This window comes from Mycolicibacterium sp. MU0053, assembly GCF_963378095.1.
GTDB classification, from domain to species: domain Bacteria; phylum Actinomycetota; class Actinomycetes; order Mycobacteriales; family Mycobacteriaceae; genus Mycobacterium; species Mycobacterium burgundiense.
In genome coordinates, this window is record NZ_OY726397.1 from 1,530,821 (window position 1) to 1,586,349 (window position 55,529).

Consider the following 55,529-nt stretch of genomic DNA (forward strand, 5'->3'; position numbering starts at 1 on the left):
CCCGGGTCAGCGAGGTGTCGATCCAGTGCCGCACCTGCTGCCCATACTCCTCGGGCACCCCGGCCATCCGGGTGATCACCTCGACCGGGAACGGGCCGGAGAAATCTTGGACCACGTCGAAGTTGTCGGGGTCGGCCTGGCTCAGATAGTGGTCGATCAAATGCTCGACCGTCTCGCGCTGCGACTGGATCGCCCGCGGGGTGAACGCCTTGTTCACCAGGCTCCGCATCACCCGGTGGTCCGGCGGATCCATGAACATGACCAGCTTCTGTGGTCCCTCTTCGGAGGTCACCATCGCCAGGTCGCAGCCGCGGGCCGAGGAGTAGGTCTCGTGGTCCTTCAGCGCCGCCGCGACATCGGCGTGCCGGGTCAGCGCGAAGAAGTCCAATTCCTCGCTGTAGTAGACCGGAGCCTCGTCCTGCATCCGCAGATAGATGTCGTAGGGATCGTCGAAGTATTCGTCTGAAAACGGGTCGAAGATGACCTGGGGCTTGGTCATGTGCGGCCTCCGGGGCTACGAGGTGCGAATGTTACGGATGACGGTTTAACTGTAACGTTAACAGTAGCGTGGTCCCGCCGGGCCGAAAAGGGCGGATTCACCTGCCGAGTCCGGCGTCGACGAGGGCTTCGAGCCGACCCAGGTCCGTGCCGAGTTCCGCTGCGGTGCGCCGAACTACGGTCACGTCCTTGTCGAGGAACTCGCCGACGGCGGTGACGAACCCCGCGGTCGATCCGGCGCGGGCAATGTTGCCCATCGCCCGGCTGGCGCCGCTGCCGTGTGGCAGTGCCGCGAGCATCGCGGATTCCTCGATTCCGAGGTGTTCGGCGAGCTTCGCCGCCTCGGCGACCAGCCCGATCTGGGCGGCGAACACGGTGTTGTTGATCAGCTTCATCTTCTGACCGCAGCCCAGCGGCCCGACGTGGACGACGGGTTCCCCGTAGGCCGCCAGCGCCGGCCGGGCTGTTGCCACCGCAGCATCGCTGCCCCCGAGGTACAGCGTGATCGCTCCGGCCGCGATGTCGTGTGGGCCGCCGCTGACCGGCGCGTCGATCACGCCGATCCCCCGCGCGGCGGCGACCTCGGCCACTGCGCCGGCCGTAGCGGGGCTGCCCGTGGTGTGCAGCACCAGCACCGAACCCGGCTGCATCGCTGCAAGTAATCCGTTCCCGGCGGGCGCGTCGAGGCAGAGTTCGCGCACCTGGTCATCGGTGAACACGCACACCACGACCACCTCGGCGCCGACGGCGACCGCGGTTACCTCGGCGACCGCGGTGGCGCCGAGATCGCGGAGGGCCGTGCGTTTCTCGTCGGATCGGCCCAGCGCGACGACGTCGTGGCCGGCACCGAGCAACCGTTCGATCATGGGCGTGCCCATCCGGCCCGCCCCGACGAAGCCCACCTTCATCGCGGGTGGTCCATGTGACCCAGCGCGGTGTCGGCCGCGGTGAACACCGTGCCCTCCGGGGCGTCGGCGCGCGCGGCCAGGTCGGCGGCCAGTCGGACATCCTTCTGCAGCAGCCCACCGGCGATCGGCGCCAGATGCTCGAGGGTGCCCCCGAACATCGCGATGCTGTTCAGCGCCTTGCTGGTGCCGGAGCCACGGCTGAGCACCTCGCACATCTTGGTGCGGTCCACCCCCAGTTCCTCGCCGAGTTCCAGCAGGCTCATGGTGGTGCCCAGGTTCGCGCTGAACAGCAGGTTGTTCAGGATCTTGCTGACCTGTCCGGCGCCGAGCGGACCAAGGTGCACAATTGGGTCGGCGTAGGTTTCGAACACCGGGCGGCACTTCTCGAGGTCGGCCTCCGTGCCGCCGACCATCACCAGCAGTTGTTTGGCCTCGACGGCGGGGCCGCCGCCGCTGACCGGTGCATCCAGTACCGAGACCTGCTTGGCGGCAGCCTTTTCCGCCAACTCGCGGCACGTGTTCGGGTGCACGGTGCTGTGGATAACGATGACGCCACCGGGCTTCATGGCGGCCAGCAGGCCGCCCTCGCCCTCGCACAGTTCGCGCACATCGTCGTCGCCGACCACACACAGGCAGACGATGTCGCAGTCGGCGGCCAATTCTGCCGGCGTGCCCGCAACCTTCGCGGCGGTGTCGGCGTAGGGTTCCAGCGATGCCGCGCGGCGCGCCCACAGCGTCGTCGGTACGCCGGCCTCGACGATGGCACGTGCCATCGGACCGCCCTGGCTTCCCAGTCCAATGAATCCGACTCGCATTATGTGCCCTCCATCGAGAAATCGGTTGTGGCTCGGGCTCGCAACGTGCTGCGGACCCGGCACTCTTCGGCAAATGACAACGCACTCAAGTGATATGCGGCCGCGGTGTGGCCCAAACTCAGGTTGTGCCCGCCGTGGATCTTCGTCGCGGTCCGCACCTGCGGCGCCGCGGCGAACAGACCCACCACGGTCTGGACCGCCGCGTCATCAACCGACCACACCCGTTCGAACTCCGCCAGTGCGTAGCGCACCGGGACCCGCACGCGCGCAGCCAGTTCGGTGATCACCGAGGCCCAGCTCGACACCAGGCCGGCCTCGTAGCCCGGTGAGATGGGGCCGGCTTTGACCCGCACGGCACCCGCGATGCCGTCGGGATACATCTGCGCGGGCTCCCACAGCAGTTCGCGCAGACCGGTTGGCACGTTGGTGATCGACGCCGTCGAGAGCACCGCGGCCGCGGCCTCCTGCTGGCGCAGTCCGGTGCCGGAGATCTCGATTCCCAGCAGGTCATCGGCGCGGTTCGGATCAGCGGCCAGCCGCAGCGCCAATTCGGTGCCGTTGGAATGGGCCAGGACGAACAATCCGGCACCGCGGTCGCGGTCGCCGAGGATGGCATCGATGGCCGCGTAGGCCATTTCGGTGCGGCGGGCCGGGTCGGTGAACTCCTCGGCGTACAGCGCGGAGCTGCCGAAGCCGGGCCGATCCAGGGCGATCACGGTGAATCCGAGCCGGGCGCCGAGGCGCAGCAGCGAAAGATGCGGGTGGCCCGGACAGTCGAAGTAGGCGCCCGTGGTGGCGCCCCCGTGGATGGCGACGACCACCGCGAGCGGGGCGACGCCGGCCGCCGGCACCGCCAGCAGGCCGGACATCGGCACCCCGTCGACCAGGACGACCCGCGGTGTCGGCGTACCGTTTTCGCTCACGCGTGGTTCCATTGCGTGACTCCTCCGCCGCTTCGTCCCTCAGCGGCTGCGTCGCTCACGCGTCGGCCCGGAGCAGCATCACTCCGCTCGGGGTCAGGCCGCCGCTGCTGACCACCGCTACCCGTGCGTCGGCGACCTGCCGGTCGCCGCCCTCGCCGCGCAGCTGCGTGACCGCCTCGTGGAGCAGGCCCATGCCGTGCGTGCGGCCGTGCGAGAGCTGCCCGCCGTGCGTGTTCAGCGGGATCACGCCGTCGCGGGCAATGTTCGCTCCGCCGTCGAGGAAGTCCTTGGCCTCGCCGATACCGCAGAAGCCCAGCGCCTCCAGCCACGACAGGCAGTTGAAGCTGAAACCGTCGTACAGCTCGGCGACATCGACATCGTCGGGCCGCAGCGACGTGCGCGTCCACAGGTGCGCCGACTGACCCAGCACCTGCGGTTCGTGGGTCAGGGTGGTCTGGTCCCAGTCGGTGCGCTCGATGATCTGGGTGCCGACCGCTTCGAAGTACACCGGCGGTTTGGCCAGATCCGCGGCCGTGTCGACCGCCGAGACGATCACCGCCACCGCACCGTCGCACGGGACATCGCAGTCATACAGGCCGAACGGCGTCGTGATCAGCCGCGCCGACAGGTAGTCCGCCATCGTCATCGGGTCGCGGTAGATCGCGGTGGGGTTCAGTGCGGCGTTGGCGCGCTGATTCAGCGCGATCCAGCCCAGGGTTTCCCGGGTGGTGCCGTAACGGTGGAAGTGCCGCTGCGCGTTGAGCGCGAGCGTATGCGCGGCCGACGTGGCGCCGAACGGCGCCTGCCAGTTGGTGGTCCGCATGCCGCCCGGCGGAGCAGCCTTGCCCTCCTTGAGGAGTTGGCTGAACGTCGCCTCCCACAGCGTGCGGAAACACAACACGTGCCGCGCCATCCCGGTGGCGACGGCCATCACCGCGGCGATCACCGAGCCGCCCGGGCCGAAGGTGTCCATGCCGCCGTTGATCCATGTCGGCTGAATGCCGAGGGCACCCTCGAGTGCGCTGACCCCGCCTTCGCCCATTCCGGCCACGTCCAGGCCCGGATAGGTGGACAACCCGTCGATGTCGGCCATTGTCAGCCCGGCGTCGGCGATCGCCGCCTCGCAGGCCTCGATCGTCAGCGACAGCGGCGGGACCATCAGCCGGCGGCCCATGCGGGAGGCCCCGATCCCGGTGATCGCGGCCTTGTCCTCGAACTTCTCCTGCCGCGCCATCGGTCGGACGTGCTTGGAAAAGTCTTCCGGGGCAATCTCATCCGTCGGCAGCGCGCCGGTCTCCTTGGGAGTGACGGGGCGGAACAGCGGCAGGTAGACGTCGTCGGCCTTCTCGAATTCCACCTGGACGATCTGACCCAGTTCCAGGTCCACCACTCCGCTGCCGTCGCCACCGTCGAGATCGATGTCGACCAGGATGTTGGTGGTGAGCCGGACCCGCGGGTCCTCCTCGAGCGCGACCTGCGCCACCACGTACGGGGCGGGCAGGCCCGGCAGGCTGAAGCGGTGGTTGACGGTGAAGCCGGCCAGTACCGCGCGCCCGGACACCTCCCGCACACCCATGTTGTGGCTGCGGCAGTAGCGGCACACCGGCTGCGGCGGGTGGATCAGCGCGTTGCAGTCGCCGCATTCACAGATGCGCAGCACTCCGTCGGCGCCTGCGGTCCAGAAGAATTCGTTGTCCAGCGTGAGCTGGGGGAGCGGCAGCCGGGTGGGCGCGTCGGATGAACTCATCGGGTGAATCCCCATTCTGCTTCGTTGTCGTCGACGTTGAGGCGCGCGGCCGGATCTTCGTCGGTGGGTGGTGGCGGCGGCGGCGGTTCGGGGCGGCGCTCGCTGATCTCCATGATCGCGTGCACCGGGCAGTCCAGCAGCGCCCGCATGACCGCATCGCGGTCTTGTTCGGGCACATTCCCGTCGCCCACGAGCACGGCGTAACCCCAGTCGTCGAGCGAGAAGTATTCCGGCGCATGCTTGGCGCAGATTCCGAATCCGTCGCACATCGTGCGGTCCAGTTTGATCCGCATGTTCTCGATCGTCCTCTTGTCGGTCACTGCGGCGCCTCCGCTACCTCTACCTGATAGGGCCGCTGCGCGGTGAAAACACCTGCGTCACAGACGGTACAGCCATCGCCGAGGTGCTGTTCGACGGTATCGGGGAACTGCTCGAGCAGGCTGGCCGCGATGTTGGTGGCCGCGTCCAGCGTGCCGCACGCACCGCGCCCGCGCAGCACCACCGACCACCGGCGCAGCCGGGCGACGTCGTCCTCGGTCGCCACGCCATCGCGCAGGGCGCCCGCCGCCGCCGCCATGGCCGCGGTCCCGTTGAAGCAGGAACCGCACTGCCCGGCGTTCTCGCGATCGAAGTACGCCAGCACCGCGGCCGCGACCGCGACCGGGCACTCGTCGGTGAGGATCGAGACCGCGCCGCAGCCGAGGCCGCTGCCCAACCCGCGCAGCGTCTCGTGGTCCAGGTTCGCGTCGACGACGTCGGCCCCCAACAGGCCGGCGAAGTAGCCGCCCATCAGGGCGCCGCGGACGGATTCGGGCGCAATCCCGTGCAGGACAAGGACTTCGGAAAGCCGCACACCATGCGGGAGTTCGTAGAGGCCGGCGGGACGGCCGCCGCCGGTGATGGTCGCCAGGAAGGTGCCCGGGGAAGCCTCGGTGCCGGCCTCACGGTAGCTACCCGCGCCGTGCCGCTGCACAAATGGCAGATTGGCCAGTGTTTCGACGTTGCTGACGATCGTGGGCAGTCCGCCGACACCCGCTTCGAAGGGGCGCGGCGGCTTGTCGGTGGGCTTGGCCGGACCGCCGTTGATCGCATGCACGGCGGCGGTTTCCTCGCCGGCGACATAGCCCGGCGCCACCACCCGAAGGCTGACGGTGAGCCCGCCCAGCGGATGGTCGGCAGCGTCCTGCACCTCGCGCAGTGCGGTGTCGATCGCCTGGGCCGCCGCCGGATCGGAGACGTAGACGTGGGCGTGCTTGGCGCCGACCACAAGGGCGGCCAGCCGGGCACCGTCGAGCACCAGATGCGGCCGGTGGCGCAGCAGCCAGCGGTCCTTGACCGAGGCCGGCTCGCCCTCCTCGCCGTTGGCGACCAGCACGGTGTCGCGCCCCGCGACCGCGGCCGCGCGTACGGTCCGCAGCTTCACCGCGAGCGGGAAGGCGGCACCGCCTCGGCCCCGAATGCCGGCCGCCCGAACCTCGTCGAGCAGGGCCGCGGCATCGTCGAGCGCCGCATAGCCGCCGCCGGCGCGGTACTGCGCGTAATCCTCGACTCCGGTGCGGGGGGTGAGCAGTCGCGGGGCGGTGCCGGGCCAGACGCCGACGGTGAAACCGGCGGACACTGCGTCGGTCGTGTTCATGGTTGACTCCTGCGGACCGGGGGGTGAGCTGACGGCGGTCGAAGCTGGCTAGTCTCGGGGGCATGCGAACCGCTGTGGTGCGAGTGCGGGTCGACCCCGATGGGGCATTGACCGCGGCACAATTGGATGCCGGAATGGTGGCGTTGGCGGAGCTTGCGGTACGGGCCGGCGCCGAGTTGATCGAGAACAACCTCGGGGCGTTGCCACCCAGCCGCCGGGAAGTCGAGTTGCTGATGACCGGAGCGGATCCGGCGCAGCTGCAGGATGCGGCCATCGCGTTGTGCACCAAGACGTTCGGTGAGCTCGGCGCCCATCCGGTGCCCGGCGTGCTGACGTATGTCAGCCACGGCACGGACGCGGATGCCCGGGGTGTGCTCGCCGGGTTCGGACTGACCGGGGAGATCGAACGCACTCCGAGCGGCGACGGCTGGGACATCGTGGAGGTGACCCTGCGCAAGACCGATCTGGAGCGGGTGCCGGAGAGCAGGATTCACACCGCACTGGAGGCGTCGCTGAACTGCGACGTACGCATCCGCACGGTTTGACGGCACCGCGGCGCTCATGCCTGTTCCAGGAAATCCAGGATCGCCGGTGCCGCCTGTACCCAGGTGTCGAACAGGCAGAAGTCCTTGCCGCCGCTCCGGGCCATCTGCTCCCCGGCGCGTTCCCAGGCGTCCTCGGGCCACGGCGGGTCGATCAGTTGGGAACCCTTGATCAGGCAGTGGACTTCCATTGCCGTGCGCTTCGGATGGTCCCAATCGTTCTCCCCGCCCCGGATGATCAGCGTCGGCACGGTGATGTTGTCGAACATGTCGTCGGTCACGCCCGGGATGGTCTGGCCCGGCTTGGGAACATAGGCATTGAGCCAGCGCAGCATCACTTTGAGGAACGCGTCGGGATCCAGCGCCCGCAACCGCTGTTCGTTGGCGGGGTTCTGCGCGATGCGCTCGCGCCATTCCGGCACCTTCAGCAGGCCCTCGATGCCCAGACCGCGCACCGCCAGGATGCTCGGGACAACGTAGTGACCGCCGAGCACGAATGAGCCGTACACCCCGCCGACGATGTTCCACACCACGAGCTTTCGGACCAACTCGGGGTAGAGCATGGTGGTCAGCATCGAATCCCGGGCCCCGCCGGACCCGCCGGCGATGATGCACGGACCGATGTCGAGCTTGGTGATCAACTGCGCCAACGTGTCGGCGCGCATGTGGGATTCGCTCTGTCCGTAGAATTGCACCTCGGACTTGCCGCAGTTGGGCCGGTCCCACAGCAGAACCCGGTAACCACCCTCGACCAGTGCCTCGGCCAGCGGTCGGAGCCCGGGGATGTCCTTGCTGAACCGCCCGCCGGGGGTCATGGCGATGAAATCGCCTTCGTTGCCCAGGATCTCGTATACGACGGCGCCGCCGTTGACCTCGATGACGTCTTCGTCCGCGTTGAGCACAGTGCTGGTAGACATGAGTGTTCTCAGGTGTCCTTAGGCTTGTACGAGCACGTCGTTGCCGACGACTCGGACGGGATAGGTGCGGATGCTCCACTCCGGTTTGACCGCGGTGGTGCCGGTGGCGAGTTCGAAACCCCATTGGTGCCAAGGGCAATAGATGAACTCCAAGTCGCGGACCATCACCGAGTCACCGGGGGCGTTCTCATCGACGATGTTGCGGCCGCGCGCGCGGCCCGAGCACAGCGGTCCGCCCTCGTGGGGGCAGTAGTTGGCGATCGCGTAGAACGTTCCGTTGACGTTGTACACCCCGACGCCGTGCCGCCCGATGGGAACGAGCTTGTGCGTGCCGGAAGGGATTTCGTCGACCGTCGCGACGACATGCTCGCGTCCCTGGGCGAGTCGCGGGGTCTTGGGATCCAGTTTCGCCTGGGGTTTGGCTTCTGGTGCGCTTTCGGCCATGGCGTCAGAACACTCGAGTCTGGCCCTCGAGGGCCGGGACGGTGTCGGGGAGCTTGTAGGTTTCGATGCCGTTGCGGAACATGATGGCGTCGCGGGCGTGTTCGGGGAGGTGTTTGACCAGCCAGCGGGGGTCATCGAAGGTCCAGTGCGGGTAGTCACTGGAGTACAGCAGGATCTTTTCGCATTCCATCCACTCGAACGCGCGGGTCAGCTCGGTCTTGTCTTCCGGGTAGTCCAGCGGTTGGGTGGTGAATTTGATGTGGTCCTTGACGTATTCGCTGGGTTTGCGCTTGATGTCCAGCCACTGTTTGCGGGCCTCATAGATGGCGTCCATGCGCCACATCAGCGGCAGGATCCAGGTGAAGGCGTGTTCGACGAACACGATCCGCAGGGTCGGGAAGCGGTCGAAGACGCCGTCGAAGATCAGGCTCATCACCTGATTGGCCGCCAGCAGCGAGTAGCTGACCATGAAGTCGTGGTTGTAGCTCGGAAAACCGACCGGCGGGATCGGCAGCGTCTCGAACTGACCGCGGGACAGGTGGCACGACACGGTGATGTCGTGTTTGGTGGCTGCGGCCCACACCGGGTCGTACATCGGGTCACCCCACGAAGGGCGCGGTTCCGCCTTGATCAACACCTGAACCATGTAGGGGTGCTCGGCCCACTTCTCGATCTCGGCGACCGCACCCTTCGGGTCCTCGATGGCCACGCAGATCGATCCGCGCCAGCGTTCGTGCCAGTTGTTGTGGGGGTCGAGCCAGTGGTTGGCCAGCCACAGGTTGGTGGCGGTGCAGAACGCCGAGGTGGCCTCCGGCAGCCGCATCTCGCCGTGCGTCGGCTCCAGAATCGCGATGTCGGAGCCGGCATCGAGGATCAGCTGTTTGAGGGCCAGATCCGGATCGCTGCACGCGAATTCGCCGTCGGGCGGGAAGGCGTCCACGCGCATGGCATAGGAGTGCGCGTAGTCGGGCGCGTCGTAGAAGATGGACTCGCCGACCCGGTGGCTCTTGAAGTACTTGCTGCGCCACGGTTCGGGGATGTAGTCGATCATCTCGCCGCGGCGGGGCATCGGATGCACGTCGGAGTCCACGCAGCGCACCGGCACACGCTCGACCGGGGTGGTCCGTTCGGTGGCGCGGGTGGCCGCGATGTCTGGTCCCGTGATTGTCATGAGATGTCTCTTTCCTTACTGGGCGATCAGGCCGGCCGGGACGGCTGGGACGTTGATGCCGTAGAGCTCAGCGGCATTGCGCCAGCAGAAGTTGTCCCGTTGCTCGGCGCTGAACGCGCTGGGCACCTTGAGTTCGGCGAGGTTCCAGTGCGGGTAGCTGGAGCCGAACATCGTCATGTTCTGCTTGCCGGTGAAGCCGAACCATTCGCCGGCGAACTCCACATCGCCGGGTCCGTCGAAGGCGCCCTGGACGAAGTAGACGTGCCCGGGCAGGTAGTCGCTGGGCATCTTCGGTGCCCACGGCGTCTGCTCCAGATGCGGCCGGCCGAAACAGTCCATCCGCCACATGAACGGCGTCAGCATGTCGCCGGCGCCGTCGGCCCAGACGAACTTGAGGCCGTCGAACTTTTCGAACACGCCCTCGGCGATCATGTTCAGCAGGTGATAGATGTAGTTCAGCGACATGAACGACAGGTACTGCTCGTAGGTGCGGGCCTTGCCCGAAGGCGTTGGCGGGAAGGCGATTCCGGCGCCGACCTCGATGTGCGCGGCGACCGGCAGGCCCGCGCTGACCGCGGCCTCCCACAGCGGCCAGAACTGCGGCTTGCCGTAGAGTTCGCGCGACTGCAGCGGGATGCCGATCTGGACCACCCGCGGATGGTCCTTGTACTTGTCGATCTCGCGCAACGCGCCGCTGATGTCGTCGGGGTCGACCCGGATCGTGCCGCGGAAGCGCTCACCGAACTCGTCGTGTTCGAGCCAGCGCGACACCATCATGTCGTTGTGCGCCGAGGCGATCGCGGTGCCCAGATGGCGGTCGGGCATGATGCCGCGCGTCATCGGGTGCAGCACGGCGATGTCCACCCCGCGGTCGGTGAACAGGTGCTTGGCGACCACGTCGACATCGGATCCGGGGTATTGCCCGTCGGGGCCCTTGGTGCCCTTGGCGTACTCCCCGCCGGGGGCGCCGTACCAGTCCATCTCGTAGTCGGGGAAGCCGCGGCTGCGGAACGGCTCGTGCATGAAGTTCTGCCGCAGGTCCTTGTTCGACTCGACGAAGATGTGCACGCTCGCGTCGATGACCGGCGTCTGCACTGTCTCGTCGCCGCTTTTGATTTCGATCATGACATCCGTCCACGGTCGGCCATGTGACTCATAGTACAACCCCGTTCTTCGAGAGCAAGAATGGAATTCTCACAGGCTGACCTCGCGTTCGGCGGTGCCGGGCTGGGCGCCGCCGGAGGCTGTGAGACTTCGATTCCAGGATACTAGAATGCTATTCTCCAATGAAACCACGACTTGGTCGCCTATATCTAGCGCAGAAGGCAGAGGAGAACTGTGCAACTCGAATTTGATGCCGACGTCGAGCGGTTCCGGGCTGAGTTCGTCGCGTTTCTCGACGAGCATCTGCCGCCGGAGAGCGAGACCGCCGAACGGTCGCAGACGTGTTCGCACATTCCGGAGTGGGCCCGCCGGTGGCAGCGGTTGCAGTTCGAGCACGGCTGGCTGCTGCCCGGAAATCCCCCCGAGTTCGGCGGCCGCAACGCCAGCGTCGTGCAGCAGTACGCGCATCGCGAAGAGTTGTCGAAGCGCCGGATCTACCACAGCTTCAACCCGCAGGGCGTCGGCATCGTCGCGGCCTCCATCCTCACGTTCGGTACCGAGGAGCAGAAGCAGAAGTGGGCGGTGCCGATCCTGCGCGCCGAGATGACGGCGTCGGTGGGGATGAGCGAACCCGGTGCGGGGTCGGACCTGGCATCGCTGCGCACCAAGGCCGTGCGCGACGGCGACTCGTTCGTGGTCAACGGGCAGAAGGTGTGGACGTCGGGAGCGCACGACGCCGACGTGCTGCTGACGTTCGTGCGCACCGATCCCGACGTGCCCAAGCACAAGGGCCTGTCGGTACTGATGATCCCCACCGACAGTCCCGGCTTGGTACGCCGGCCGTTCCCGACGGTGTGCCATCACGACGACCTCGACTTCAACGAGGTGTTCTTCACCGACGTGCGGGTGCCGAGCGAGAACCTGATCGGTCCGCTCAACGGCGGCTGGCGGGTCGCCAACGGAGCGCTGGGCCACGAACGCACGATGATGTGGATGCAGTACGCGGATCGGTTGCACAACCTCGTCGAGGACTTCCGGCCCACCGATGTGCTGGGCCGGGACCGCTACGCCACGCTGCTGATGGACTACACCGCGCTGCGGCTGCTGGGGTCGGCGGCGATCGCCAGGGCGTCCCGCGGTGACGAGGACATGACCACCATCTCGGTGCTCAAGGTGCTTGGGTCCGAGGCGGAACGCGATGCCACCGAACATGCGTTGTCGGCGGCCGGGGTGGACGGACTGCGCCACCCCGCCAGCACATCGGCGTATCAACCCTATGACCTCGACTACCTCTCGGCCGGCTGGATCGAGCGCTACTTCCGCAGCTTCGCCGGGACCATCGCCGGCGGCACCTCCGAGATCCAGCGCAACATCATCGCGCGCGGCCTCGGCCTCTAGCGATTTCGGCGCGGTTTCCCGGTGCTGACCCAGGGAAACCGCGCCCAAATCGCCTCAGGGCCAGTCGATGACCGCGGCTTCCTTGCGCTCGGTGATCGGCCGGGCCAGCTCCTGCTCGTTGCAGATGCGCTGCAGATTCTCCAGGGTCTCGTCCAGACCCGGACCCAGCGGCTTGCTGGGGGTGAACGTGGCAGGCAGGTTCCGCATGCCCTGGATGACGCCGATGGTTTCGTAGTGCACCGCGCCCTCGGGGTCGCAGACGTAGTCCGGCATCCGGTCCAGCACCGCGGTGAGCATCGACTTGAACACGGTGCGGGCCACGTTGGACCCCACACAGCGGTGCACGCCGATGCCGAAGCTGAAGTGGCGGTTGCCCTTCCGGTCCATGATCAGCTCGTTGGGCTTTTCGAACACCGCGGGGTCGCGGTTGGCCATCGCCCAGGACAGCCACAGTCGCTCGTACTGTTTGAACTGCTGACCCAGCACCTCGACATCATCGGAGAAGGTGCGTCCATCGCCGGGGGCCGGGGTGAAGAACCGCAGGAACTCCTCGGTCGCCGGGTTCAGCAGCGTGGCGCGTTCCGCGCTGAGCCGGGTGCGTTCCGCGGGGTTCTCGCCGAGCCACTCCAAGGCGTGGGCGGTCAGCGCGGTCGTGGTGTCGAAGCCGCCGCCGATGACCAGGCCCAGATTGCCCAGGATCTCCATGTCGGGTGCGGGCTCGCCGTCAATGCGTAACTGCAGCAAGGCATTGACCAGCCCGGGGCGGGGGTTCTCCCGGATCTCCATCATGTTGTTGATGATGTCGATGCCCATTTCGCGATGCTGTTCGTTGATCTTCTCGCGTTCGGGCGCGTGCTCGGGGGTGTACACCGAGGCGTGGGTGGGCTCGCTGTAGACGTTCCACTTCTTCAGCTCGATGCCCATCATCGCCAACGTCAACACCGCGGGCACCACGTTGGCCAGGTGCTCGACGAAGTCGATCTGCCCCGATTCGATGTGCTCGTCGAGCGCCGCACGGGTGATCTCGTCGACGAACGGTTCCCAGCGCTTGATGGCGGCCGGCGACAGATAGGGGTTCAGTGCCCCCCGGTACTGGCTGTGCTCGGGCTCGTCCATCTCCAGGATGCCGCCGCGAACCACGGTGGCACGACTGGCCTTGGGGATGGTGATGCCCTGAAACGGGGTCTCCCCGGTGATGTCGTGGTGATTGGACACCACGGGGCAGCGGGCGAGTTCGAACACGTGCTCGCTGTCCGCGGCCACCCAATGCCCGCCGTGGGTGTCGGTCCACGCCATCGGACACTTGGCCTGCATCTCCTCGGTGATCTCTTGGAATTGCAGCCGATACTCGGGGGTGTGCCGGTCGAAGTGGTACCTGTTCTTCTTGCGGTCGTCGGTCGTGACATCGTCGATACTCACGGCGTTGTCTCCTTGATGTTCAGGCCGATCGGATGGTTCCACGGTGCGATCGGGCTCATTCGATGACGATGGCTTGTTCCGGACAGGATTGGGCGGCCTCGCGGACGGCGTCCTGCTGGTCTTCCGGGACTATCTCGTTCACGGCCGATGAATGGCCGTCGACGTCGTCGAGTTCGAACGAGTCGGGCGCGATCATCGCGCACAGGGTGTGCCCCTGGCACTTGTCGCGGTCTACCCAAACCTTCATCGTGCATTCCTTTCGCGCCCAATCATGCTGTGCTGCAACCTGATCAAATCAAACGTGGTAGTCGTACCATTTCAGGTAGCCGCCCGCGTCGACGCGCAGTTGCATGCCGGTGACGTAGCGGGATTCATCCGACGCCAACCACAGCACCGCATTGCTGATGTCCTCGGGCTCGATGTAGTTGACCTTCATCGCCTGCTGGACGCCGAAGACCGGCTCGGCATCGGCGCGGGTCGGGTTCTCCAGGTCGGGCCGGAAGGACCGGTACATGGGCTCGCTCTGCAGCATGTCGGTGTTGCAGTTGGTCGGATGGATCACGTTGGCGCGCATCCCGCGCACCGCGATCTCGGTGGCGAGGTAGTGCACGTACTCGGAGATCATGCGCTTGGACACCATGTAGCCCATGCCGCCGGGGTCGTTGCCGGGGTTGGGCTTACTGTGCGCGTCCATCAGTGCCGCGGCCGAGGCGGTCGCAATGATCGAGGCGCCTTCGGTGAGGTGGGGCAGCGCCACCTGGATGGCGTTGATGGTGCCGATCAGGTTGGTGTTGATGCCGTCGGTCCAGGCCTGCATCGGCGGCTGGCCCTTCATGCCCGCGACGCCGGCCTGCGCCACCACGACGTCGAGCTTGCCGAACTCGGACAGACCAGCTTCCAACGCGGTGCGCAGTTGGGCGGCCTCGCGCACGTCGGCCTTGGCGGTGACGATCCGCTGACCGGTCTTCTCGACGAGGTTCTTGGTCTCCTCGAGGTCTTCCGGGGTCGCCATCGGGTAACCGATGGTCTCAAGGTCTTCGCAGAGGTCCACGGCGATGATGTCGGCGCCCTCTTCGGCCAACCGCACCGCGTGGGCGCGGCCCTGACCGCGCGCTGCTCCGGTGATGAATGCGACCTTGCCTGCAACGCGTCCCACGGGATTCCTTTCGTACTGCTGTCAGCCAGTTGGTGGTCGATGGTCATCCGGGGGATTACAAGACGCGGCCACCCCGTTTGCCTGCGTGATGCAGGGGCCTGGGGTGGCGGTCGTAAAGAATCTCCCTTTCGATTGTGAGAACGCTACTCTCCGGCCCGCTCGTCCCGCAAGGTTACTGCACTAATGGTCTCAAAACTCGGCACGTCGGGGGCGGTTTCGGCGTTGCCTTGACAGCGGGTCGACGATCCTGGTTAGTTGCTTGAGTTCTCCCGTGGCGGATGTAAGATTCGCCGAAGATGAGAATCCAGTTATCAACGAGCAGGAAGGCCGCTTGATGGCATCCCCCGCGACGGCGACCTCAGACCAAGCCAATGGGCAGGCTGGAGCGACACCCGTCGATCGCCGCCTACTGATCGACGGGCAACTCGTCGAGTCCGCGAAGGCCGCCGGAAAAAATTACGCGAGCCTGAACCCGGCGACCGGCGAGATCCTGGGTTACGCGCCGGATGCGGGCGTCGAGGACGCCAAGGCCGCCGTCGCGGCCGCGCGCGCCGCCTTCGACAACACCGACTGGTCCACCAACGTCGAGTTCCGGATCCACTGCCTCGAGCAACTACACCGCGCGCTGATCGAGCATCGCGCCGAGCTGGGTCAGCTGACCACCGACGAGGTCGGCGCCACCCCGGCCCTGCTGGCCGGCGCGCAGTACGACGGCCCCGTCGACATCGTGCGCTACTACGCCGAGCTGTTGAAGAACACCGAGCTGACCGAGGATCTGGGCAACGTCGAAAGCCGCGGCGCGCTGCACCATCGTTGGGTCGAGAAGGAAGCCGCCGGCGTCGTCGCGGCGATCATCGCCTACAACTACCCGAACCAGTTGGCGCTGGCCAAGCTCGCACCCGCGCTGGCCGCCGGCTGCACCGTGGTCCTCAAGGCAGCCCCCGACACGCCGCTGATCACCCTCGCCCTGGGGGAACTGATCGCCGCGCACACCGACATCCCGGCGGGCGTCGTCAACGTCATCTCGGCGACCGATCCCGAGGTCGGGGCGGTCCTCACGACCAGCCCGGACGTCGACCTGGTCACCTTCACCGGCTCGACCCAGACGGGCCGGGCGATCATGGCCGCCGCCAGCGGCACCCTCAAGCGGGTGTTCCTGGAACTCGGCGGCAAATCCGCCGCGATCGTCCTCGACGACGCCGACGTGAACAGCGCGGTGGTCTTCGCCGCCTTCTCGATGGTCACGCACGCCGGGCAGGGCTGTGCGCTGACGTCGCGACTGTTGGTGCCGCGCAAGCAACATGACGAGATTGTGGAGTTGGTCAAGGCCAACTTCGGCTACGTCCGCTACGGCGATCCCAATGACCCCAAGACCTACATGGGCCCGCTGATCAGCGAGAAGCAGCGGGACAAGGTCGACGGCATGGTCAAGCGTGCGGTCGAGGCCGGCGCGACGCTCGTGACCGGTGGTGAGAAGAAGGGGCCCGGGTACTTCTACACGCCGACCCTGCTGGCCAATGTCGATCCCGACAGCGAGATCGCGCAAGAGGAGGTGTTCGGTCCGGTGCTCGCGGTCATCGCCTACGACGACGACGATGATGCGGTGCGCATCGCCAACAACTCCATCTACGGGTTGTCCGGGGCCATCTTCGGCGGCCAGGATCGCGCCGTGGCGATGGCGCGCAGGATCCGCACCGGCACCTTCTCGATCAACGGGGGCAACTACTTTCACCCGGACGCGCCGTTCGGTGGCTACAAGCAGTCCGGCATCGGACGCGAGATGGGCGCCGCCGGACTCGCGGAGTTCCAGGAAACCAAGACCTTCGCCACACCGGTCGCCGCCGAGCAAGGGGCCCAGGCTTGAGCGCGCCGCTGGAGGGCATCCGCGTGCTCGAGGTCGCGATGTACGGATTCGTGCCGTCGGCCGGGGCCGTGCTCCGGGAGTGGGGTGCGGAGGTCATCAAGGTCGAGCACGCCGTCACCGGCGACCCGCAACGCGGGTTGCGTCAAACCGGTCTGCTGCGGGTCGAGGGCGACCCGAATCCCAACATCGAGCACGCCAACCGCGGTAAGCGCAGCATCGGCCTGGACATGTCGGTACCGGAGGGCAAAGAGGTCCTGCTGGAACTGGCCAAGCGCGCCGACGTGTTCCTCACCAGCTTCCTGCCCGGGCACCGGCAAAAGTTCGGCATCGACGTCGACGACATCCGCGCGGTCAATCCGAAGATCATCTACGCGCGCGGCAGCGCGCTGGGACCGCGCGGCAAGGAAGCCGTCAAGGGCGGCTACGACATGACCGCCTTCTGGTGCCGGGCCGGCACCGCGCGCACCATCACGCCGCCGGACATGCCCGGCATGATCGGCCCGCCCGGACCGGCCTACGGCGACACCATCTCCGGCACCAACCTCGCCGGCGGCATCGCCGCGGCACTGGTGAAACGCGAGCGCACCGGCGAACCGTCGGTCGTGGACGTTTCGCTGCTGGGCAGTGGACTGTGGTCGATGGGGCATACGGTCGCACTGACCAACCACCTCGGCGAACGCATGGAGGCCTTTCCGCCCGGCGTCCACGGCTCGCCGATCAACCCCCTGGTCGGGCTCTACCCCACGGCCGACGATCGCTACATCTCGTTCGTGATGATGCAGCCCACCAAGTTCTGGGCCGACGTCTGCCGGCACATGGAACTCGACGACCTGGTCGACGATCCGCGCTTCGCGACAGTGGAGTCGATCGCCGAGCACACCGAGGCGGCCACCGCGATCCTCACCGAGGCGATGGCCAAGCGGACGCTGACCGAGTGGAGCGAACGCTTCGCCACGCTCGCCGGGCCATGGGCTCCCGTGCAGGACACCCTGCAGGCGGCGCAGGACGCCCAGGTCCGAGCCAACGAGTATCTCGTGCAGGCAGGGGAACTCGAGCTGGTGGCCAACCCGGTGCAGTTCGACGTCAGCGCACCGAGCACCAGCCCGGCGCCGGGCTTCGCCGAACAGACCGACGACATCCTCCAGGAATTGGGTCTGGACTGGGACCGCATCATCGAGCTCAAAACGGCCGGCGCCGTCACCTAACCGAAAGCCACCAATGTCACTCCGCACCGCTGTAGGTACGCACCTGCCCCGTTGGGGCTGTGACGTGCGTCTCTACGCCGCCCGCAGTGCGGGCTTCGTCACGGCAGCGGTCCACGGCAGGCGGACCGTTACACTGAGCCGCCGTTCTGTTGCGGAAGTTCTCGATTCCAACACGGCGGTGACGCAGATCAGCTATGAAGATCTGGGCTTGGCGAATCCCCTCGACACGGACAAGACGGTGGAGGCCGAAGTGACCACGGCGGGGGAGTTGGTACCGGATAATCCGAGCGGCGGCCGGCAGACCGCCGGGTGTGCACCCGGCTTCAGCGGGACGGCCCAAGAAGTGGAACTGTTCGGTCGACTACGGGGGGAAGCCATCAACCAATTCGGCGGCGTTCGGATCGGGCTGACGCACATCCTCGAAAGATCGGGAGCACCGCGCCATGGCAAATAAAGAGGTGGTCAAGGGGCCGGAACGCTGGACGGTAGGCATCCCGAAGTTGCGGAACGCCTCCGGAGCCTTCCAGGCCATCGGCGGGTTGTTCGCCATGTCGGCCGATGCGGTGCGCTTCATTTTTGTCCGGCCGTTTCAGTGGCGCGAGTTCATCGAGCAGTGCTGGTTTGTGGCGCGGGTGTCGTTGGCGCCGACGTTGTTGGTGGCGATTCCGTTCACGGTTCTGGTGTCGTTCACGTTGAACATTTTGTTGCGGGAGTTGGGGGCGGCGGATCTCTCGGGTGCGGGGGCGGCGTTCGGTGCGGTGACGCAGTTGGGTCCGATGGTGACGGTGTTGATCGTGGCCGGTGCGGGTGCGACGGCGATGTGCGCGGATCTGGGGTCGCGGACCATCCGTGAGGAGATCGACGCGATGGAGGTGCTGGGCATCAATCCGGTGCAGCGTCTGGTGACGCCGCGGATGTTGGCGGCGGGTCTGGTGGCGCTGTTGTTGAACAGCTTGGTGGTGATCATCGGGATCCTGGGCGGTTATGTGTTTTCGGTGTTCATTCAGGATGTGAATCCGGGTGCGTTCGCGGCTGGGATCACGCTGTTGACCGGGGTTCCGGAGGTGATCATCTCGTGTGTCAAGGCGGCGTTGTTCGGTCTGATCGCGGGGTTGGTGGCCTGTTATCGGGGGTTGACGATCACTGGCGGTGGGGCCAAGGCGGTCGGTAATGCGGTCAACGAGACGGTGGTGTACGCGTTCATGGCGTTGTTCGTGATCAACGTGATTGTCACGGCCATCGGCATTCAGATGACGAACGGGTAGGGCGGGCGCCATGGGTACTTCAACGCTGTTGCGGCAACGCTTTCCGCGGCTGGTCGGCCAGGCGGGCCGGCCGGTGGACTTCTTTTCCGGGATCGGCGATCACATCTTGTTCTATGGTCGTGCCCTGGCTGGGGTGCCGCCGGCGATGGTGCGGTTCCGCAAGGAGATCATCCGGTTGATCGCCGAGATTTCGATGGGTGCGGGCACGCTGGCGATGATCGGCGGCACCGTGGTGATCGTCGGGTTCTTGACGTTGGCCACCGGTGGGGTGTTGGCGATCCAGGGTTATTCGTCGTTGGGCAATATCGGTATCGAGGCGTTGACGGGGTTCTTGTCGGCGTTCATCAACGTGCGTATCGCGGCGCCGATCGTGGCCGGTATCGGGTTGGCCGCCACGTTCGGGGCGGGGGTGACGGCGCAGTTGGGGGCGATGCGGATCAACGAGGAGATCGACGCGCTGGAGTCGATGGGGATTCCGCCGGTGGAGTATCTGGTCTCGACGCGGATCATCGCGGGGATGACGGCGATCACGCCGCTGTATGCGATCGCGGTGATCATGTCGTTTGTGGCCGCGCAGTTCACCACGGTGGTGTTGTTGGGGCAGTCCGGTGGCCTCTACGACCACTACTTCTATACGTTTTTGAATCCGATCGACCTGTTGTGGTCGTTTTTGCAGGCGATCCTGATGGCGATCACGATCCTGTTGATCCACACCTATTTTGGCTATTTCGCCGCCGGCGGGCCGGCCGGGGTCGGGGCCGCGGTCGGTAACGCGGTACGCACCTCACTGGTCGCCGTCGTCTCGGTGACCCTGCTGGTCTCCCTGTCCATCTACGGCTCCAACGGCAACTTCAACCTCAGCGGATAGCGGACAGCAGAATGCGGGAAGAAGAACAGTGACAGACAATCTCCGACGCGGTCGCGCCTGGCGCCGGCCCGTAGCGGGTGCGGTGGCGGTAGCCGCGATCCTGGGCGTCGTCGCCCTCGCGGTAGGCCTGTTCCAGGGTAGCTTCACCAAAACCGTTCCGGTGACCCTGATTTCGGATCGCGCCGGACTGGTGATGAACCCGGACGCCAAGGTGAAGATGAACGGCGTCCAGGTCGGCACGGTGGCGTCGATCGAATCCGGCGCAGACGGGATGGCGACCCTGCACCTGGCGATGGATCCGGGCCAATTGCGACTGATCCCGTCCAACGTCACCGCCGACATCGAGTCCACCACGGTGTTCGGGGCCAAGTTCGTCAACCTGGTGCCGCCGAAAGACCCGGCGGCGGAAAAGATGTACGCCGGACAGGTACTCAAGGGTGATCACGTCACCGTGGAGATCAACACGGTCTTCCAACAGCTGACGCGGGTGCTGGACCAGATCGATCCGGTCAAGCTGAACGAGACCCTGGGCGCCATGTCGGCCGCATTCGGCGGTCGCGGCGAGAAGATGGGCCGGACCCTCAGCGATTTCGAGGCCCTGTTGGAGAAACTGGAACCGAGCCTGCCGAGCCTGGCCCGGGACACCGAAGCCACCGCCGCGGTGGCCGACGCCTACGCCGACGCGGCACCGGATCTGATGCGCACCGTGGAGAACACGATCCGGATCAGCGACAGCATCGTCGACGAGCAGGACAATCTGGACGCCTTCCTGGTCGGCATGACGGGATTGGCCGACGTCGGAAACGATGTCATCGGTAGCAACCGCGCCGCGCTGAGCGAGACCCTGCGACTGCTGGTCCCGACCACCGATCTGCTCAACGAGTACGCGCCCGGACTCAATTGCGCGCTGTCCGGCATGGCGGTTCTTGCCAAGCAGCCGCCGGCACAGGACCCGGGTATCGCGGTCAACGTGGCGTTCACTCTGCACATCGAGCGCTACCGCTACCCGTCGAGCCTGCCCAAGGTCGCGGCCAAGGGCGGCCCACAGTGCATGGGCCTGCCGGACATCGGCTTTGGCAACAAGGCCAAGTACTTGGTCACCGACACCAACTCCAACCCGTGGCAGTACGGCAATCAGGGCATCCTGCTCAACTCCGACGGTCTCAAGCAGTTGCTGTTCGGACCGTTGGAGGGGCCGCCCCGCAATACCGCACAGATCGGACAGCCGGGATGACGCGTACCACAAGCACACTCGTCAAGTTCGGGATCTTCGCCACCATCATGGTGCTGCTCACCGGATTCCTGTTCATGGCGTTCGGTGAGTATCGGGGCGGTTCCACCTCGAAGTACTCGGCGGTGTTCAGCGATGCCTCCCGGTTGGAGGGTGGGGACTCGGTGCGGGTCGCAGGGGTTCGGATCGGAACGGTCGATTCGGTGTCGCTGCAGCCGGACCGCACGGTGCTGGTGAAGTTCAGTGCGGAGCACGGCATCAAACTGACCACCGGAACCAAGGCCGCCGTGCGCTACCTGAACCTGGTCGGCGACCGGTACATGGAACTCCTGGACAGCCCGGGCTCCACCAAGATCCTGCCCGCGGGATCGCAGATTCCGGAGGAGCGGACGCAGTCCGCCCTCGACCTGGACCTGCTGCTCGGCGGCCTGCGGCCCGTCATCCAGGGGCTCAATCCCCAGGATGTCAATGCGCTGACGTCCTCGCTGGTACAGGTCCTGCAAGGCCAGGGCGGAACGTTGGAATCGCTGCTGAGCAAGACCTCGTCGTTCTCGACGACGTTGGCGGACAACAACCACGTGGTCGAGCAGCTGATCGAAAACCTCGACACTTTGGTCAACACGTTGGCCAAGGACGGGGACAAGTTCTCCGGCAGCATCGATCGGCTCGAGCAGCTGATAAGCGGCCTGTCGGAGGATCGCGACCCGATCGGCGAGGCCATCACGGCGCTGGACAACGGCACGGCGTCGATTGCGAGCCTGCTGGCCGAGGCCCGGCCCCCGTTGGCCGGCACGGTAGATCAGCTCAACACCCTCGCGCCGCTGCTGGTCGAAGGTGCGCCCAATCTGGATGCGGCACTGCAGAAGATGCCGGAGAACTACAAGAAGCTGCGTCGGCTCGGGGCCTACGGCAGCTGGATCATGTATTACATCTGCGGACTGTCCTGGCGTGTCACCGACCTCCAGGGGCGGACCGCGGTCTTCCCGATGATGAAACAACTAAGCGGGAGGTGCGCAGAGCCCTGATGCTCAAATACCGTGAATCAAACCTGATCCGAGCGGGCTTCATCGGCGCCGCGCTGATCGTTCTCGTGATCGCCGTCGGACTCCAGCCCGAGCGCATCATGCAGTGGGCCACCTCGGTGCGCCACCAGGCGTTGTTCGCCGAGGCCGGCGGCATCATCGTCGGCAACGACGTGACGATGTCCGGCATCAAGGTCGGCTCGGTCTCCAGCGTCGAACTGGATAACGGCGATGCGCTGGTGACGTTCACCGTGGCCGGTAAGCACCCGCTGGGCTCGCAGACCACGGCACACATCCGTACCGGCTCGCTGCTCGGCGAACGGGTGCTGACGCTGGAGTCCGAGGGCAGCGGAAAGCTGCGTGCGGGTGACGTCATCCCGGTGACCCGGACCTCGTCGCCCTATTCGTTGACCGATGCGGTCGGCGAGCTGGCGACGAACACCAAGGGCACCGACACCGAGTCGCTGAACCAGTCACTGGACACCCTCTCGGCGACCATCGACCAGCTCGCGCCGCAGATCGGACCCACCTTCGACGGGTTGTCTCGGCTATCTCGATCGATCAACAGCCGCAACGAGAATTTGGCCGATCTGCTCAAGGGCGCCAGTGAGGTCACCACCGTGCTGGGGGAACGGAGCCAGCAGTTGAACATGTTGATCCTCAACGCCAATGACCTGCTGGGCGTGTTGAACGATCGGCGAGAGGCGATCGTGGACCTGCTGGCCAACACCTCGGCGGTGTCCCAGCAGCTGACCGGCCTGGTGGCCGACAACGAGGCGGAACTGGCGCCCACCCTGGAGCGGTTGAACACCGTGACCGCAATGCTGGAGAAGAACGCCGACAACATCGGCAAGGCATTGCCGGGTATCGCGAAATTCCAGGTGACACAGGGTGAAACCCTGGCCAACGGCCCGTACTACAACGCCTATGTGCCGAACCTGCAACCGGCGCAGTTGTTGCAGCCCTTCATCGACTACGCATTCGGCTTCCGCCGTGGTGTCAACGCCGGTCAGCCGGCGGACGCCGCCGGTCCGCGTGCCGAGTTGCCACTGCCGTACAACGGGATCCCTGGAGGTTCGCGCTGATGAACCGCAAGCGTTGGGTCAGCGGCCTGGCGGTCGCACTGGCCGCGGTCCTGGTGGTCGGTGCGGGATATCTGGTGCGCCAGCAGTTCTTCGGCGCCAAGACCATCGAGGCGCTCTTCGCTTCGGCGACCGGCATCTACCCCGGCGACGAGGTGCGGGTGTCGGGCGTCGCGGTCGGGACGATCAAGGAGATCAAGCCCGAGGGCACCCAGGTCCGAGTGGTGCTCGACGTCGATCGCGGCGTGCCCATTCCCGCGGACGCCAAAGCCGTGATCGTGGCGCAGAACCTGGTGGCCGCGCGTTATGTGCAGTTGGCCCCGGCGTATCGCGACAGCGGTCCGACGATGCCGGACAACACCGTGATCCCGGTGGAGAACACCGCGGTGCCGGTGGAGTGGGACGAGGTCAAGACTCAGCTGATGCGGCTGTCCACCGAACTGGGCCCGCAGAGCGGTGTCGACGGCACCTCGGTGTCCCGCTTCATCGAAAGCGCCGCGAACGCCATGGATGGCAACGGTGCGAAGCTGCGGGAGACCATCACTCAGCTTTCCGGGGTGTCCCGGATCCTCGCCGAGGGCAGCGGCGACATTGTGGACATCATCAGCAATCTGCAGACCTTCATGACGGCTCTGAAGAACAGCAACCAGCAGGTGGTGGCGTTCCAGAACCGGTTGGCGACTCTCACCAGCGTGGTCGACGGCAGCCGCTCGGACTTGGATGCGGCGTTGACCAACTTGTCGGTCGCCGTGGTGGAGGTGCAGCGGTTCGTCGCGGGAAGCCGCGATCAGACCTCCGAGCAGGTCGAGCGGTTGTCGAACGTCACGCAGAATCTGGTCGACCACAAGACCGATCTGGAGAACATCCTGCACGTGGCGCCCAACGCGTTCGCCAACGGCTACAACATCTACAACCCGGATGCCGGGACCGCGGTCGGACAGTTCGTGCTGAACAACTTCTCCAACCCGGTCGAGTTCATCTGCGGTGCCATCGGCGCGATCGAGAACACCACCGCACCGGAGACCGCCAAACTGTGTTCGCAGTACTTCGGACCGGCGCTGCGACTGATCAACTTCAACTATCTGCCGTTCCCGATTGCGCCGTATCTGATGCCGTCGGCGGATCCGAAGAACATCGTGTACTCCGAGCCGAGTCTTATGCCCGGTGGCTCCGGAGGGTCCCCGGAGGCCCCCGCGACGCCCCCGGCTGTCTCGGCCTACCCGCAAGACGTGCCGCCCGGGCCGGCGCCCTTCACCGGGCGCGCCCCTGGAGTTCCGCCACCGGGTGCCCAGCAGATGCTGCCGGGTGCGCCGCCGGTGGTGCCGCCCAACATGTTGTCCCGGGCGGACGACATGCTCAACCCGGCCGGAGCTCCGCCCGGGCCGGCACCCGGCCCGCCGATGGCGGCCGAGGCGCCTGCCGGTCCGTTACCCGCAGAAGGGATGCCGCCATCATGATGGGCAAGAGGTCGGTGCGCTTGGCGATGGCGAGCGCCTGCTGCGTCGCGCTGATCACCAGTGGCTGCGCTTTCCAGGGCGTCAACTCGCTGCCGCTGCCCGGCGCGGTGGGGCGCGGCTCGGAGGCGAAGGTCTACCACGTCGAGATTGCGAATGTGGCAACCCTGGAACCGAATTCGCCCGTGATGATCAACGATGTCGTCGTCGGCAGCGTGCGCAAGATGACCGTGAAGGATTGGCACGCCGACGTCGAGTTCTCGGTCGAACCGGGCATCGAGGTGCCCTCCAACGCGGTCGCCACCATCGGGCAGACCAGTCTGCTGGGTTCCATGCATCTGGCGCTCAATCCGCCGGTCGGGGAGTCGGCCGCTGCTGCGTTACCCGAGGGTGCGACCATCCCGGTGAACAACGCATCGACCTACCCGTCCACCGAACAGACGCTGTCCTCGTTGGCCGCGGTCGTCAACGGGGGCGGGCTGGGCCAGATCGGCGAGGTGATCCACAACTTCGGTGCGGCGCTCAACGGTCGCGAAACCGACGTGCGCGATCTGCTGATCCGGTTGGACACCTTCGTCGGCACGCTCGACAACCAGCGCGACAACATCGTCGCGTCGGTCGAATCGCTGAATCGACTTTCGTCCACGTTCGCCAACCAGCGTGACACCATTTCGCAAGCGCTGGAGCGCATTCCACCCGCACTCGATGTCCTGATCAAGGAACGGCCACGGCTGACCACCGCGTTGCAGCGGCTCGGCACATTCAGCGAGACCACAAACCAGTTGGTCAACGATTCCCAGGCCGATCTCGTCCAGAACCTGAAGAACCTGGAGCCAACCATCAAGGCGCTCGCCGATATCGGCCCCGACCTCGGTGAGGTGCTGGGCTACGCCCCGACCTTCCCCTATACCCAGAGTTTCATGGACCGCGGTATCCGCGGCGACTACTACAACCTGTTCGCGACCGTGGACATCACCATCCCGCGGCTGAAGCGCACCCTGATGCTCGGGACCCGGTGGGAAGACACCGATGCGCAGTTGGTACCGGCGCCGGGCGATCCCTACTACATGAACTACACCTACGATCCGCTCAAGACCGGGGTGAACCCGCCGCCGCCGGATGCGTTCCCGCCGGCCCCCGCCGGTGAGTTCGCCCCGCAGGGTCCGCCGCCGCCGGCGTTCGCCGAGGTCGGTCCGATCCTGCCGGTCACACCGCCGCGGCCATTGGAGGTGCCCGGTGCTCCGGTGTACCTCACCGCGCCGCCGACGGCACCGGATTCCCAGGCGCCGATCTTCGCCGGACCGTATGGGACCGAACCTGGTTCGCCCGCACCGACTAACGGGGGTGGCTGATGCTCACGCGTCTTGTCCGGACTCAGTTGATCCTCTTCACGATCGCCTCGATCGTGGGTGTGGCGATCATGCTGTTCGCGTACATGCAGTTGCCCACGCTGCTGGGGGTGGGCCGGCTTACGGTCAAGATGGATCTGCCGGCCACCGGCGGGCTCTACCAGTTCAGCAACGTGACCTACCGCGGCTCGCAAATCGGCAAGGTCACCGCGGTGGAGCTGACCGAAAACGGGGCCCGGGCCACGATGTCGCTGGACCGGTCGCCGAAGATCCCGGCGGACCTCCAGGCCAAGGTCCTGAGCATGTCGGCGGTCGGTGAGCAGTATGTGGACCTCCAACCCCGCACCGACTCGCCGCCGTACCTCGAGGACGGTGCCGTCATCGCGATGGCCGACACCACGATTCCGCAGCAGGTCGGCCCGATGCTCGATCAGGTCAGCGCCCTGATGGACACCATCCCGTCGGAGAAACTGAGCCAGTTGCTCGACGAGACCTTCGACGCATTCAACGGCACCGGTTACGATTTCGGCTCGCTGCTCGACTCCGCGTCGACGATCACCCGCGACGCGAATGCCATTTCCGACCGAACCCGTGCGTTGATCGACGACGCCACCCCGTTCCTGGAGGCCCAGGAACAAACCACGGATTCGACCCGCACCTGGGCGGGCAGCCTCGCGGGCATCACCGGACAGTTGTCGGACAACGACGCTGAAGTCCGATCGGTGCTGGCCAATGGCCCGGGGTTCGCCGCGGAGACCTCCCGCCTGCTCGAGCAGCTGAAGCCCACGCTGCCGATCCTGCTGGCGAACATGACCACGATCGGACAGATCGGGGTGACGTACAACCCGTCGATCGAGCAACTGTTGGTGCTGTTGCCCCCGTATGTGGCCCAGATCCAGACCTATGCGCCGATCAACAACCCGGCCGGCATGCCCGGCGGCGACTTCTCGCTGGGGCTCGGCGATCCGCCGGCTTGCACGGTGGGATTCCTGCCGCCCACGGCGTGGCGGTCGCCGTCGGACACCGAGGTCATCGATACGCCCGACGACATCTACTGCAAGCTGCCGCAGGATTCGCCGATCGCGGTGCGCGGTGCGCGTAACTACCCCTGTATGGCACATCCCGGGAAGCGGGCGCCCACAGTCGAATTGTGCAACGACCCAGAGGGATTCAAGCCGCTCGCCACCCGTCAGCACGCGCTCGGTCCCTATCCGTTGGACCCCAACCTCATCGCTCAGGGCATCCCGCCGGACTTTCGGGTGCTGCCCGACGAGGGGATCTTCGGGCCGGTGGAGGGCACCCCATTGCCGCCGGGGGTGAACGCACCGCCGCCGCGCTCGGCGCCGCTGGTCGCGCCGCCGCCGAACTTCGCCGGCACCGGACCGGGCCCGCTGTTGCCCGGGCAACCGACCTACCTCGAGCCGCCGGTAACCCCGCCGGGCCCGCCGCAGCTGTATGACCCCGCCACGACACCGCATGGCCCGGCCGGGACGAGTCAGGCGACCCAGGTGCCGCTGCCACCGGGCATCGCGCCGGGTGAGGTGCCGTTACCGCCGGGCCTCGAGGAGGTCCCGACGCCGGGTGCGCCGGCGGCACCCGCCGCCGCCCCAAGTGCGTTCGGCAGCAACGCATCCGGTGAGCCCTCGGTGGCGGTCGCCAAGTACAATCCGCGCACCGGGGAGTACATGGGCTCTGACGGCACGCTGTACCGGCAGGCCGACCTCGCCGCCACCCCGAAATCGTGGACGGATATGATGCCGACCTGATCGGACGCTCGAACGCGAACCGGCCACGGGAAATCCCGTGGCCGGTTTGCTTTCGCGGGGCGAGGCCCGAAACTGCCTTGAGGCAACGACATTGCATCGGCGGCGGGTAGTTGCCCGAAACACCGCCGTCACGATGATCTGGACGCCGGCATCGCAATCTCGATGCCGGCGCAGCGAAACCTCGAGGGTCAGATCTTCTTCATGTAGAACGGCATCCGGATGTGCGGCCATTGGTTGCGGCCACAGGACCCGCTCGGCCCCGTCGTGACGTCCTCGCCGGTGTATTCGTTGGACTTGGCGTCGACACGGCCGTCAGGGCCGACGGGGTAGATCAGGTACGACTGCAGACCTTCGATGGGTGCACCGTCCGCGCACCACCGCCATTCCGGCACCGCCCGCTTGACGTACCAGACGCCGCTCTTGGTGTAGATGGGGGCGCTCCAGCCGTGGTCACTTTGCACGGTGCCGACGCAATCCACCGGCGTGGTGCAGGTGGTGCTGATCGTCCAGGTGCTCCGGGTCACGGGTTGTTTCTCGTAGCGATCGTTGACCTTGGCCCATTCGCCGTTGGATGAGGTGGCGAACGTGCCGTTGATGCCCCATTCCGCGGCGCCGGACACTGCCGGGTTGGCGAGTCCGCCGACCACCAATGCCGCTGCGGCCGTTGCGGTCACAGCCGCCTTCGTCGCCGAGATCAATGTGCGCTCCTGCCTGCAGCGATAGCCTGGTTCTCAAACGAGGAGAATATCACTACCGGCCTGGCGTCGATACGGGCTTCAGACAAACTCGACGTCGGCGATCTTGAGTTCGCCGCCCTCCCGCCCCAGGGTGACGGCGATCCGGAAGCGCTGTGGATCCTTACGGGCATCCTCGGCGTTGGTGGCCTGCGACTGGGCCGCGACCAGCACCACCGGCGCATCGCTCTCGGTGTTCTCCACCGCCACCGAATCGACGGTGACCTCGGTGATGACCTTGGCGTCTTCGAGCGATGTGATCAGGCCGTCGGCCTGCGCCTCGAATTCCTCTTTGAAGCTGCCGGTGGCGCTGTCGATGACGCGTTGCACGTTCTCCTGGGCATCGGTGAAATCCAGCGACATCAGGTTCACCACGCCTTGCCGGGCCACCGCCGCGTATTCGGCCAACCGGGCCCGCTCCTGATTGGCGCCGTGATGCTGCCACGCCATGGCGCCGCTGAGCCCCAGCAGTCCACAGACGGCCAGGAGCGCCGCCCCCAGGGCGAAAGGACGCCACGGCGGGGTGTTGGCCCCACCCGGAGCGGGCGGGGGCTGCAATGCCGGGCCGGACGGACCGGCGGCGTCGACCGCGGGGGCGATGCCGGCCTCGGCTTGGCGGCGCAACAGGGCCGCCCGCGCGCGTGCGGCCTCGGCGCGCGCGGCGGCCAACGCGGCCTGGGCTTCGGCCTCGTCGACACTGGCCTGTTTCAGCGCGTCGAGTGGCTCGGCGGGTGCAGTGTCACCGGTGCCGGGCGGGTCGTCTGCCATGGCGGGTCTGCTCCGTCTGTCGGGTGGTGGCGCTGCGCTAGCAGCGTCTCTTGGATGCAGCGTAGCGTTCGCCGGTTGCCGTGCCGGTCGGGATGTCGAGTATCTTCTCCGAAATGAAGAGTTTCGTTTCCGGCTGTGCGAAGGTAGACGCGTGCGCGTAATGGTGATGGCCGCTGCCGCGGCGACGGTGTCCGCGATGCTCAGCGCTCCGGCCGGAATGCTCACTGCGCCCGAAGCGCAGGCGGGCCCGCAGACTTGCAACGACGCCTTCTGTGTCCCCGGGATCACGCCGAATGTGGTCCAGGGGTCCTACTGCGAGAACACCACCTATTACGTCTTCGGGACCGCGGTCGCAGGTCCGTCGACCAAGCCCGGCCGCCTGGTGTTCTGCGGAACCCCGCGCCGGTACGAGCCGAGATGGTTCCGGTCGCCCCCGATCGCGGGAATCCGCGACGAGAACAGCTCGTGCACCGGCAGCCTGCACATGGTTGCCCAGGCGCCCGATGGATTGTTCCTCACATGCGTGTCGATGAACGGTGAATCGTTGTGGCGGCGCGGCGACACGATGCCCGTCGTCCAGTAAGGGGTCGGGTTCGAGTCGGCGGGCCGCTGGAGCAGCGGCCTGGTCCGAATGCCGCTCTACCAGTTACGGATTGAGCACAGCGCGCCCTTGGGGCCGCTGTCGGTCTTGACCACCACACCGTCGACCGCGAGCTCACAGCGGAATTCCGGCGTCGGAAACTCCAACGATTCACCGCTCTGTACGGTCACCATCGCCCACATGCCCGGGTCGGCCAACATCGCGTCGAGCACCCAGGGCTTGTCGGGCGCGATATCGACGTCCGCGCGCGGGCTGAACATGTACGGGTTGTGGCTGTAGTCGGAGAACACCGCGGGCTCGGCGTCGCGGTAATAGATGTGCGCCCAGATGGGGCCGGCGGCACTGACGGTGTACCGGACATGGTGCAGCACCGGCTCATTGGCCATCGCGGGCGTGGCCGCACCGATCGAGCCGCCGAGTATCGCAAGGGCTGCCGCAGTGGTTGCTAGTGCGCGCATGGTCACATCCTGGTCAAAGAGATCGGGTAGGTGAAGCTTCCGCCGGGCGCACCATCGCACCCGGTCGCGAACGAGGACACCATCTCGCCGGCCAGCGTGTCGCGGTGCCAGCGGTAGACGTCGTGGGTGGGAATCGTCGGCCCGTAATAGATGTCGCCGCACCGCAGGCCGAAGGGGTCGTCGATGGTCATGGTGTAGAAGCCGTCGTCGCCCAGGACGGCGTCGGCTTGGATGTACTTCGCCTTGGCGACCGGCTGCGGAATCGTCTGGATACGGATGCAGGTGGCGCCCTCGGCGGACACGCCCTTGCACGGGGTCAGCGCCGAGAAAATATAGGTGTGGAAGTCGCGCCGGTCCGGGATGTGCAGGTTGTAATTGCCGAAGTACATCGCGGCCGCGGGGGGAGCGGATACCAGCGCTGCGGACATTAAAACGACGCTGGCCATCGCGCTCAGCACGGACCGGATGGACTTCACGGATTCCTCCACGGTTCTTCGAGTGTCCGGCTGACTATAAAGCGGGACTGGAGGTCATCGGGCCGAAACCGGAATCCCGCCTTCGCCGCACCGGAGATTGGCATTCTCGCAATCGGAGAATAGCATCATCGACGACGGTGAGGAGTGCACATCCCGATGCGAACAATCCCCGATGAACTCGTTCGGCGGTACCTGGAAAACGGGTGGTGGACGCCCGACACCCTGGGCGATCTGCTGGCCCGGGAACTGCCGGCGGGAGCCGACCTGGAATTCCGCGTGCATTCGAAGGTCCGCCCCTACCGAGGGACCATCGCCGAGGTGGAGTCGACCGCTCGGCGGCTCGCCGCGGGGCTGTACCGGCGGGGCGTGCGCGCCGGCGACGTGGTGGCGATGCAGCTGCCCAACTGGGTGGAGGCCGCCGCGACGTTCTGGGCCTCGGCCTTCCTCGGTGCGGTGGTGGTGCCGATCGTGCACTTCTACGGTCGCAAGGAGCTGACCCACATCCTCGGCGATGCCCAGCCCAAGGTGTTCATCACCGCGGAATCGTTCGGGCGCATGAAGTTCGAGCCGGACCTTGCCGCCGACATCGAGATCGTGGGCGTGGTGGGCGGCGACCAGCCGACCTTCGACGACCTGCTCGACGACGTGGCCTTCGAGGGTGTGCTGCCCACGGATCCCGCCGCCCCGACGTTGTATGCCTACACCTCCGGAACCACCAGCGCCCCCAAGGGGGTCATCCACAGCCACCACAGCCTGGTGCACGAAACCCATCAGCTGGTCGGCCAGAACATGACGGACACCGGCAAGCAGCTGATCGCGACGCCGGTCGGGCACTTCATCGGGATGGTCGGGGCCTTGCTGATGCCGGTGCTGTCCCGGCAGCCGATCCACCTCACCGACGTCTGGGATCCCGGCGTCGCACTGGCATTGATGATCAGCGAGGGTCTGGCGATCGGCGGTGGTCCGCCGTACTTCGTCACGAGCCTGTTGGACCATCCCGACTTCACCACCGAGCACCTCGCCGGTGTCCGCACCGTCGGTCTCGGCGGGTCGACGGTACCGATCGCGGTCACCAAGCGGCTCACCGATCTCGGCATCAACACGTACCGCTCGTACGGCAGCACCGAGCACCCCTCGATCACCGGCTCCCGCTGGGACGCGGCGCAGGACAAGCGGCTCTACACCGACGGCTGCCCGCTCTCCGGGGTCGAGGTCAAGCTCGCCGAGGACGGCGAGATCCTGTCCCGCGGCCCGGACCTGTGTCTGGGCTACACCGATGATGCGCTGACCGCCAAGGCATTCGACGCCGACGGCTGGTATCACACCGGTGACATCGGCGTCCTCGACGACGATGGCTATCTGACGATCACCGACCGCAAATCCGACATCATCATCCGCGGCGGGGAGAACATCAGCGCGGTCGAGGTCGAGGAGGCGCTGCTGGCGATCCCGGGTGTGGCCGAGGCCGTCGTGGTGGCCTCGCCCGACTCACGCTACGGCGAGCACGCCACCGCGGTGCTGCGCATGCACCCCGGCCACGACCTGCCCCGACTCGACGAGGTGCGGGCGCACTTCCAGGCCTGCGGCATGGCGCGCCAGAAGTGGCCCGAGGAGTTGCAGAAGGTCGACGATTTCCCGCGCACCGCGAGCGGCAAGGTGCAGAAGTACAAGGTGCGACAAGGAGTCGGTTGTGACCGGTAAGAAGCTCGTCATCGGAGCCAGCGGATTTCTGGGTTCGCATGTTACCCGCCAACTCGTCGAGGCCGGCGAAGACGTCCGGGTGATGCTGCGAAAGACCAGTTCCACCAAGGCGATCGACGATCTCGACGTGGAGCGCCGCTACGGCGACCTGTTCGACGACAACGCGATGCGCGCAGCCATGTCCGGCTGCGATGTCATCTACTACTGCGTGGTGGACGCCCGGATGTGGCTGCGCGATCCGGCCCCGCTGTTCCGGACCAACGTCGACGGGTTGCGCGCAGTGCTCGATGTCGCCACCGAACCCGAGATCGCCGCCGGACTACGCAAATTCGTGTTCACCAGCACCATCGGCACGCTGGCGATCAGCACCACCCGGCTGGTGACCGAGGACGACCCACGCAACTGGGATCAGGGCGGCGCCTACGTCGAAGCCCGGGTGGCCGCCGAGGAACTGCTCTTCGACTACGCCCGGAACAAGGGCTTACCCGCCGTGGCGCTGTGCGTCTCGACCACGTACGGCCCCGGCGACTGGGCGCCGACGCCGCACGGTTCCCAGGTCGCGATGGTGGCCGCGGGCAAGGTCCCGTTCTACCCGGACTTCGGCCTGGAGGTGGTGGGCATCGAGGATGCCGCGCGCGCCATGCTGTTGGCCGCCGAGAAGGGCCGCAACGGCGAGCGGTACATCATCTCCGATCGCTTCATGACCATGCGCGAGATCCAGAACGTCGTCGCCGACGCCGCCGGGGTGCGCCGGTCCCGGATCAAGGTGCCGCTGAGCATGTTACGAGTGGCCGCCCGACTCAACGATGTCGCCGCGCGGCTGCTGCGCCGGGACCTGATGTTCGCCTCGGCCGGTCAACGGATGGCCGAGTTGATGTCGCCGCTGGACCACAGCAAGGCCGAGCGCGAACTGGGCTGGAAGCCCGAACCCGTGGAGGAGTCGCTGGCCCGCGCCGTCGCCTTCTTCCGCGCCCAATCTTCTCGCCCAAACTCACCTTTGGGCCGATAAGTTCGAGGAGTGACTTCCGGCATTTCGTCGATCTCGGCGCGGGGCCGTCAGCTCGCGGACTGACCGGTCGCGGCGTGGTGACCGGCGCGGAAGCCGAACACCATGGCCGGGCCGATGGTGCCGCCCGCCCCACCGTAGGCGCGGCCGGTGACCCCGGCCATCGCGTTGCCGGCGGCGTACAGCCCCGGAATCACCGAGCCGGACACGTGCAGCACCCGGCCGTCGCGGTCGGTGCGCGGGCCGCCCTTGGTGCCCATCGCTCCGAGTGCGACTGGGACCGCGTAGTACGGCGCGGTGTCCAGCGGGCCGAGGGTGCGTCCGGCGTCGGTCGACGCGCTGGGATCACCCCAGTACCCGTCGTAAGCGCTGCTGCCGCGGCCGAACTCGGGATCGCGCGGATCCTCGCGGTCGACGGTGCGGTTCCACGCGGCCAACGTCTGTGCCAGCCCGTCGGCGTCGATGCCGGTCTTGTCGGCGAGTTCGTTGAGGTCCTTGGACCCGCAGAACCAGGCCGGGGCCGCCTCGCCGGGTTCCACGCCCAGGAAGCCGTAGCGCTTCAGGTGCTGATCGTCGAAGACGATCCAGGCCGGGTCGTTGACGTAACCGTCGCGCGGGTGCAGGTACTGGAAGGCGCCGGCCATCGAGTTGTAGTCGCAGGCCTCGTTGATGAACCGCCGGCCGGCTCGGTTGACGATGATGCTGCGCGGGCGGGTCCGCTCCAGGCGCACGCTGCGGCTGCGCTGGTGGCCGTCGATGGTGTCGTCGGGGATCTGCACGATCGGCACCCACCAGGCTTCACCCATGTTGGCCAGATCGGCGCCGTGGGCCATCGCCATCCGCAGCGCATCGCCGGTGTTGGTGGGCGGCGACACCGGACCGTGCATGGGCCCGCGCAGGAATGCCTCGACCAGCGCGGTGTCCCACTCGAATCCGCCGTTGGCCAGGATGACCCCGCGGTGGGCTCGCACGTTGATGGTGTTGTCGCCGGCGCTGATTCGCACCCCCGCGATGACGCCGTCCTGCGCGAGCAGTTCGGTCGCCCGGGTTCCGGTGAACGGGGTGATCCCGGCATCGAGCACGCCCTTGAGCAGTCCGGCGATCAACGCGGTGCCGGCGACGACGATGTCTCCCGAGGTGTCGTCGATGTCGGCGTGCAGCCGCGCTCGGGTTTCGGCGTCGATACCGACGTTGCTGAAGTCGGGCGGAAACGACGTGATCCGGTCGCGCCAGAGCGGGATCCGGTTCAGGTCATAGGGGATCGGCCCCAGCGAGCGCCCGCCGCCGGGTCGACCGCCGGGCAGTTCGGGCTTGTAGTCCGGGAATCCGGTGGCGATCTCGAACCGCATGTCGCTGTGCGCCTCGACGAAGTCGATCATCGCGGGACCGGTGCGCACGAAGGTCTCCACCAACGCTTCGTCCATCGCGCCGAAGGACTGGGCGCGCAGGTAGGCCATGGCGTCCTCGACGGTGAGGTCGGCATCGGGGGCCCGATGGTGCGCGGGGATCCAGGCGATCCCGCCGGACACCGCGGTGGTGCCACCGACGGTCTCGGCCTTCTCGTAGACGTCCACTCGGACGTTGCCTTGGCCGGCCACGGCCGCCGCCAACGCGGCGGTCAGCCCGGCGCCACCGGTGCCGAGTACCACCACGTCGGTTTCCCGGTCCCAGTTGGTTGCGTCCTGTTCCCTGATGGTCACGGCGCCAAGTCCTTTCGATATACGACGGTCAAGGGTCAGCTCAGAATCACCGACAACTCTTCGGCTGCCCGGATCACCGCGTCGCGGCCGTGTTCGACGACGTCCTCGCGATGGGAGATGAGGTTGAGGCAGGTGGCCGGTGACGGCGGCAGTCGGTGCACCGGGACGGCCAGGCCGTAGGTGTTGGGTTCGATTTCGCCGTGGGTGATCACCCACCCCTGTTCCCGGGTCAGGGTCACCAGATCCCGTTCTCCGGGTCGGGGCGGCATGCTGGCCAGCAGTGCGATGCCGGCCGCACCGCGGTCCAGCGGGTACCGGCTGCCCTCATGGAAGGACAGTTGGTAGGAGACCTGGGTGGGCACGATGACGGCGATGGCGACCTGCTGGTCGCCCTCGGCCACCAGCATCGAGACGGTGGTGGACAGCTCGTCGGCCAGCGACCGTAGCCGCGGCAGGCACACCTGACGCAGGTTGTTGTCGAACGACGCCCCGAGCGCCACCAAACCGGCGGCCGAGCGGTATCGGCCGTCCTCGGCCTTGGCCACCATCCGGAACTGCGCCAGCGTGCTCAGCAGGCGGTAGGCGATCGTCCGGTGCACGCCGATGCGCTCGGCGACCTGTTGCGCGGTCAAGCCGCCCGGGGTCGACGCCACCACCTGAAGCGCGATCAGTCCCCGGGCCAGCGTCTGCGAGCCCGGTGCGCCCGTGGCGACAACGGTTATCGGCTGCTCGGTCGCGGCAGATCCTCTCTTGACAGACATCACTGCGAGAGTGATGCTCTATACATAGTGCACATCGATGTACGATATTAGCACACATCGATCTCACCAAAAGAGAATGACGTAATCGCTGGCAGAAAGGCATTTTGTGGCTGAGTTCGAGAGCGTATGGAGCGATCTTCAGGGCGTTCCGTTCTCGCAGGGGTACCTGGATGCCGGGGGTGTGCGCACCCGATACCTGCACGCCGGGGATCGGGAAAAGCCGACTTTGGTGCTGCTGCACGGCTCCGGCGGGCACGCCGAGGCCTATGTGCGTAACCTCGCGGCGCACGCCGAGCACTTCTCCACCTGGTCGATCGACATGCTCGGGCACGGCTACACCGACAAGCCGGGCCACCCGCTCGAGGTCCAGCACTACGTCGAGCACCTGTTGGCGTTCTTCGATGCCATCGGCGCCGACCAGGTCTACCTGTCCGGGGAGTCCCTGGGCGGCTGGGTGGCGTCGCGGGCGGCCGCGGAGCACCCCGACCGGATCATCCGGTTGGTGCTCAACACGGCCGGCGGTTCCCAGGCCGATCCCGAGGTGATGAAGCGCATCATCACGCTATCGATGGCCGCGGTCGAGGATCCGACCTGGGAAACCGTCCAGGCCCGGATCAAGTGGTTGATGGCCGACAAGTCCAAGGATTACGACGACATCGTCGCCAGTCGGCAACGCATCTACCGGTTGCCGGGCTTCGTCGCCGCGATGCGCGACATCATGGCACTGCAGGACCCGGAGATCCGGGCCCGGAACCTGATGGGCCCCAAGGACTACGGCGCCATCACCGCACCCACGCTGGTGCTGTGGACCAGCGACGACCCCACTGCTGATGTCAGCGAGGGCAGTCGGATCGCCTCGATGATCCCCGGCGCCCGCTTCGAGGTGATGGCCGGCTGCGGGCATTGGCCGCAGTACGAGGACCCTGACACCTTCAACCGCCTGCATGTCGACTTCCTGCTGGGGAGGGCGTAAGTGGCGGCCAGCAGTCCGGACAACCCCGCGGTGGTGATCGTGGGTGCCGGCCCGGTCGGCCTCACCCTGGCCAACATCCTTGGCCTGCAGGGTGTTCGGACGCTCATCGTGGAAGAGCGCGAGACCCTGATCGACTACCCGCGCGGGGTCGGCCTGGATGACGAATCGTTGCGCACCTTCCAGTCGATCGGACTGGTCGACGCGGTGCTGCCGCACACCGTGCCCAATCAGATCCTGCGGTTCTTCGACGCGAACCGGCGGTTGCTGGTCGAGATGGCCCCACCCGATGCCCGGTTCGGCTGGCCCAAGCGCAACGGCTTCGTCCAGCCGCTCGTCGATGCCGAATTGCTGGTCGGCATCGACCGATTCGAGCATGTCGAGGTGCGGTGGGACACCCAGATGACGACGGTCGCCGAGACCGCCGACGGCGTCACCCTCGGCCTGACCGCCGGGGACGGCACGACCTCGCAGGTGCACGCGCGCTATGTGGTCGGTTGCGACGGTGGCCGCAGCGCCACCCGACACCTGATGGGAGTGTCCTTCGACGGCACCACCTCGCCGACGCGGTGGGTGGTGATCGATCTGGCCAACGACCCGCTGGGCCATCCCAACAGCGAGGTCGGCGCCGACCCGGACCGGCCCTACGCCTCGATCTCGATCGCGCACGGAATTCGCCGCTTCGAGTTCATGATTCACGACCACGAATCCGACGAGTTGGCGTCCGAGCCCGCGTTCGTCAGCAAGCTGCTGGCCACCTTCGTCCCGCATCCCGATCGGGTGGACATCATCCGGCACCGCGTCTACACGCACCATTCCCGCATTGCGGGGGCCTTCCGCAAGGGTCGGCTGATGCTGGCCGGCGACGCCGCGCACCTCATGCCGGTGTGGCAGGGGCAGGGCTACAACAGCGGCATCCGGGACGCCGCGAACCTGGGCTGGAAGCTCGCTGCCGTGGTCAACGGGCACGCCGACGACGGCCTGCTCGACAGCTACGACACCGAGCGGCGCAAGCATGCGCGCGCCATGATCGACCTGTCCACCATGGTCGGCCGGGTGATCTCCCCGACCAATCGACGCATCGCGGGGGTGCGCGACAGGCTGATCCGGACCGCTTCGATAGTCCCGTCGCTGAAGCGCTACGTGTTGGAGATGCGGTTCAAGCCGATGCCGCGTTACGAGCAGGGCGCGGTGGTGCACGGCAGTACACCGCCGGCGCCGAGTTCGTCGGCCGGCACGCTGTTCATCCAACCGCGCGTCGACACCCGCACCGAGCAGAACGTGCTGCTCGACGACGTCATCGGCCCCGGCTTCGCGGTGCTGTGCTGGAACAACGATCCGCGCCGGCTGCTCGGCACCGAAACGTTGGAGCGCTGGAAGGCGTTGGGCACCACATTCATTGCGGCCCGCCCGATCACACAGTTGCACTGGCGGCCGGACGACGAGCACACCGACGACCCCGACGTGACCGTGGTCGGCGACCGCACGGGCGCGCTGAAGGGGTTTTTCGACGGCCACACCGACTCGGTGTTGTTCCTGCGGCCCGACCGCTGCATCGCCGCGGCCTGTGTGGCGCAGCGCGCCGCCGAGATCAGCGACGAACTGTTCGCCGTCCTGCACGTCGGCGACTCGAGGGCCTCGGAAGGCGGTGAGAACCATGGCGCCAATCGCACTGTGCTGCATGTCGCACAGCCCGCTGCTGAATCTTCCGGGACCGCCGGCTGAGCTGCTCGAGGACATCAGCGGCGCGCTGGCCGCGGCCCGCGAGTTCGTCGCCGAGTTCGACCCGGAACTGGTGGTGATCTTCGCCCCCGACCACTACAACGGCTTCTTCTACAAGCTGATGCCGCCGTTCTGCATCGGGACCGCCGCGGTCGGCGTGGGGGACTACGGCACCCAGTCGGGTCCGCTCGATGTTGCCGAGGACATCGCGACCGCCTGTGCCACTGCGGTTCTCGACGCCGGGGTGGACGTGGCGATCTCGGCCGGCATGGAGGTCGACCACGGCACGGTCCAGCCGCTGCAGACGCTGTTCGGCGACGCCACGGCCGTGCCCGTCATCCCGGTCTTCCTCAACTCGGTGGCGACCCCACTGGGACCGATGCGCCGCACTCGCGCACTGGGCACCGCGATCGGTGAGTTCCTGGCGACGCTGGACAAGCGGGTGTTGCTGCTGGGATCCGGTGGACTGTCCCATGATCCGCCGGTACCGACGTTGGCCACCGCGCCGCCGGCCGCGCTGGACCGCATTGTCCGCGGCGTCGCGATGAGCCCCGAGCAGCGGGCGGCCCGGCAGGACGCGGTGATCGCGGCCGCGAACTCCTTTGCCCACGGCGACTCCCCGCTGCAGCCCCTGAATCCCGACTGGGACCGGTCCTTCCTGGACCTGCTCGACGGCAACCGGCTCGACGAGGTCGACGCCTGGACCAACGCCTGGATCGCCGCCGAAGCCGGCAACTCCGCGCACGAGGTCCGTACCTGGGTGGCGGCGTTTGCGGCCCTGGCCGCCCGGGGACCCTATGCGACCGCCACCCACTATTACCGCCCGGCGCCAGAACTCATCGCCGGGTTTGCGATCCGAACGGCGGTGCCCCGATGACGGCGACGAACTCCGGCAGTGAACCCAGCGGCGGCTTCGACCACGAGGTCGACGTGTTGGTCGTCGGCAGTGGCGGCGGTGGCATGACCGCCGCGTTGACCGCCCAAGCCGCGGGCCTCGACGGGCTCGTGATCGAAAAGTCCGCGCACTACGGCGGTTCCACCGCGCTGTCCGGCGGTGGAATCTGGGTGCCGGGTGCGCCCTCGCAACGCCGGGAGGGTTATACGCCCGATCCGGAGGAGGTCTTCGGCTACCTCAAGCAGATCACCGGTGGCTTGGTCAGCGACGCCCGGCTGCGCCAGTACGTCGACGCGGCCCCGAAGATGATGCAGTTCCTGGAGGACCGCAGTCGCTGGTTCGAGTTCGTGTGGAAGCCGGGCTACGCCGACTACTACCCGGAGTTGCCGGGTGGCTCGGAGCTGGGCAGCACCATCAACGTGCCGGCCATGGACCTGCGCAAGCTCGGTGCCGAAGAAGAGCACCTGTTGCAGCCGCTGGCCCTGGCGCCCAAGGGCATCTGGTTTGCCCCCAAGGATCTGCGGCTGTTCTATCAGGTGCGGCAGAACTGGCGCGGCAAGGCCGTGCTGGTGAAGCTGATCTGGCGGATGTTCCGGGCCAGGGTGTTCGGTGATCGGATGGCGGCCATCGGCCAGTCGTTGGCGGCGCGGATGCGGTTGGCGCTCAAGGAGCACGACATCCCGCTGTGGCTCGAGAGCCCGATGACCGAACTCATCACCGACGGCGACGGTCCGTCGGCGCGCGTGATCGGCGCGATCGTCGAGCGGGACGGTCGCAGTCAGCGGATCGGGGCGCGGGCCGGGGTCATCATCGCCTCGGGCGGCTTCGACCACGACATGGACTGGCGGCGCGAGTACTTACCGGAGGTCGAAAAGGATTGGAGCTTCGGCAATCCCGCCGCCACCGGTGACGGCATCCGGGCCGGCCAGAAGGTGGGCGCCGCCACCGAACTGATGGACGAGGCGTGGTGGTTCCCGGCCATGTGCTGGCCCGACGGCCGCCTGCAGTTCATGCTCAACGAACGCATGATGCCGGCGCAGTTCGTGGTCAACGGGGCGGGTAAGCGCTTCATCAACGAGGCCGCGCCGTACATGGACTTCGCGCACGCGATGATCGAGGGGCAGCGCTCCGGGGTCACCCACATCCCGGTGTGGCTGATCACCGACAAGCGGTCGTTTCACCGCTACGTGGTCGGCGGCCACCTACCGATCCCGAAGATCCCGTTCGCTCCGGTGCCGACGGGCTGGAAGATCCCGAAAGCCTGGCTGGAGTCCGGCATCGTCAAGGAGGGGCACAGCTGGGAGGACCTGGCCGCCAAGATCGACGTGCCCACCGCCGCATTGCGCGAAACCGCCGAGCGCTTCAACGAACTCGCGCGCCAGGGTCACGACGACGACTTCCAGCGCGGAGACAGCGCCTACGACAACTACTACGGCGACCCGACGTTGCCCAATCCGAATCTCTACCCATTGTCCAAGCCGCCGTATTACGCATTCCAGATCATCCTCGGCGATCTGGGCACCTCCGGCGGACTGCGCACCGACGAATTCGCTCGCGTGCTCGATACCGAGGAGCGGCCGATCGCGGGCCTGTACGCGGTCGGCAACGCCGCCGCTGCGGTCATGGGCCGCAGCTACGCCGGTGCCGGTGCCACCATCGGCCCCGCGATGGCGTTCGGCTATGTCGCCGCCCGCCACATCGCCGAAGACCGCCTACCCGACCGACTCCAACGACCCCACGACAACGTCCGCAACGCCTGAGGAGGCACTCCATGAAGATCTCGCTGTTCTACGAATTCCCGTTGCCTCGGCCGTGGTCGGAAGACGACGAACACCAGTTGTTCCAGCACGGTCTGGACGAAGTCGAGGCCGCCGACAAGGCCGGCTTCTCGACGGTGTGGCTGACCGAGCACCACTTCCTCGAGGAGTACTGCCACTCGACGGCACCGGAAATGTTCCTCGCGGCAGCGAGCCAGCGCACCAAGGACATTCGGCTGGGCTTCGGGGTCATGCACCTGCCCCCGCCGATCAACCACCCGGCCCGGATCGCCGAGCGGGTCGCCACCCTCGATCACCTGTCGGGCGGTCGCGTGGAGTTCGGTACCGGTGAGGGCTCCTCGGTTGCCGAGCTCGGCGGGTTCAACATCGACCCGGCCGACAAGCGCGCCCAATGGGAAGAGGCGCTCGAGGTCGCGATCCGCTGCATGGTCGAAGAGCCCTTCACCGGCTTCAAGGGTGAGCACGTTGAAATGCCCGCGCGCAACGTCATTCCCAAGCCGCTGCAGAAGCCGCACCCGCCGGTCTGGGTGGCGTGCACCCGCCCGTCGTCGGTGCAGATGGCCGCGCAGAAGGCCATCGGCGCGCTGAGCTTCGCCTACACCGGTCCGGAGGCCCTCAAGGAGCGCGTCGACGGTTACTACCAGGAGTTCGAGGAAAAGGGTGTGCCTGTCACCCCGGCGATCAACCCGAATCTGCTGGCCATCGGCGGCGACCTGTCGATGATGGTCGCCAAGAACGACGACGAGGCGCTCAAGCGTCTCGGCATCGGTGGCGGCTTCTTCTCGTTCGGGATCATGCACTACTACCTCACCGGCATGCACACCCCGGGCCGCACCAAGGTGTGGGAGCGGTACGAGGAGGCCGTCAAGGAGGATCCGACCCTGGCCTACGGTCCGGGCCGCGGCGCCATCGGCGGACCGGACACCGTGCGCGAGTTCCTGCGCAGCTACGAGGCCAGCGGCGTCGACGAGATCATCCTGCTGCTGAATCCGCGCAGCCATGAGGGCACCATGGAATCCATCGAGATCATGGGCAAGGAGATCCTGCCGGAGTTCATCGAGCGTGATCAGAAGGCCGTGGCCGCCAAGGCCAAGCGCCTGGCGCCGGTCATCGAGAAGGTCGAGGCGCGCCGGCAGCCCTCCGATGCACCGCTTTTCGACGAGACGTACGCCTTCGGCGGGCTGCCCACCGGACGCGGTGGCAAGTTCACCGCCGGCGAGATCCCCGAGGCGATGGCCGAGATCAACGAGGGTCGGGTGAAGGCCGCGCAACTGGAGAAGGATCAGAAGGCCCAGCGCGAATCGGCGAGCTGAATGTGACCGCCCTCGATGAGCTGGTGCGCTACGACGGTAAACACGTCGTGGTCACCGGCTGCGCGTCGGGGATCGGCTCGCAGGCGGCGCTGCAATTGCGGCGGCTGGGCGCGCGCGTGACGGGGCTGGACCTCAGGGTGCCGCAGCACGAGGTCGACGACTTCATCGCGGTGGACCTGTCCGATCCGGAGTCGGTGGATGCCGCCGGCGGCGCGGTCGACGGCGGCGTCGACGCGCTGTTCAACGTCGCCGGGGTGTCCTCCGGCATCGGTGACCCGATGCTGGTGGTGCGGATCAACTTCCTGGGCATGCGGGCTTTCACCGAGACGATGATGCAACGGATCCCCGCCGGGGGTTCGATCACCTCGGTGTCCTCGTTGGCCGCGTCGGCCTATCGCGAGAATGCCTCCGTGACAGCCGGTCTGGTCGCCACCGGATCCCCAGCTGAGGGGGTGCGGTGGTGCACCGAGCATCCCGACGCGCTCGCTGACGGCGGCGGGTATCGGCTGTCCAAGGAGGCGACGATCCTCTACACCATGGGCAAGGTGAGCGAACTCGGAGCGCGCGGTATCCGGATCAACTGCACCGCCCCCGGAGTGACCGAGACGCCGATCCTCGACCAGTTGCGGTCGGCCTACGGCGAGCAGTACCTCGACTCGTTCACCACGCCGTTGGGCCGCGCCTCCACCGCCGAGGAGCAGGCCGCCGTGCTGGTGTTCCTCGGCAGTCCGGCGGCCAGTTACATCACCGGTCAGGTGATTTGGGCCGACGGGGGCATCCTGGCCCAGCGGTTCAGTTCTTCGTACGGTTCCCTCGACAAGATCTCCGGAAGGTAGCGATGGCCGGCACCATGCACGATTTCCGCAAGATGGCCGACGAGGTGCGCAACTGGGGTCGCTGGGGCGCCGCCGACGAGGTGGGCACGCTGAACTTCATCACCCCGGAGAAGGTCGTCGAGGCCGCCGGCTTGGCCAGGCAGGGCAAGGTGTTTCCGCTCGGGGTGGACTTCGGCTCCAACGGTCCGCAGGGCGCGTTCAAGTTCCGTAACAACCCCGTCCACGTGATGACCGTCGACGGGGGCGACGCCGACACGCTGGTGCGCTACGGGCCCGAGTGGCTACGCAACGCGGTGGCGCACGACGTCAGCGCGTTCTTCGCCGACAACCCGTTCCGGTTCAACGATGACATGGTCGTGATGAACTTGCAGGCCGCCTCGCAGTGGGATGCGCTCAGCCACGTGTACTACGAGGACAAGCTGTACAACGGATTTCCCGCCGATTCGGTGACCAGCTTCGGGGCTTACCACTGCGGCATCGACAAGGTCGACGGCAAGGGCATCACATCGCGGGGGGTGCTGCTCGACGTGGTGCGCTTCCGTGGGGCGGAGGTGTTCCTGGAACCGGGCAGCCCGGTCACGCCGGACGAACTCGATGCGGTGGCCCGGAGTCAGGGCGTGCAGGTGCGCAGCGGTGACGTGGTGCTGGTCCACACCGGCTGGTGGACCCGCTTCAGCGCCACCGGCGACGGCGCCGAGGCCGGGTCCGGGCTGGACTGGCGTTGTGCGGCCTGGCTGCACGCCAACGAGGTCGCCGCGGTCGCGGCCGACAACCTGATGGTCGAGGATCCCGATCCGAGCGCCGGCGTCGAGGGCACCTTCCTGCCCATGCACATGCTGTGCCTGCGTGACATGGGCCTGATGCTCGGGGAATACTGGGACCTGGGCGCGTTGTCCGCCGACTGCGCCGCCGACGGCATCTACGAGTTCCAATTGATCGCACCCCCGCTCAGTGTCGTTGGGGCGGTGGGCTCCCCGGTGAATCCGATCGCGATCAAATAGTCCCGTCTGTCGAAGAACAACACCTAGGAAGAAGCTGTGGCTGCCACTACTGAGCACACGACCACCGATGGCCCGCTGATTGTCGGGCTCGGGGGAACCCTGCGGGCCAACTCCTCGACGGAGCGGGCCCTGCGCTACTGCCTGGCCGAGGTGGAGCGACAAGGCGGCCGGAGCCGGCTGTACGCCGGACCGGACCTCGACCTGCCGATGTATGCGCCGCATGAGTTGGAGCGCACCCCGAAGGCCGCCGAACTCGTCGACGCCCTGCGGGGTGCCGACGCGGTGGTGGTGGCCTCGCCCGGCTACCACGGCGCGGTATCGGGCCTCGTGAAGAACGCGCTCGACTACATCGAGGACCTGCGCGAGGATCCGCGGGTCTACCTCGATGACACCCCGTGGGGCTGCATCACCTGCGCCTACGGCTGGCAGGCGGCGGTGGGCACGCTGGGTCAGCTGCGGGTCATCGGGCACGCGCTGCGGGCCTGGCCGACGCCGCTGGGGGTGGCGATCAACTCCGCGGACCCGGTGTGGAATTCCCATGGCGAGTTGGTCGACGAGTCCGTGCAGAACCAGTTGCGGATGTTGGCCTCGCAGTTGTTGACCTTCGCACGCACCAGCGGCGCCCGGCGGTGAGAGTGTGAGTAAGGGCTTTGAGCGCCGGACCACCACGGTCGACGGGTTGGTCACCAGCTATCTGGCGGCCGGGCCGGCCGACGCCGCCGAGACCGTGGTGCTGCTGCACGGCGGTGAATTCGGTGCCGGCGCCGAACTCGGCTGGGAGCACACGATTCCCGCGCTGGCGCAACGGTTCCGGGTGCTGGCGCCCGACATGCTCGGCTACGGCGGGTCGGCCAAGGTGCTCGATTTCGTCGACGGTCGGGGGATGCGAATCCGGCATATCGCGGCGTTCTGTGCGCACCTCGGCGTCGACTCCGCGCACTTCGTCGGGAACTCGATGGGGGCCATCAACCTGCTGGTCGACGCCACCGCCACGGAACCGCTGCTGCCGATGCGCAGCCTGGTGGCGATCTGCGGCGGCGGTGAGATCCAGAACAACGAACACATGCGGGCGCTGTATGACTACGACGCCACCCCGGAGGCAATGAAACGCATTGTGGCCGCGCTGTTCTCCGCGCCGTCCTATCCGGAAGACGAGGCCTATGTGGCGCGGCGCCAGGAATCGGCGACCCTGCCGGGAGCCTGGGAAGCCATTGCCGCGGCCCGGTTCCGGCGGCCGGGTTCGGAACCGCCGGCGGCGGCGTCGAGTCGACGGGCATATGAACGGATCACCGCTGCGGCGCTGATCGTCGAGGGCGGTGCCGACAAGCTGCTGCCGCCGGGCTGGGCCGCCGAGATCGCCGGGCAGATCTCGGGCGCACGGTCCGCGGTCATCGACGCTGCCGGGCACTGCCCGCAGATCGAACAACCCGGGGCGGTCAACGAACTGCTGCTGTCGTTTCTGACCGAACAGCGCGACACCGATCGAGCAGACCCCAAGAGCGGAGCACACGCGTCATGACCAACGAGCAGTCCGGCGAACTGGCAGGCAAAGTCGCGGTGATCACCGGGGGAGCGGCGGGTCTCGGGCGCGGGATCGCCGAGCGCTTCCTCGCCGAGGGGGCCAAGGTGGTGGTCGGGGACCTGGCCGAGGAGGCGCCGCTGGATGGGGACTACCGCTTCGTGGCGACCGACGTCGCCGACCTCGATCAGGTCGCGCGGTTGGTGTCGAGCGCGGTGGACACCTTCGGGGGACTGGACATCATGGTGAACAACGCGGGAGTTTCGGGCACCATGCACCGGCGTTTTCTCGACGATGATCTGACCGACTTCCACAGCGTGATGTCGGTGAACCTGCTCGGGGTGATGGCCGGTACCCGCGACGCCGCCCGGTACATGGCCGAGCACGGTGGCGGTTCGATCCTGAACCTGACCTCGATCGGCGGGATCCAGGCCGGCGGCGGCGTGCAGACCTATCGGGCGTCCAAGGCCGCGGTCATCCAGTTCACCAAGTCGGTGGCGATCGAGTTGGCGCACTACGAGATTCGGGTCAACGCCATCGCCCCGGGCAACATCCGCACGGCCATCGTCAAGAAATCGGCCGCCGGTGCGGATCTCGAGGAACTCGAGCAGTTCGAGGAGCGGATCCGGGCCCAGATGCGTGCCGACCGGCCGTTGAAGCGGGAGGGCACTGTCGATGACGTCGCCGAGGCCGCGCTGTACTTCGCCGGTGATCGATCGCCCTACGTCACGGGCACGGTGCTGCCCATCGACGGTGGCACCGTGGCGGGCAAGGTGATTGCGCGCAAGCCGAAGCCCCAGACCACCTAGTCGGTCAATACGCCAGGTCCGCGCGGTCGGCATGGTCGCGGACCAGAAGTGGGTACCGCTCCCGGTCGGGTCGAAAGATGTCGTGCGGGGAGTCGTCGAACTCGACCAGCTCGGCGCTCGGGAACAACGTCCGGTAGCGGGCCCAGGCGTCGTCATCGATGAGGCCCTCGACGCCGCTGCGTACCGCCAGCAGCGGAATCTGTAACCGGGACAGCGGTTCCCAGAACGGCCTGGCCTGTGCCGAGTCGAAGGTGCTGCGCATGGCGTGTTCATCGACACGCTCACGCACCGGCGTCCCGCGCCACCGACCGTCCAACAGGTACTGAGCCTGATCGGGGCCCAGGGCGATTTCCTCGGGCACGTAATCGCCGATGGACAGTGACCGGACCCGGGCGGGGTACTGCAGTGTCCACCAGGTGGCGGCCGCCGTCCCGCGCGAGAACGTCACCAGGTGTACGGGGCCCGAGGTCAGCGCGTCGATCACCGCCCCGACATCGCCGCTCAGCGTTTCCAGGTCGTAGCCGCCCGCCGGCGCGTCGCTGCGGCCGTGCCCCCGCACCTCCACCACCGCGGTGCGGCGGCCGAACGCCGGCAGCACCGCGCGGTAGTCCTCGGCCACATCGGTCATGCCGGGCACGAACACGATGGGGGCGCCGCGGTCGTCGCCGCCGGAGTCGAGGTAGTGAATGCGGACCTCGCCGTTGCGGGTGAACGCGGATATCATCCGTCATGGATACCAGCTGGCCACTGCGGGACCACATGCATTCCAGTCCGTACAACTTTTCCGTACACTGGACGTACGATGTTCTGGTACATGAAGGAGTAGTCCCATGACGATCAGTGCCAGCGAAGCGCGGCAACGTCTCTTTCCCTTGCTCGAACAAGTCAACACCGACCACGAACCTGTGCGCATCAGCTCCAAAGCCGGAGATGCGGTGCTGATGTCGGCGGATGACTACGACGCGTGGCAGGAGACGGTCTATCTCCTTCGCTCGCCCGAGAACGCGCGCCGCCTGATGGAGGCTGTGGCCCGCGACAAGTCTGGATCCGGCACTCCGGCGCGCGCGGCGTCGATCGGCGAACTGGAGGCATTGGCCGGCGGCCAGGAATGAGAAGTATCCACTTCGATCCCGACGCGTGGGAGGACTTCCAGTTTTGGTTGGCCGCTGATCGCAAAACCGCGCGGCGGATCACAAGGCTCATCGCAGGGATCCAACGAGACCCGTTCTCCGGCATCGGGAAACCGGAGCCCCTCAAGGGGGAACTCTCCGGCTACTGGTCTCGGCGCATCACAGACGAACACCGACTCGTCTACCGGGCTGATGAGAACGAGGTCAAGATCCTCAAAGCTCGGTACCACTACTGACGCGGTCGCGGCCTTTAAATCAATCACTTGACTTAACAGCCCTTCGCGCGGTTGACTGATCTGCGTGACCGCCACCAAGCCGCTGCGCTCGGATCGGGCGCATGACACCCGCGCGGCGATTCTGTCCGCGGCGGAGCGGCTCTTCGCCGAACACGGCGTGTTCGCGGTGTCCAACCGCCAGGTCAGCGACCAGGCCGGGCAGGGCAACAACGCCGCCGTCGGCTACCACTTCGGCACCAAGGCCGATTTGATTCGCGCGATCGTCCGCAAGCACAACGAGCAGGTGGAGCGGTTGTGCGAGCACATGGTCGATGACGTGGAGCGCGCGGCGCAGGCCGGCCGACCCGCCGAGTTGCGCGACTGGGTGCAGTGCCTGGTGCGGCCGTTGGCCGCGCATCTGACCGCACTCACCGCGGCGGCCGGCACGTCCACCTACGCCCGATTCTCGGCGCAGCTGATGCCGGACCCGACGCACCGCGACATCGTCTCGCAGGAGTCGCTGTCCTCGCCGTCGGTGCTGAAGATCATCCAGGGCCTCAACCGATGCCTGCCGGACATGCCCACCGAGGTGCGCATCGAGCGCAACGCGATGGCCCGGCACCTGATTCTGCACATGTTCGCCGAGCAGGAGCGCGCACTGGCCGAGGGTGACGCGACGGTCCGACCCGGCTGGGACGCCACCGCCGACGGATTGGTCGACGCCATCACTGGTCTGCTGCTGGCACCGGTAACGCAACGTCACACCCAGGGAGAGCGACCGTGAAAGTGACTGTGGATCAACTCAAGTGCGTATCCGCGGGCAACTGCGTCGCCAACGCGCCCGAGGTGTTCGACCAGGACGAGGACGACGGCACCGTCATCCTGCTCGACGAGAACCCGCCCGCAACCCTGGCCGGCGCGGTCCGCGACGCCGTCGCGGCCTGCCCGGCGAGCGTGATCAGCGTAGACGACTGACGACGTCGAAACCGCCCAGCCCCACCAGCCCGAAACAGAGGATGCCCCCGTGACCGAAACCCTGTCCGACACTGTGACCGACGTGCCCGAGTACCCGATGGAGCGCGCCGCCACGTGTCCCTTCGCGCCGCCGCCCGGGGTGATGGAACTCGCGGCCCAGGCGCCGCTGTCCCGGGTAAGAATCTGGAACGGCACCACGCCGTGGTTGGTCACCGGTTACGAGGTCGCCCGCGCGCTGTTCGCCGACTCCCGGGTCAGCGTCGACGACCGCAACACCGGCTTCCCGCACTGGAACGAGCACATGCTCTCCACCGTGTACAAGCGACCGCGTTCGGTGTTCACCTCCGACGCCGAGGAGCACACCCGGTTCCGTCGGATGCTGTCGCGGCCCTTCACGTTCAAGCGGGTCGAGGGTCTGCGGCCCTACATCCAGCGGGTGACCGACGAGTGCATCGACGCGATGCTGGCCGGACCCCAGACCGCCGATGTGGTGTCGCAGCTGGCACTTCCGGTGCCCACGCAGGTCATCAGCGAAATGCTCGGCGTCCCGTACGAGGACCACGAGTTCTTCCAGCACCACGCCAATGTCGGGTTGGCGCGCAACGCCAGCGCGGAGGACGGCCAAAAGGGTGCGATGAGCCTGCACGGCTATTTGATCGATCTGGTCAAGAAGAAGATGGAGAATCCGGCCGAGGACGCCATCTCCGACCTGGCCGAGCGGGTCACCGCGGGTGAGATCAGCGTCAAGGAGGCCGCCCAGCTGGGCACCGGGCTGTTGATCGCGGGGCATGAGACCACCGCCAACATGATCGGGATCGGTGTGCTGGCGCTGCTGGAAAACCCGGAACAGGCCGCCGTGCTGCGGGATACCGATGACCCGAAGGTGATCGCCAATGCCGCCGAGGAGCTGATGCGCTACCTGAGCATCATTCAGAACGGGCAGCGCCGGGTTGCGCTGGAAGACATCGAGATCGCGGGTGTCACCATCAAGGCCAACGACGGCATCATCCTCGACCTGGCACCGGCCAACTGGGACGCCGCCGCGTTCGCCGATCCCGACAAGCTCAACCTGACCCGGGACAACGCCCGCGAAGAACTGGGCTTCGGCTACGGGCGTCATCAGTGCGTCGGCATGCAGCTGGCGCGCGCGGAACTGCAGATCGTGTTCCACACGCTGCTGCGCCGCATCCCGACCATGCGGCTGGCGATCCCGTTCGACGAGGTGCCGTTCAAGCACGACCGGCTGGCGTACGGCGTCTACAGCCTGCCCATCACCTGGTAGTCACCCGCACGAAACCGCGAGCGGCCACCCTTGTACAGAAAGCTGCGCGAGAACGTACGAGGATGAGCGCTCGCGTCGGGTGGCGGGCGCTCACGCCACGTCGATGATGACCTTGCCGATCGCCTTGCGGTCGGCGACGAGGCGCAGTGCCTCGGCGGCCCGCTCCAGCGGGAAGCGCGCGCCGAGGTACGGCCGCACCGCGCCCGCGGCGAACATCGCATCCAGTTCGGCGTCGGCGGGGCCGATCGCGTCGGGGTAGTCGCGGGCGAAGGTGCGGATCTCCATGCCGCGCACCGTGATTCCCTTCAGCAGCACCAGGTTCAGCGGGATCTTCGGGATGGTGCCGGCGGCGTAGCCCAGCGTGACGAAGGTGCCGCCGCGCCCGAGTGCCCGCAGCGCCGGTTCGGCGTAGTCGCCGCCGACCGGGTCGAGGACCACGGCCGCCCCCGCCCCCTCGGTGATCTCGCGGATGCGTTCGCGCAGGTTCTCCCGGTCGTAGTCGACGGTGGCGTGGGCACCGCGCCGCCGGCAGAGGTCCAGCTTCTCCGGTCCGGAGGCGGCGGCGATCACCCGGGCGCCCATCGCGGTGGCCAGATCGACCGCGGCCAACCCGACCCCGCCGGCCGCGCCGAGCACCACCACCGGGTCGCCGGGTTGCACGGGCGCCACCGTGCGCAACGTGTAGTACGCCGTGCGGTAGGTGACACCGAAGGCCGCGGCGTCAGCGAACTCGACGCCGACGGGCATCCTGGTCAGCGAACTGGCCGGGGCGACAACCTGTTCGGCGAACGAGCCGACCATCACCGATCCCGATACCCGTTCGCCGGGCTGCCACCCGGAATCGGCCCCGGCGGCGAGCACCTCACCGGCGAATTCGCTGCCCGGGGAGAACGGCGGCGGAACCTTGACCTGGTAGCTGCCGGACATGAACAACACGTCGGGGAAGTTCACCGCGGCCGCACGCACCCGGACCACCACCTCGTCGGGACCCGGTGTCGGATCGGGGACCTCGGCGAGCACCAGGCTTTCGGGCGGTCCGTACTCGCGGCACAGCATGGCCTTCATCTCTGATCCTCTCGGTGGGAGTCGATTCCGCGCATGCAGAACCGAACCAGATGTGCCACATCCGCGGGTTCGGGTTGTGCGCCCGAGCCGACGTAGCGGCGCATGGTCGCGATGGTCAGGTGGAAAATCGCGTCCGCGTCCCGGCCGGGATCCTCGCTGCCGAGCGCCGCGATGGGAGCGATCAGCAGATCCCGCATCGGTGCCATGATCGCGTCGACGGGTTCGGTGCGCGCCAACTGCTCGGCGACGGCGCGGCTCATGCTGATCAGGTGCGGGTCCGAGACCTGCGCCAGGGCGCCGGTGATCCAGCGGGCGACCCGGTCGCCGGGGTCGTCGGCCTTGTCCATCTGATGGCCCAGATAGGAGACCACCAGCCCGATGCCCCGCTCCATCACCGCCAACAGCAGGTCGTCCTTGCCCGCGAAGTAGCGGTAGAACGCCTTCTTCGACGAACCGGCAGCCTCGACGATGTCGCTGACCCGCGGCGGCTCCGGCGCCACCCGTTGCATCACGGCGACGGCCGCGGCCAGAATGCGTTCGACCTCGCCGGTGGCCTCCCGGTGGCGGTTGTCCAGGGCGCGCTCGACGGCCTGGGCGGCCCGGGTGCTCATGGAGTCGGTGCGGGCGGCACCAGCGGGATCCGCTCGATGCGGTCGCCGTATTTGGTCTGCGCGGCGGCGATCCGCACGTCCAGGAACTCGCTGGGCCACTCGGGGTCTTCGGGCTCGTAGTCCTTGAGCAGCATGCGGGCCAGGTTCACCTTGTGCGCCTCGGTCGGTCCGTCGGCCAAGCCGAGGGCGATGCCGCCGAGCAGCACATTGGTGAGCGGCAACTGCTGGGTCAGACCCATCGCGCCGTGCACCTGGATGGCGCGCAGCCCGATCGATTTGAGGACTTGCGAGGCCAGAATCTTGCACACCCCGATCTCGGCGCGGGCGGCGTGCTCGCCAGCGGTGTCGATCAGCCAGGCGGTGTGCAGGACGGTCAGCCGGAACTGCAGCAGCTCGGCGTAGGAGTCGGCGATCATCGCCTGGACCAATTGCTTGTCGGCCAGCGAACTGCCCTGGGTGAAGCGGCTTTTCGCACGGTGCGCCATCATGTCCAGCGCGCGCTGGGCCACCCCGATGGACCGCATGGCGTGGTGGATCCGACCGCCGGCCAGCCGTGCCTGCAGGATCTGGAAGCCGTGTCCCGGTTCGCCCAGCATCGCCGAGGCGGGCAGCCGCACGTTGTCGTAGTGGATCAGCGAGTGTCCGGCCTCGTGCGGCAGGGATCCCACCAGGTGGTGGGTGGCCTCGATGTTGACCCCGTCGGTGCCGGCCGGAATCAGGAAGGTCGAGGCGCCCCGGTGCACCGGCACGTCCGGGTCGGTGACCGCGACGACGATGAAGAACGACGCCACCGACGCGTTCGACGAGAAGTACTTGCGGCCGTTGAGCACCCAGTGCTCACCGTCTCGGACCGCGCGGGTGGTGAACACCCGCGGATCCGAGCCGCCCTGGGGTTCGGTCATCGAGAAGCAGGAGAAGATCTCGCCGGACAGCAACCCGGCCAAGTAGCGGTCCTTCTGTTCGGCCGTACCGAACCGGGCCAGGATCTCGGCGTTGCCGGTGTCGGGGGCCTGGGTGCCGAACACGATGGGCCCCCAACTGCTGCGCCCCAGGATCTCGTTGATCAGCGTGAGCCTGACCGCGCCGAAGCCCTGTCCGCCGAGTTCGGGGCCCAGATGCGGGGCCCACAGCCCGCGATCGCGGACCTGCTGTTTGAGCGGGTCGACGATCTTGCGGCGATCGTCGTCCAGCGGTAGGAACTCGCAGCCCGGAAAGAGCACCTCCAGTGGTTCGACCTCCGCGCGCACGAAGTCGCGGATCCAGGCCAGCTTTTCCTCGAACTCGGGCTCGGTGGAGAAATCCCACGCCATGTGCTGCTCCTATCTGTTGGCGAGCAGACACAAACTTGCACGTTTCGCCTCGATTCAGGGCGACTTTGTGTCTGCTCGGCAAGGTTTTGTCAGGGAATCCCGCCGTCGGCCCGCAGGATTGAACCGGTGGTGAAACTCGAGGCGTCCGACATCAGAAACAGGGCGGCGCCGATGATCTCGTCCGGATTGCCGGCCCGCTGCAGGGCCGCGGCACCGAACGGGTTCTGGGTGCCCTCGAAGTTCCAGGCCTTGCTGATATCGGTCAGGAACGGACCCGGCATCAGGGTGTTCACCCGCACCGTCGGTCCGAACGCCTGCGCGAGGCCCTCGGTCATCGCGTTGAGTCCGGCCTTGGAGGCCGCGTACGGAATGAAGCTGGGGTGCGGACGCAGCGAACCGTGGGTGCTGACGTTGATGATCACCCCGCCGCCGGCGGCCACCATCTGCTCGCCGATCAGCGCCGAAAGCCGAAACGGCCCTTTGAGGTTGAGGTTCACCACGGCGTCGAACAGCTTCTCGGTGACGTCGGTCTGCTTCTCGTAGACCGGAGACATGCCGGCATTGTTCACCAGGACGTCGACCTTGCCGAACCGCTGGTAGGCGGCGTCGACCAAGCCGTCGAGTTCGTCCCAGCGTCCGACGTGGACCGCGTAGGGCAGTGCGGCGCGGCCGGTCTCGGCCTCGATCTCGGCGGCGGTGGCCTGGCAGGCGTCGATCTTGCGACTGGCGATCACCACATCGGCACCGCAGCGTGCCGCGGCAAACGCCATCTCGCGACCCAATCCGCGGCTGCCGCCGGTGATCAACACCACCCGGTCGGTCAAGTCGAAAAGCTGTTCCGCGTAGCCCATTTCAGGAACCTCCGCCCGCGCGGGCCAGCTCGGCCGCGGTGGTCATCAACTGCGGGACCATCGTTCCCATCGCGGCGGCGACCGCGGGGTCGACGCGGCTGTTGGGGGCCAGCGATGCCGCATACGTCTTCTCGAGCATGATCCCCAGCTTCCAGTTGGCCAGCACCAGGTAGTACTGGATTTCGTCGGTGCTGCGGCCGCTGATCAACTCGTAATGCTCCAGCAGGGCGCTGCGGGTCGGCATTCCGGACATGTCCAGGTAAAAGCCGTCGCTGCTGGGATTCTCGCCGTCGTAGCCGAGCAGCGCCCAACCCAGGTCCAGCAGGGGGTCACCGATGGTGGTCATCTCCCAGTCGACGATCGCGGCGAGGCGCGCGGGTGCGCCGTGGGCGTACATCACGTTGGCGAACTGATAGTCGCCGTGCATGATGCCCGGCGTGTAGTGCGCCGGCCGGTTGCGCCGGAGCCAGTCCGCGGCGACGTCCAGGCCGGGCAGTTCGCGGACCTGGTATGCGGACAGGAAATTCAGCCAGCGGTCGACCTGACGTTCGTGGAACCCGTCGGGCCGACCGAACCCCTCGAGGCCCTGTGCTCGCCAATCGACGGCGGCGAGCCTGGCCGCGCCCTCGACGAGTTGGAACGCCAGTCCGGCGCGGGCGCCGAGATCGGTGTCGAACGGCGGTTGCCAGCCTCCGCTCATCGGACTCCAGCCGTCGATCTCGGCCATCACGTAGAACGGCTTGCCCACCACGGCGCCGGTGTCGTCGGCGGCGATGAGCCGTGCGTGGGGGACGTCGGTGCCCGACAGCGCGCGAACTAGCCGGATCTCGCGGAGCAACCCGTCCCGGCGGGCTGCGTCGGCGCGCGCGCCTGGCATCCGCAACACCATGCGCTCGTCGCCGCGGCGGACCCGGTACAGCAGGTTCTGGGAGCCGCCGGTCAACACTTCGAGCACCGGACGCTCGCCGTGGCCGGGCGCGTTCTGCTCGTCGAGCCAATGCCCCAGGACGTCGGAGTCGATGTCGGTGGTGTGTGCCATGGAACCCCTCACTCTCGATTGGGAGACTAGCATTCTCCATCCCGGAAACCGAGAGTCTCGCCATGGGCGCGATGGCGGGTGTGTGCGAATATCGAACGGGAGTCATGCGCGCGCAGGTGGGGCGACCCGAAGAATGCGTTCTCGAAAAAAGAGAACCTTATTTCCCCTCTAAAATGGCCTAACCATGCTGGTGAAGCCGCCAATTGCTGTTGTTTCGGC

57 protein-coding genes (1 of these 57 cut by a window edge) are annotated in these 55,529 nt (G+C 67.1%); 31 read left to right on the plus strand and 26 right to left on the minus strand.

Translation table 11 applies throughout. The features are described from left to right. The 7 genes from RCP80_RS07290 to RCP80_RS07320 form a co-directional block, all read right to left on the minus strand. Positions 1–499 carry the 5' portion of a cytochrome P450 gene (locus RCP80_RS07290; protein WP_308481698.1) on the minus strand. The gene continues 704 nt to the left of window position 1, outside the view, so 499 of the gene's 1,203 nt are visible here — the first part of the coding sequence; it begins with the start codon at positions 497–499; its stop codon lies beyond the left edge, outside the window. A gap of 97 nt (positions 500–596) precedes the next feature. Then, positions 597–1,406, minus strand: a complete 810-nt coding sequence (locus RCP80_RS07295; protein WP_308481699.1) for an NAD(P)-dependent oxidoreductase — start codon at positions 1,404–1,406, stop codon at positions 597–599. Then, complete coding sequence (locus RCP80_RS07300; RefSeq protein ID WP_308481700.1) at positions 1,403–2,221, minus strand: NAD(P)-dependent oxidoreductase; 819 nt, start codon at positions 2,219–2,221, stop codon at positions 1,403–1,405. Before RCP80_RS07300 ends, RCP80_RS07295 begins: the two co-directional genes overlap by 4 nt. Further along, positions 2,221–3,144, minus strand: coding sequence for an alpha/beta hydrolase (locus RCP80_RS07305; protein WP_308481701.1), 924 nt, complete (start codon positions 3,142–3,144; stop codon positions 2,221–2,223). The genes RCP80_RS07300 and RCP80_RS07305 overlap by 1 nt, the downstream gene beginning before the upstream one ends. A gap of 55 nt (positions 3,145–3,199) precedes the next feature. After that, positions 3,200–4,891 carry a thiolase C-terminal domain-containing protein gene (locus RCP80_RS07310; protein ID WP_308481702.1) on the minus strand — a complete coding sequence of 564 codons (1,692 nt, stop codon included), beginning with the start codon at positions 4,889–4,891 and terminating at the stop codon, positions 3,200–3,202. Next, the gene (locus RCP80_RS07315; protein ID WP_308482736.1) at positions 4,888–5,184 is read right to left on the minus strand and encodes a ferredoxin; all 297 of its coding nucleotides are present in this window, start codon (positions 5,182–5,184) and stop codon (positions 4,888–4,890) included. Before RCP80_RS07315 ends, RCP80_RS07310 begins: the two co-directional genes overlap by 4 nt. Before the next feature lie 23 nt (positions 5,185–5,207). After that, positions 5,208–6,527, minus strand: coding sequence for an NADH-ubiquinone oxidoreductase-F iron-sulfur binding region domain-containing protein (locus RCP80_RS07320; protein WP_308481703.1), 1,320 nt, complete (start codon positions 6,525–6,527; stop codon positions 5,208–5,210). A gap of 62 nt (positions 6,528–6,589) precedes the next feature. Here RCP80_RS07320 and RCP80_RS07325 point away from each other — a divergent pair, with 62 nt between their 5' ends. Then, positions 6,590–7,072, plus strand: coding sequence for a hypothetical protein (locus RCP80_RS07325; RefSeq protein ID WP_308481704.1), 483 nt, complete (start codon positions 6,590–6,592; stop codon positions 7,070–7,072). A 14-nt stretch (positions 7,073–7,086) separates the two neighbouring features. Here the strand turns inward: RCP80_RS07325 and RCP80_RS07330 are convergent, their stop codons facing one another. From RCP80_RS07330 to RCP80_RS07345, 4 genes are read right to left on the minus strand one after another with little or no spacing between them, the layout of a single operon-like run. Next, the gene (locus RCP80_RS07330) at positions 7,087–7,986 is read right to left on the minus strand and encodes an alpha/beta fold hydrolase (RefSeq protein WP_308481705.1); all 900 of its coding nucleotides are present in this window, start codon (positions 7,984–7,986) and stop codon (positions 7,087–7,089) included. Between the two features lie 18 nt (positions 7,987–8,004). Next, a complete protein-coding gene (locus RCP80_RS07335) occupies positions 8,005–8,430 on the minus strand; it encodes a Rieske (2Fe-2S) protein (RefSeq protein ID WP_308481706.1) in 426 nt (141 codons plus the stop codon). Between the two features lie 4 nt (positions 8,431–8,434). Continuing rightward, a complete protein-coding gene (locus RCP80_RS07340; protein WP_308481707.1) occupies positions 8,435–9,601 on the minus strand; it encodes an amidohydrolase family protein in 1,167 nt (388 codons plus the stop codon). 15 nt (positions 9,602–9,616) lie between these two features. After that, the gene (locus RCP80_RS07345; protein WP_308481708.1) at positions 9,617–10,726 is read right to left on the minus strand and encodes an amidohydrolase family protein; all 1,110 of its coding nucleotides are present in this window, start codon (positions 10,724–10,726) and stop codon (positions 9,617–9,619) included. 213 nt (positions 10,727–10,939) lie between these two features. Between RCP80_RS07345 and RCP80_RS07350 the strand changes: the two genes are divergently transcribed. Continuing rightward, on the plus strand, positions 10,940–12,103 hold the full coding sequence (locus tag RCP80_RS07350) for an acyl-CoA dehydrogenase family protein (protein ID WP_308481709.1): 1,164 nt from the start codon (positions 10,940–10,942) through the stop codon (positions 12,101–12,103). Between the two features lie 54 nt (positions 12,104–12,157). On the opposite strand, the gene RCP80_RS07355 is transcribed toward RCP80_RS07350, so the two are convergent. Genes RCP80_RS07355 through RCP80_RS07365 form a run of 3 tightly spaced genes read right to left on the minus strand, consistent with a single transcriptional unit; the run spans position 12,158 to position 14,678 of the window. Next, positions 12,158–13,522 carry a cytochrome P450 gene (locus RCP80_RS07355; RefSeq protein WP_308481710.1) on the minus strand — a complete coding sequence of 455 codons (1,365 nt, stop codon included), beginning with the start codon at positions 13,520–13,522 and terminating at the stop codon, positions 12,158–12,160. A 55-nt stretch (positions 13,523–13,577) separates the two neighbouring features. Continuing rightward, positions 13,578–13,769, minus strand: coding sequence for a ferredoxin (locus RCP80_RS07360; protein WP_308481711.1), 192 nt, complete (start codon positions 13,767–13,769; stop codon positions 13,578–13,580). 48 nt (positions 13,770–13,817) lie between these two features. Continuing rightward, positions 13,818–14,678 carry a mycofactocin-coupled SDR family oxidoreductase gene (locus tag RCP80_RS07365; RefSeq protein ID WP_308481712.1) on the minus strand — a complete coding sequence of 287 codons (861 nt, stop codon included), beginning with the start codon at positions 14,676–14,678 and terminating at the stop codon, positions 13,818–13,820. A 334-nt stretch (positions 14,679–15,012) separates the two neighbouring features. Here RCP80_RS07365 and RCP80_RS07370 point away from each other — a divergent pair, with 334 nt between their 5' ends. The 11 genes from RCP80_RS07370 to RCP80_RS07420 all read left to right on the plus strand — a co-directional run bounded on the left by RCP80_RS07370 (position 15,013) and on the right by RCP80_RS07420 (position 27,784). Continuing rightward, a complete protein-coding gene (locus tag RCP80_RS07370) occupies positions 15,013–16,542 on the plus strand; it encodes an aldehyde dehydrogenase family protein (RefSeq protein WP_308481713.1) in 1,530 nt (509 codons plus the stop codon). Further along, a complete protein-coding gene (locus RCP80_RS07375) occupies positions 16,539–17,747 on the plus strand; it encodes a CaiB/BaiF CoA transferase family protein (RefSeq protein WP_308481714.1) in 1,209 nt (402 codons plus the stop codon). Before RCP80_RS07370 ends, RCP80_RS07375 begins: the two co-directional genes overlap by 4 nt. Positions 17,748–17,811: 64 nt before the next feature. Further along, positions 17,812–18,201: a thiolase C-terminal domain-containing protein gene (locus RCP80_RS07380; protein WP_308481715.1), complete on the plus strand. Its 390-nt coding sequence runs from the start codon at positions 17,812–17,814 to the stop codon at positions 18,199–18,201. Beyond that, complete coding sequence (locus tag RCP80_RS07385; protein WP_308481716.1) at positions 18,191–19,012, plus strand: MlaE family ABC transporter permease; 822 nt, start codon at positions 18,191–18,193, stop codon at positions 19,010–19,012. Before RCP80_RS07380 ends, RCP80_RS07385 begins: the two co-directional genes overlap by 11 nt. A 10-nt stretch (positions 19,013–19,022) precedes the next feature. Beyond that, positions 19,023–19,880 (plus strand): MlaE family ABC transporter permease, encoded by an 858-nt coding sequence (locus tag RCP80_RS07390; protein ID WP_308480193.1) that lies wholly within the window; start codon positions 19,023–19,025, stop codon positions 19,878–19,880. 28 nt (positions 19,881–19,908) lie between these two features. Further along, on the plus strand, positions 19,909–21,114 hold the full coding sequence (locus RCP80_RS07395) for an MCE family protein (protein WP_308481717.1): 1,206 nt from the start codon (positions 19,909–19,911) through the stop codon (positions 21,112–21,114). After that, complete coding sequence (locus RCP80_RS07400; protein WP_308481718.1) at positions 21,111–22,136, plus strand: MCE family protein; 1,026 nt, start codon at positions 21,111–21,113, stop codon at positions 22,134–22,136. The genes RCP80_RS07395 and RCP80_RS07400 overlap by 4 nt, the downstream gene beginning before the upstream one ends. Continuing rightward, positions 22,136–23,218, plus strand: a complete 1,083-nt coding sequence (locus tag RCP80_RS07405; RefSeq protein WP_308481719.1) for an MCE family protein — start codon at positions 22,136–22,138, stop codon at positions 23,216–23,218. The genes RCP80_RS07400 and RCP80_RS07405 overlap by 1 nt, the downstream gene beginning before the upstream one ends. Next, on the plus strand, positions 23,218–24,672 hold the full coding sequence (locus tag RCP80_RS07410; protein ID WP_308481720.1) for an MCE family protein: 1,455 nt from the start codon (positions 23,218–23,220) through the stop codon (positions 24,670–24,672). The genes RCP80_RS07405 and RCP80_RS07410 overlap by 1 nt, the downstream gene beginning before the upstream one ends. Continuing rightward, positions 24,669–26,021, plus strand: a complete 1,353-nt coding sequence (locus RCP80_RS07415) for an MCE family protein (protein ID WP_308481721.1) — start codon at positions 24,669–24,671, stop codon at positions 26,019–26,021. Before RCP80_RS07410 ends, RCP80_RS07415 begins: the two co-directional genes overlap by 4 nt. Further along, positions 26,021–27,784 (plus strand): MCE family protein, encoded by a 1,764-nt coding sequence (locus RCP80_RS07420; RefSeq protein ID WP_308481722.1) that lies wholly within the window; start codon positions 26,021–26,023, stop codon positions 27,782–27,784. Before RCP80_RS07415 ends, RCP80_RS07420 begins: the two co-directional genes overlap by 1 nt. Before the next feature lie 188 nt (positions 27,785–27,972). Here the strand turns inward: RCP80_RS07420 and RCP80_RS07425 are convergent, their stop codons facing one another. Beyond that, the gene (locus RCP80_RS07425; protein ID WP_373693465.1) at positions 27,973–28,458 is read right to left on the minus strand and encodes an Rv2253/PknI dimerization domain-containing protein; all 486 of its coding nucleotides are present in this window, start codon (positions 28,456–28,458) and stop codon (positions 27,973–27,975) included. A 102-nt stretch (positions 28,459–28,560) separates the two neighbouring features. Next, the gene (locus RCP80_RS07430) at positions 28,561–29,286 is read right to left on the minus strand and encodes an Rv1363c family protein (protein WP_308481723.1); all 726 of its coding nucleotides are present in this window, start codon (positions 29,284–29,286) and stop codon (positions 28,561–28,563) included. 160 nt (positions 29,287–29,446) lie between these two features. Here RCP80_RS07430 and RCP80_RS07435 point away from each other — a divergent pair, with 160 nt between their 5' ends. Continuing rightward, positions 29,447–29,869: a hypothetical protein gene (locus tag RCP80_RS07435; protein ID WP_308482738.1), complete on the plus strand. Its 423-nt coding sequence runs from the start codon at positions 29,447–29,449 to the stop codon at positions 29,867–29,869. A 56-nt stretch (positions 29,870–29,925) separates the two neighbouring features. On the opposite strand, the gene RCP80_RS07440 is transcribed toward RCP80_RS07435, so the two are convergent. After that, entirely contained in the window at positions 29,926–30,345 is a 420-nt protein-coding gene (locus RCP80_RS07440) for an Rv2576c family protein (protein WP_308481724.1), read from the minus strand. 2 nt (positions 30,346–30,347) lie between these two features. Then, positions 30,348–30,773, minus strand: coding sequence for a hypothetical protein (locus tag RCP80_RS07445; protein WP_308481725.1), 426 nt, complete (start codon positions 30,771–30,773; stop codon positions 30,348–30,350). 204 nt (positions 30,774–30,977) lie between these two features. On the opposite strand from RCP80_RS07445, the gene RCP80_RS07450 reads away from it, so the two are divergent. Beyond that, positions 30,978–32,522 carry an AMP-binding protein gene (locus tag RCP80_RS07450; RefSeq protein WP_308481726.1) on the plus strand — a complete coding sequence of 515 codons (1,545 nt, stop codon included), beginning with the start codon at positions 30,978–30,980 and terminating at the stop codon, positions 32,520–32,522. Beyond that, positions 32,512–33,531, plus strand: coding sequence for an NAD-dependent epimerase/dehydratase family protein (locus RCP80_RS07455; RefSeq protein WP_308481727.1), 1,020 nt, complete (start codon positions 32,512–32,514; stop codon positions 33,529–33,531). Before RCP80_RS07450 ends, RCP80_RS07455 begins: the two co-directional genes overlap by 11 nt. Before the next feature lie 47 nt (positions 33,532–33,578). Here RCP80_RS07455 and RCP80_RS07460 read toward each other — a convergent pair whose 3' ends face one another. Together RCP80_RS07460 and RCP80_RS07465 are read right to left on the minus strand one after the other, a co-directional pair. Next, complete coding sequence (locus RCP80_RS07460) at positions 33,579–35,228, minus strand: FAD-dependent oxidoreductase (protein WP_308481728.1); 1,650 nt, start codon at positions 35,226–35,228, stop codon at positions 33,579–33,581. 35 nt (positions 35,229–35,263) lie between these two features. Beyond that, entirely contained in the window at positions 35,264–35,989 is a 726-nt protein-coding gene (locus tag RCP80_RS07465) for an IclR family transcriptional regulator (RefSeq protein ID WP_308481729.1), read from the minus strand. Positions 35,990–36,095: 106 nt separating this feature from the next. On the opposite strand from RCP80_RS07465, the gene RCP80_RS07470 reads away from it, so the two are divergent. From RCP80_RS07470 to RCP80_RS07515, 10 genes are read left to right on the plus strand one after another with little or no spacing between them, the layout of a single operon-like run. Further along, a complete protein-coding gene (locus tag RCP80_RS07470; RefSeq protein WP_308481730.1) occupies positions 36,096–36,962 on the plus strand; it encodes an alpha/beta fold hydrolase in 867 nt (288 codons plus the stop codon). Continuing rightward, positions 36,963–38,684, plus strand: coding sequence for a bifunctional 3-(3-hydroxy-phenyl)propionate/3-hydroxycinnamic acid hydroxylase (locus tag RCP80_RS07475; RefSeq protein ID WP_308481731.1), 1,722 nt, complete (start codon positions 36,963–36,965; stop codon positions 38,682–38,684). Next, a complete protein-coding gene (locus tag RCP80_RS07480) occupies positions 38,641–39,558 on the plus strand; it encodes a 3-carboxyethylcatechol 2,3-dioxygenase (RefSeq protein WP_308481732.1) in 918 nt (305 codons plus the stop codon). Before RCP80_RS07475 ends, RCP80_RS07480 begins: the two co-directional genes overlap by 44 nt. Next, positions 39,555–41,336, plus strand: coding sequence for an FAD-binding protein (locus RCP80_RS07485; protein WP_308481733.1), 1,782 nt, complete (start codon positions 39,555–39,557; stop codon positions 41,334–41,336). The genes RCP80_RS07480 and RCP80_RS07485 overlap by 4 nt, the downstream gene beginning before the upstream one ends. 11 nt (positions 41,337–41,347) lie before the next feature. Then, positions 41,348–42,667, plus strand: a complete 1,320-nt coding sequence (locus tag RCP80_RS07490; protein WP_308481734.1) for an LLM class flavin-dependent oxidoreductase — start codon at positions 41,348–41,350, stop codon at positions 42,665–42,667. Positions 42,668–42,669: 2 nt separating this feature from the next. After that, positions 42,670–43,503, plus strand: coding sequence for a coniferyl-alcohol dehydrogenase (locus RCP80_RS07495; protein WP_308481735.1), 834 nt, complete (start codon positions 42,670–42,672; stop codon positions 43,501–43,503). Positions 43,504–43,505: 2 nt separating this feature from the next. Then, entirely contained in the window at positions 43,506–44,504 is a 999-nt protein-coding gene (locus RCP80_RS07500) for a cyclase family protein (protein WP_308481736.1), read from the plus strand. 36 nt (positions 44,505–44,540) lie between these two features. After that, entirely contained in the window at positions 44,541–45,137 is a 597-nt protein-coding gene (locus RCP80_RS07505) for an NADPH-dependent FMN reductase (RefSeq protein ID WP_308481737.1), read from the plus strand. A 4-nt stretch (positions 45,138–45,141) separates the two neighbouring features. Next, a complete protein-coding gene (locus RCP80_RS07510) occupies positions 45,142–46,023 on the plus strand; it encodes an alpha/beta fold hydrolase (RefSeq protein WP_308481738.1) in 882 nt (293 codons plus the stop codon). Further along, positions 46,020–46,832 (plus strand): SDR family NAD(P)-dependent oxidoreductase, encoded by an 813-nt coding sequence (locus RCP80_RS07515; RefSeq protein WP_308481739.1) that lies wholly within the window; start codon positions 46,020–46,022, stop codon positions 46,830–46,832. Before RCP80_RS07510 ends, RCP80_RS07515 begins: the two co-directional genes overlap by 4 nt. A gap of 4 nt (positions 46,833–46,836) precedes the next feature. On the opposite strand, the gene RCP80_RS07520 is transcribed toward RCP80_RS07515, so the two are convergent. Continuing rightward, positions 46,837–47,556 (minus strand): alpha/beta fold hydrolase, encoded by a 720-nt coding sequence (locus RCP80_RS07520; RefSeq protein ID WP_308481740.1) that lies wholly within the window; start codon positions 47,554–47,556, stop codon positions 46,837–46,839. Positions 47,557–47,662: 106 nt separating this feature from the next. Between RCP80_RS07520 and RCP80_RS07525 the strand changes: the two genes are divergently transcribed. The 5 genes from RCP80_RS07525 to RCP80_RS07545 all read left to right on the plus strand — a co-directional run bounded on the left by RCP80_RS07525 (position 47,663) and on the right by RCP80_RS07545 (position 50,434). Continuing rightward, entirely contained in the window at positions 47,663–47,944 is a 282-nt protein-coding gene (locus RCP80_RS07525) for a type II toxin-antitoxin system Phd/YefM family antitoxin (protein ID WP_308481741.1), read from the plus strand. Further along, complete coding sequence (locus RCP80_RS07530; RefSeq protein WP_308481742.1) at positions 47,941–48,198, plus strand: Txe/YoeB family addiction module toxin; 258 nt, start codon at positions 47,941–47,943, stop codon at positions 48,196–48,198. Before RCP80_RS07525 ends, RCP80_RS07530 begins: the two co-directional genes overlap by 4 nt. A gap of 64 nt (positions 48,199–48,262) precedes the next feature. Then, a complete protein-coding gene (locus RCP80_RS07535) occupies positions 48,263–48,961 on the plus strand; it encodes a TetR/AcrR family transcriptional regulator (RefSeq protein ID WP_308481743.1) in 699 nt (232 codons plus the stop codon). Continuing rightward, positions 48,958–49,152: a ferredoxin gene (locus RCP80_RS07540; RefSeq protein WP_308481744.1), complete on the plus strand. Its 195-nt coding sequence runs from the start codon at positions 48,958–48,960 to the stop codon at positions 49,150–49,152. Before RCP80_RS07535 ends, RCP80_RS07540 begins: the two co-directional genes overlap by 4 nt. 97 nt (positions 49,153–49,249) lie before the next feature. Further along, a complete protein-coding gene (locus tag RCP80_RS07545) occupies positions 49,250–50,434 on the plus strand; it encodes a cytochrome P450 (RefSeq protein ID WP_308482739.1) in 1,185 nt (394 codons plus the stop codon). A gap of 90 nt (positions 50,435–50,524) precedes the next feature. On the opposite strand, the gene RCP80_RS07550 is transcribed toward RCP80_RS07545, so the two are convergent. The 5 genes from RCP80_RS07550 to RCP80_RS07570 form a co-directional block, all read right to left on the minus strand. Next, entirely contained in the window at positions 50,525–51,499 is a 975-nt protein-coding gene (locus tag RCP80_RS07550; protein WP_308481745.1) for an NADPH:quinone oxidoreductase family protein, read from the minus strand. Next, a complete protein-coding gene (locus RCP80_RS07555; RefSeq protein WP_308481746.1) occupies positions 51,496–52,110 on the minus strand; it encodes a TetR/AcrR family transcriptional regulator in 615 nt (204 codons plus the stop codon). Before RCP80_RS07555 ends, RCP80_RS07550 begins: the two co-directional genes overlap by 4 nt. Further along, entirely contained in the window at positions 52,107–53,420 is a 1,314-nt protein-coding gene (locus RCP80_RS07560; RefSeq protein ID WP_308481747.1) for an acyl-CoA dehydrogenase family protein, read from the minus strand. Before RCP80_RS07560 ends, RCP80_RS07555 begins: the two co-directional genes overlap by 4 nt. Positions 53,421–53,509: 89 nt before the next feature. Beyond that, the gene (locus RCP80_RS07565) at positions 53,510–54,271 is read right to left on the minus strand and encodes an SDR family NAD(P)-dependent oxidoreductase (RefSeq protein ID WP_308481748.1); all 762 of its coding nucleotides are present in this window, start codon (positions 54,269–54,271) and stop codon (positions 53,510–53,512) included. A gap of 1 nt (position 54,272) precedes the next feature. Continuing rightward, entirely contained in the window at positions 54,273–55,310 is a 1,038-nt protein-coding gene (locus RCP80_RS07570) for a phosphotransferase family protein (protein WP_308481749.1), read from the minus strand. Positions 55,311–55,529 lie beyond the last annotated feature (219 nt).

What these genes read in the sequence shown, in the direction of transcription:
- RCP80_RS07295 (WP_308481699.1), bottom strand. Translation starts at nt 1,406, where the DNA reads ATGAAGGTGGGCTTCGTCGGGGCGGGCCGGATGGGCACGCCCATGATC.
- RCP80_RS07300 (WP_308481700.1), bottom strand. Translation starts at nt 2,221, where the DNA reads ATGCGAGTCGGATTCATTGGACTGGGAAGCCAGGGCGGTCCGATGGCA.
- RCP80_RS07310 (WP_308481702.1), bottom strand. Translation starts at nt 4,891, where the DNA reads ATGAGTTCATCCGACGCGCCCACCCGGCTGCCGCTCCCCCAGCTCACG.
- RCP80_RS07315 (WP_308482736.1), bottom strand. Translation starts at nt 5,184, where the DNA reads ATGCGGATCAAACTGGACCGCACGATGTGCGACGGATTCGGAATCTGC.
- RCP80_RS07320 (WP_308481703.1), bottom strand. Translation starts at nt 6,527, where the DNA reads ATGAACACGACCGACGCAGTGTCCGCCGGTTTCACCGTCGGCGTCTGG.
- RCP80_RS07325 (WP_308481704.1), top strand. Translation starts at nt 6,590, where the DNA reads ATGCGAACCGCTGTGGTGCGAGTGCGGGTCGACCCCGATGGGGCATTG.
- RCP80_RS07330 (WP_308481705.1), bottom strand. Translation starts at nt 7,986, where the DNA reads ATGTCTACCAGCACTGTGCTCAACGCGGACGAAGACGTCATCGAGGTC.
- RCP80_RS07335 (WP_308481706.1), bottom strand. Translation starts at nt 8,430, where the DNA reads ATGGCCGAAAGCGCACCAGAAGCCAAACCCCAGGCGAAACTGGATCCC.
- RCP80_RS07340 (WP_308481707.1), bottom strand. Translation starts at nt 9,601, where the DNA reads ATGACAATCACGGGACCAGACATCGCGGCCACCCGCGCCACCGAACGG.
- RCP80_RS07345 (WP_308481708.1), bottom strand. Translation starts at nt 10,726, where the DNA reads ATGATCGAAATCAAAAGCGGCGACGAGACAGTGCAGACGCCGGTCATC.
- RCP80_RS07360 (WP_308481711.1), bottom strand. Translation starts at nt 13,769, where the DNA reads ATGAAGGTTTGGGTAGACCGCGACAAGTGCCAGGGGCACACCCTGTGC.
- RCP80_RS07370 (WP_308481713.1), top strand. Translation starts at nt 15,013, where the DNA reads ATGGCATCCCCCGCGACGGCGACCTCAGACCAAGCCAATGGGCAGGCT.
- RCP80_RS07385 (WP_308481716.1), top strand. Translation starts at nt 18,191, where the DNA reads ATGGCAAATAAAGAGGTGGTCAAGGGGCCGGAACGCTGGACGGTAGGC.
- RCP80_RS07390 (WP_308480193.1), top strand. Translation starts at nt 19,023, where the DNA reads ATGGGTACTTCAACGCTGTTGCGGCAACGCTTTCCGCGGCTGGTCGGC.
- RCP80_RS07400 (WP_308481718.1), top strand. Translation starts at nt 21,111, where the DNA reads ATGACGCGTACCACAAGCACACTCGTCAAGTTCGGGATCTTCGCCACC.
- RCP80_RS07405 (WP_308481719.1), top strand. Translation starts at nt 22,136, where the DNA reads ATGCTCAAATACCGTGAATCAAACCTGATCCGAGCGGGCTTCATCGGC.
- RCP80_RS07410 (WP_308481720.1), top strand. Translation starts at nt 23,218, where the DNA reads ATGAACCGCAAGCGTTGGGTCAGCGGCCTGGCGGTCGCACTGGCCGCG.
- RCP80_RS07415 (WP_308481721.1), top strand. Translation starts at nt 24,669, where the DNA reads ATGATGGGCAAGAGGTCGGTGCGCTTGGCGATGGCGAGCGCCTGCTGC.
- RCP80_RS07420 (WP_308481722.1), top strand. Translation starts at nt 26,021, where the DNA reads ATGCTCACGCGTCTTGTCCGGACTCAGTTGATCCTCTTCACGATCGCC.
- RCP80_RS07430 (WP_308481723.1), bottom strand. Translation starts at nt 29,286, where the DNA reads ATGGCAGACGACCCGCCCGGCACCGGTGACACTGCACCCGCCGAGCCA.
- RCP80_RS07435 (WP_308482738.1), top strand. Translation starts at nt 29,447, where the DNA reads ATGGTGATGGCCGCTGCCGCGGCGACGGTGTCCGCGATGCTCAGCGCT.
- RCP80_RS07440 (WP_308481724.1), bottom strand. Translation starts at nt 30,345, where the DNA reads ATGCGCGCACTAGCAACCACTGCGGCAGCCCTTGCGATACTCGGCGGC.
- RCP80_RS07445 (WP_308481725.1), bottom strand. Translation starts at nt 30,773, where the DNA reads ATGTCCGCAGCGCTGGTATCCGCTCCCCCCGCGGCCGCGATGTACTTC.
- RCP80_RS07450 (WP_308481726.1), top strand. Translation starts at nt 30,978, where the DNA reads ATGCGAACAATCCCCGATGAACTCGTTCGGCGGTACCTGGAAAACGGG.
- RCP80_RS07465 (WP_308481729.1), bottom strand. Translation starts at nt 35,989, where the DNA reads ATGTCTGTCAAGAGAGGATCTGCCGCGACCGAGCAGCCGATAACCGTT.
- RCP80_RS07480 (WP_308481732.1), top strand. Translation starts at nt 38,641, where the DNA reads ATGTCGCACAGCCCGCTGCTGAATCTTCCGGGACCGCCGGCTGAGCTG.
- RCP80_RS07485 (WP_308481733.1), top strand. Translation starts at nt 39,555, where the DNA reads ATGACGGCGACGAACTCCGGCAGTGAACCCAGCGGCGGCTTCGACCAC.
- RCP80_RS07490 (WP_308481734.1), top strand. Translation starts at nt 41,348, where the DNA reads ATGAAGATCTCGCTGTTCTACGAATTCCCGTTGCCTCGGCCGTGGTCG.
- RCP80_RS07500 (WP_308481736.1), top strand. Translation starts at nt 43,506, where the DNA reads ATGGCCGGCACCATGCACGATTTCCGCAAGATGGCCGACGAGGTGCGC.
- RCP80_RS07515 (WP_308481739.1), top strand. Translation starts at nt 46,020, where the DNA reads ATGACCAACGAGCAGTCCGGCGAACTGGCAGGCAAAGTCGCGGTGATC.
- RCP80_RS07520 (WP_308481740.1), bottom strand. Translation starts at nt 47,556, where the DNA reads ATGATATCCGCGTTCACCCGCAACGGCGAGGTCCGCATTCACTACCTC.
- RCP80_RS07525 (WP_308481741.1), top strand. Translation starts at nt 47,663, where the DNA reads ATGACGATCAGTGCCAGCGAAGCGCGGCAACGTCTCTTTCCCTTGCTC.
- RCP80_RS07530 (WP_308481742.1), top strand. Translation starts at nt 47,941, where the DNA reads ATGAGAAGTATCCACTTCGATCCCGACGCGTGGGAGGACTTCCAGTTT.
- RCP80_RS07545 (WP_308482739.1), top strand. Translation starts at nt 49,250, where the DNA reads ATGGAGCGCGCCGCCACGTGTCCCTTCGCGCCGCCGCCCGGGGTGATG.
- RCP80_RS07550 (WP_308481745.1), bottom strand. Translation starts at nt 51,499, where the DNA reads ATGAAGGCCATGCTGTGCCGCGAGTACGGACCGCCCGAAAGCCTGGTG.
- RCP80_RS07555 (WP_308481746.1), bottom strand. Translation starts at nt 52,110, where the DNA reads ATGAGCACCCGGGCCGCCCAGGCCGTCGAGCGCGCCCTGGACAACCGC.
- RCP80_RS07560 (WP_308481747.1), bottom strand. Translation starts at nt 53,420, where the DNA reads ATGGCGTGGGATTTCTCCACCGAGCCCGAGTTCGAGGAAAAGCTGGCC.
- RCP80_RS07565 (WP_308481748.1), bottom strand. Translation starts at nt 54,271, where the DNA reads ATGGGCTACGCGGAACAGCTTTTCGACTTGACCGACCGGGTGGTGTTG.
- RCP80_RS07570 (WP_308481749.1), bottom strand. Translation starts at nt 55,310, where the DNA reads ATGGCACACACCACCGACATCGACTCCGACGTCCTGGGGCATTGGCTC.